Below are 57671 nucleotides of genomic sequence, written 5' to 3' on the forward strand. Positions count from 1 at the left end.
TCATTACCAGCAAGTCCATTGATCGTGTCGTTGCCTGCAAGGCCATCGATTACCTCGTTTGATGAGGTGCCGTTGATTGCATCATTACCAGCTGTTTCTGATTGCGACAGCTCGAATGCGCCGATGTCGGTAAGATTTGTACCTTCATTACCAACACCTGGAATTTCTTGAGAACGCAGGCTGCCGCGCGCGTCTAAACCGAGGGTTTGAAGCGATTGATTGTTGTTACCCGCATCAATGGCTTGACTGCCTGATAAAAGCGCGAGTGTTTGAACCGGGCCGCCATTATCAGCAAGCGAACCGAGTAGCGGATTAATTGGCGCTAGCGACGTGCCGACAATATCGCCATACATGTTCGTCGGATTAAAGAAGGTACTCGTCCCGACTTGCCCGTTGCCGATCAGATTGTTGCCGAGGGAGGTGAAGGAGTTATCTGTATCATTAGTGCTTTGTGCTGAAATATCAGCACCGTAACCACCGATGTTATTTTGGGTATTACCTGCAACAATGGTGGAGGATAGCTGTGTTTCAGTGGTGTTGTTACCAAATGAAGAAATGCCGCCGCCAACTGTTGCTTGATTGCCAGATACGGTGGAATTGAACACCTGAAGTAACCCATCGGCGTTAAAGATGCCGCCGCCTGCACCGTCCGTCGCATTATTATAAATTGTGGAATTGGTGATTGTGGTGGTTTCGCCAGTTAGATCTGTATTCGAGTAAATCCCGCCGCCGCCAGAGCTGCCACCAGCCGTTGAATTGCCGGAGATAGTGGAATTGGTGACTATCAGGGTTCCACTTGAATTGAAAATCCCGCCGCCATCAGCCAAATCACCAATCGTTGAATTGCCTGAGATGGTGGAATTGGTGACTGTCAGGGAGCCTAACGAATTGAAAATCCCGCCGCCATCAGAAAAATCACTAGACGTTGAATTGCCTGAGACTGTGGAATTGGTGACAGTCACGGCTCCATCATAACTGGAAATCCCGCCGCCCTCAGCGTCATCACCAGACGTTGAATTGCCTGAAATTGTGGAATTGGTGACTGTCAGGGTTCCAAAAAAAATGTCAATCCCGCCGCCATCAGAAAAATTACCAGACGTTGAATTGCCTGAAATTGTGGAATTGGTGACAGTCACGGTTCCACTTGCATTGGAAATCCCGGCGCCAAAAGAGCCCTCACCAGACGTTGAATTGCCTGAAATTGTGGAATTGGTGACGGTCAGGGTTCCATCGTCATTGTTAATGCCGCCGCCATCAGCGTCATCACCAGACGTTGAATTGCCGGAGATTGTGGAATTGGTGACTGTTAGGGTTGCGCCATCATTGTTAATCCCGCCGCCTTCAGCGTTACCACTCGTTGTTCGACCACCCGTAATAGTAAGGTCTGTTAGTGTGACGTCTTCGGCGCTTGATGTAATATTGAAGACACGGGAGTTATCCTCCAGAAGGTCACCAGCCGTACCAAACATGCTTGCTTCAACGTTTGCTGCAACATCGGTGATATTGGTGTCTACAACAGTAATGTCATTGCCAAATAGATCGCCAGTGATAACAACCTCACCACCCGCTGTAGAGCCATCAATGGTGACATCTTCCGAGAGTGTAAGTTCACCTCGGGTCAGACGAATTAGCGCTTCTACTTCAAAGGCTTGGCCAGCACCAGAGGCAAAGGTGATCACGCTGGCATCCGCATTGGAATTGGCAAAATCAATCGCTTCGCGCAGTGAGGTTAAGCCGTCAAATGCGTCAACAACGTCTGATGCTGTTGTCACCACGAGGCTTGGTGTTTCAAACGCTTCCACCGCGCCGATATCTGTAAATCCGTCAGGGCCATTGGTAACATTGGGGGCATCCGCAGAACGAGCATTACCATTGGCATCTGTCGCGAGCATTTGATCATTGTTACCCGCATCAATGGCTTGGCTGCCTTGTTGTAAGGCCAAAGTTTGCACCGGACCGCCGTTATCGGCGAGCGGCCCAAGCAGCGGGTCAATCGGTGCTGTCGTTGTGCCGACTATGTCGCCATCCATGTTCATTGTAGCAAAGAACGTCACCGCCCCAACCTGCCCGTCGCCGATCAGATTATTGCCAAGGGAGGTGAAGGAGTTCGTCGTATTACTACCGCCCTGTGTTGAAATATCATTACCAATGGTGGTTGCCATATTACCTGCAACAATGGTGGAGGATAGCTGTGTTTCAGTGAGGTTGTCACCAAATGAAGCAATGCCGCCGCCAACTGCAGCGTTATTGCCAGCAATGGTGGAATTGAACACCTGAAGCAACCCATCGCCATTATAGATACCACCGCCTCTATTGGCCGCTTCGTTATTAAAAATTGTGGAATTGGTGATTGTAGTGGTTTGGCCGGTTAGACTTGTATTCGAATAAATCCCTCCGCCCTCAGAGGAATTACCAACCGCTCTATTTTCTGAGATTGTTGAACTAACGACAGTCAAGGTTCCAGCAGAATTGAAAATCCCGCCGCCGTCAGAGTTTTCACCAAACGTAGAATTGCCGGCGATTGTGGAATTGGTGACAGTCAAGGTTCCACCAGCCTTGTAAATCCCGCCGCCGCCAGAGTTTTCACCAGACGTTACATTGTTTGAGATTGTGGAATTGGTGACAGTCACGGTTCCAGCAGAATTAAAAATCCCGCCGCCGAAAGAGGCATAACCAGACGTGAAATTTTCTGAGATTGTGGAATTAGTGACAGTCAGGGTTCCACCATCATTGTAAATCCCGCCGCCGTCAGAGTTTTCACCAGACGTTAAATTGCCGGACACTATTGAATTGAGGAGTGTAATTGAGGAGTCATTAAAGCCGCTAATTCCGCCACCCTCATTATTATCACCCGTCGTTCTGTTCCCTGCAACCGTGGTATTCGTGAACGATAGGTCGGCTGTCGCAAAGATGCCGCCGCCATTAACTGCGGCACTGCCACCAGTGATGGTGAGGTTGTTCAGTGTTACTGTGCTCGATCCATAGGTGCTAACAAACACCCGTACATTGTCGTCCAATTGCGAAGCAGTGTTTGAAGCGTTGATATCGGTGATATTGGTGCCAGCAACCAGCGTGTCATCACCATTTACATCGCCGGTAATCGTCACATCTGTCGCACCCGCGCCATCAATTGTGACCGTACCCGGCAGGCTAAGCTGCCCATTTATCAGGCGGATTACACTGTTTGCACCGCCGGTAAACACGCTTGTATCAAATGTAATGGTATCTGCAACGCCCGACCCATTGGCCTGCGCCAATGACAATGCCTCACGCAACGATAACCCCGTTCCGCCCGATGCGCCTTGCGTTGCGCCTGCATCATTTTCATCAACGTTCGTGGTTACAATAAAATTAGTCATAATAATCTTTCTCGCCGACCACCGCATCAAAATACTAGGCTTTGGACTTGTGTAAAAAATAATAAAAAATCATATAAAACACCAATACTGCCTATATAATTTGAATGCAAGCACGTTAAAAACGAGATTTCACTTCAAACAATTTAGATTTTATTGGGACTGACCCTAGACGAAGTCGAAATCGCCTGTATCAAGATCATTCACATCGAAGTCTCGAAGTCGAATAGATCCAGAACCATAGTCGATGAGAGCATCATCTCCGCCAATTACGGAGAGAGTGAGTGATGCGAAGTCAGTGCCAAGTGACGATAGATCAATCGTATCGAAATTATCTTCGAAGTCATTGATCACATCTCCTCCATCATTGGCGTTGAAGATGAAGGTGTCGGGGCCGAAACCACCCGTTAGCGCATCATTGCCGCCACCGCCGGTAATCGTGTCGCGGCTTGCCTGACCACGTATGATATCGCGCTCGCTGCTACCAATGAGAATGTCAGCGCCTGAACCACCATCAAGTACGTTGTTCTCACCTTCACCAGCGATCAAAGTGTCATTGCCAGCTGCTCCAAGCAACCGATCCGTGCCGTCGCCACCATTCAAGGTGTCATCGCCGCCCTGACCGTTGATATTGTCGTTACCGTCATCACCATTGATTGTGTCGTTTTCAGAGCCGCCAAGCAGAAGATCATTGCCCTCTCCACCATTGAGAATATCTTCACCTTCGCGACCTTCAAGGCGGTCATTGCCAGCATTACCTGTAAGGATATTTACGCCTTCATCACCACGCAAAATGTCAACATTACTTGATCCCGTCAGATTTTCGAAATTTGAAATGGTGTCACCTATCGCATCGCCGCCGCGTGTTACACCATTAAACAGATTAATAATCACGCCAGCGGCACTGCCTTCATAACTCAGCGTATCTATTCCGTCACCGCCATCAAGCGTATCTGCGCCAGCCCCGCCGTCGATTGTATCATCACCAGCAAGACCGTTAATAATATCATTACCCGCTCGACCAACAAGACTATCATCATCATTCGTACCATCGAGAGTTTCACTATCATCCGTGCCGGTAATAGGAGCAGCATCATCATTCAAAATTGTACCAACCCCAGTGTCATCAATGGTGCCAGCAATTTGTACGTTCGGTGTAACCACAAGCGAAAAATTTTCAGCAGTCTCAAGATCATCGTCTGAATTAACGATAACAATAACACTTGAGACTGTTTGTCCAGGCAGGAAGGTGACTGTGCCTAATTGTGCGACAAAGTCCTCGCCTGCGATTGCGGTGCCGTTGGCAGTTGTATAAGCAAAGTTCAATGTGCTCGTAGAGGGTTCGGAGATGCGAACCTCAAACACGGCCTGTATCGTCCCATCATCTCCTTCTAGGATCTGAGGGTCAGAGACAAACAATGCACGGTCATTATCCGTACCATCGTTGTCAAGAATAACCCCAGTTGCGGTTAGGGTTGGTTGCCCACCAGCGAGAACACCATTGATTGGATTGAAAAGTTCTAGTGTAAAATTTTCATCATTTTCATTGTTGTTGTCACTGCCGCTAGAAAGAGCATCGGAATCGATGAATATCGTGCGAACCGTCTGCCCAGGCAAGAACTCGACAGTACTAAATACACGGTCATTATCTATATCCTCCGAGGCGGCACCATCCTGTACCGTTCTGAAAGTTGCAGAAACTGTGTTAAACAGATCCACTTCCGACAAAGTGACTGTAAAGGCAACAAGCTCACCTTCAACAGCCTCTCCAGATGAAATCGAAATAACTGGTAGATCTGTTGATGCATCATCATCGATAATGGTCGCAACACCACCAGCATCGTCTACTTCATTTGCAATGGCACCGTTCGGCGTTACCACAAGCGAGAAAGTTTCGGCGATCTCAACATCATCGTCTGGCAGGAGGTCGATAATTACAAACTGCACAGTCTCATTAGGTGAGAACTCTAAATTACCACTTCGCCCAACAAAGTCTTCGCCTGCAATAGCGGTTCCGTTGGCAGTTGTATAAGCAAAGTTCAATGTGCTCGTAGAGGGTTCGGAGATGCGAACCTCAAATACGGCCTGTGTTGTCCCATCATCTCCTTCTAGGATCTGAGGGTCAGAGACAAACAACGCACGATCATTATCCGTTCCATCATTGTCAAGAATAACACCCGTCGCGCTCAATGTTGGTTGGCCACCAGCGAGAATACCATTGACTGGATTGAAAAGTTCTAGTGTGAAATTTTCATCACTTTCATTGACAGTATCGCTCTGAGTGAAAATAGCATCGGAGTCGATGAATATTGTTTGAACTGTCTCGCCAGGCGAGAATTCTACGGTATCAAATACACGGTCATTATCTATGTTTTCCGAGGCGGTACCATCTTGTACCGTTCTGAAAGTTGCAGAAACGGTATTAAACGGGTCTGCTTCCGACAAAGTGACTGTAAAAGCAACAAATTCACCTTCAACGGCCTCACCAGACGAAATCGAAATAATTGGAATTATAAATTAAATCCTTATGTATATGAATAATTGAACAAACATATTTGCTAAAAGATATCACGATACTTCGTTTGAATAAAATATTTAAATTATCCTTTTAGCGTAATCTGCCAAATTCTAAAACCTGTAGAGTTGTGGCTCAATCAACAAATGGATCAGAAGACGCGACGATGCCGGCTCAGAGACACAAGTTTGATGAGAACGGCTTATCTACAGATATGAAACGTCTCATTGATGAGCCAAAAAGCGATGTTTTTGATGTGCTCGCCTATGTAAAATTCACGCTGGCCCATTGATGCGTCAAGAACGAGCCGAATCGGCAAGAAAAGAAGGCCTGCCAAACTTTGAAGGCGAAATGCGTTCGTTCCTAGAATCGGTATTATCGGCCTATGAAATACATGGTGTTGATGAACTTGCCTTATCCAAGATTGGCGACTTCTTGAAAGTAAAGTATGGTGGCGCCAATAGCGCGAAAAATGCGCTTGGTGAAATACCAAAAATCAAGCAAGCTTTTATGGATATTCAAGCCCATTTGTATTCGTCGTAATAAGATCGTCTAGTCACGGGTTATGATATGGGGAAAAGCGACGGCTTTAAGATTTGTTGGTCTTTTTGTTGGTTTCCATGGAATGCAAAATAAAAATACCAAATTAAAACAATGAATTAAATAAAACACATGATGCCGTTTGGGGCACCATACTTTCACCAAAACTGTTCCCAGATAGTCCGCGATAAGCGCTATTATATTTATTCTTCAAAGATTTGACGACATAGCTTGTCCAAGGCCCTCCAATAAAGCCTACTGGCATCCGATGCTTTTGCTGGCTTATTTGTTGGTCTTTTGTTTGTTCAGCTTAATGCTAGCCTAAAGGACCAACACAACATACTGATAGTGGCGACCTGCAGATGCTTTTGACTGCTAAAAGCTCCAAGCTTTGGAAAATAGCCTACCGCTTTCACAATAAACAAAAGATGCTTTCATTCGGAGCTTATCCAACCGTATGCACAGGACCAATATTTGGTACCAGTATAACTTAAGCTGCAGTTGGTGGGCGCCTTAGGCTTACGGCACCAGCGGTCTCAATATAAAAGGATGCAAGAGCATCTGCTGACATTGGTTTTGCAATGTAAAATCCCTGCACTTCATCAATGCCACGCGACTTCACAAATTCCCATTCATCGGCGGTCTCGACCCCTTCTGCCAAAAGCCTCATATTGAGTTGCCGACCTAATGTCGCGGCCACCCGAACAGTTTCTTGAGAGAAGGAGTCTTTGGTCATGCCTCTTATAAAGGCTTGGTCAATTTTGAGCTCTGTATAGGGAAATTCTTTCAGTGTTTTGAGGTTGGAATATCCTGTTCCAAAGTCATCAATTGCAATATCCACCCCCATTAGTCTGAGACGAGTGAGAACTTCCATTGATGTTGCATTGAACTCAAGGACTTCATTCTCTGTGATTTCGATTACAATCTTGTTCGGCTCTATTGCGAATTCACGCAACAAATCTCGAACCTTGCTAGGAAAGGAGAGATCAGCAACCTCAGTAGCAGTCACATTCAAAGCAACCTTTATTTGGATACCGTTGTCGCGCCATTTAACCATATCAACGAACGCGCTGCGGAACATGAGGAATGTCAGCTTCGTCGTTAAACCGTTGTCTTCAATAATCGGCAAAAAACTGGCTGGAGAAATCAAACCGCTTTCTGGATGCGCCCACCGAGCAAGGGCTTCAACACCAACGATACGGCCCGATAAAACATCCACCTTTGGTTGATAGTGGGGAAGAAATTGGTTCGTCTCTAAACCAATCACAACGTCATTGAGATTTGACGGCATGTTCGCGGTTTCTAAGTCTTTGTTTCCGGTAAAATCAACACCATGAAAAACACTATCTAAGCTTTGTTTCGTCAATGGTTTTCGGCATGTGCCAATGATCTTTAATTGGTGTAGATTGCCAAGCTTGCGTGCGCTGTCGATCAAGCGTTGTTCTAGGCTGGAAATCAGGGCAATTGAACCATTGTAGCCATCTTGCTTGAGCGCGCGTAGCATCTCAATGCCATCCATATCGGGCATCATCAAATCAGAAACAATTAGAGATATTTCGTCCTTATTTTCCTGGACTATTTCCAGTGCTTTTTTAGCAGACGGCGCTTCAAAAATTTGATCGCACCCAAGCCCCATAAAATATCCACTCAACACAATCAGTTGAGTTGGGTCATCATCGACCAGTAATACTTTTCCAATTTGAAACATGGAGCGCTACCCGCAATTGCAATATAGGTGTATTATCCCACGGGAACATCAAAATAATACTAAGATAGTCACTTAACTAAGACTTAAGAGGCTTCCGAAAATAGCGGGGTTTGACTGTCTTGTTTTTTAAGACGGCTATCAATTTCGCGCATGAGTTGATCATGAATTCTTTGCAGTTCTTCCAGTTCTAACTGGGCAGAATTTAGGTTTTTATCTTGTCCGGCCTTTTCGATTGCAGCACAACTGCTTGATAAAGTGGAAGCAGAAACATTTGCAGCCATTGATTTTAACGCGTGCGCATTTTCGAAAACCATCTTCGCATCGGCTTGTTGAAAACCGTCTAAAATTTGGCTCACAAGTACTGGTGCATTCGCCTGATATAGCGAAAGGAGTTTGTTGAAACTAACCTCAAACGCATCACCAAGGATTTCCCTTAGGTTATCCAGAGCTTGTTCATCAAATAGATTATGAGATTGTTGAGGCGTGGATGAGCCGTTTTGAGTGGCTAAGTTTGCTTCTTTGATTTCAGTTTGAATTTCATCTTTGTCCAACCATTTCATCAAACCTTGATGAAGAGTTTCCATCGTAAAAGGCTTCACAATGATGCCGTCCATGCCAGCGTCTTTCCATTGATCAGCAATTTTGTCTGCAAGGTGCGCGGTTAAAGCGATGATAGGTGTTGGCGTCTTTTTCTGTTCTAATTCTCTTTGTCGAATTATCTCTGTGGTCTGGAAGCCATCCATTTCCGGCATGCTGCAGTCCATAAAGACCAAATCAAAGGGTTGCTGGTTGAAAGCAGCAAGAGCCTCCAATCCATTTTCTGCAACGATAGGCTCTATATCAAAACGGTTGAGGGCCTGCACAATGACTTCGCGGTTTACGGGGTTATCATCCGCCACGAGTATTTGACGACCTTTGAACGAAGCAAACCCATTGTCACGGGTTCCTGTGTCACCAAACAGGGCCTTGGCTTTTGGTGCCTCAACAAGAAGCCGTTTAGCTACCTCAAGTGCGCCACAGCTAGAAGCAGGAAGGTTGATGAGGTCATGTACTTTGTCTTCATCAATCAGCTTCTCGACGGTAAACTCACCAAGCCCAGTTAGAGCCACGCAATATTGCGCCCAAACCTTCCCCCGCAGTGTTAACAAGTCGGAGGTTCGGGCAATCACGTAATCAACTTTGAATTCTTGAGCTTTAACTTGATCAACGCTTGCTCGTGACACGACATCAATACCGCACCGTTCGAATGCGTCCTTCAACACATGGAAAGTTGCACTGCTCGGCATAACCAGAAGAGCACGTTTATTTTGTACATCAGGTTTTTTGACTATTTCCAATGGCACATTGAGAGGCAAATCAAAGAAGAATGTCGATCCATGACCTGGCTCGCTTTCGACGCCAATTTCACCACCCATTGCCTCAACAAGCCGCTTACAAATTGGGAGGCCGAGACCTGTCCCACCATATTTACGTGTGGTTGATTGGTCTGCCTGAACAAAGCTTTCAAATACTTTACCCAGCTTATCGCGGTGGATGCCGACACCAGTATCTTTTACAGCTATGCGAATAGACGAAGACGCATGGGGACTTTGTTCAATATAGATTTGAACATGGCCGGCCTCAGTGAACTTCAATGCGTTATTGACGAGATTGCTCAAAACTTGGTTGAGCCGAACTGGATCACCATCGATCTCAGTGGGAATATTGGGACCTATATAACAGGCAATATCGAGTTGCTTTTCTTGTGCTGCTTGCCAAAATAATGACATCACATCTTCGCTGAAGGTGCGCACATTCACCGGGATAGATTCAAGATCTAAATTGCCAGATTCGATCTTGGAAAAATCCAACACGTCATTGATGATTGTAAGCAGACTTCGGCCTGATTTCATAACAACATCAGCGTATCTTTGTTGCTTTGGCTGAAGGTTAGCTGTTGTCAGAAGCTCGGCCATCACGAGCATACCGTTCATTGGTGTTCTGATCTCATGGCTCATTGTCGCCAAAAACTCTGATTTAGCTGCGTTCGCCGTTTCGGCTTCGTTTTTAGCAACAGTCAATTCTTGTGTTCGGTCTGCAACCTTGTCTTCCAAAGTATGTTGGTAATCTAGTAGTGCGTCATTTCGGCTCTCAATGCCTTCTAACATCTCATTGAAAGAATGTTCTAAAACCCCAATCTCTCCCTTGGTCTTTTCTTCTGTTCTAGAAGAATAACTCTGTGTTGAGCCGACCTTTTGCATAAAGGATGACAGAGTGCGTATTGGTTGGGTCAATAGGCGGATTGAACGCATTAAAAGCAGGATTGTGAGGAGTGATGACCCAACAGCAATTGCCAATGTGAAAAGCAGGTTCTTGATTAACCCAGAGCGAATGGATGAAATATCTGACAGCAGGCGCACATGGCCAATTACGGATCCAGACTTTCGAATTTCTTCTTCTACCCATAAGTCATTATGAAGGAGAAAATTAGAAAAGGCCTCCTCCTCTAAATTCCGATTGTCTCGCTTTAAAATCGCTTGATAACCGACTTCAGCGTAGGGTTTTCCATGCAGATCGAAAACAGATGCGAATTTGAACTCATCAAACCGACCGATCCCCGTCAAAATCCTTTGAACACCACCTCGATTACCTTCAGCCATGGCGTCTGCGATTGGTGCTGAAAATACGATGGCAGCACCCCGCAAGGCGTTTCTCTTTGTTGTGATTTCCCGTTCAAACGAGAAATAAGAAAGCACCGTGAAGGAGACCATCATTGACACAAATATCAATGCACCAAGGGTGATTGAAAGTCGAATATGCAGACTGTCACGATAGCGCGCTGTTTGTTTAGGTGTTTGTCCTCCTGCCATCATAAAGTCCTAAAGTTCCTTGCGGCCCGTTAATATGGGTCCACCCCCGTTAGGAGCGAGACCTTCTGGCACAGGAACGGTTGAGGCGCTAAAGTCAGAATTAATCTGAAGTTCAGGCCCGTCACCAGTCTCGATTTGATGAGCAATTATAGCCGTCCAATTGGACTGCTGCCCTAGCCTACTGGCCTTATCGATAACGAACTTTCCACGCGGCAAATAAACTGTACCCTCAAAGCGTTCCGCATCTCGTGTTTCAATCCTGAAACTACGGTTAGGAGGTGAATTTCTGTCTTCAAAAAATAGTAAGCCCGCCATTGGGCCTTCATCTGGTGCAGTCAGACTAACTTGGCTCGAGCCTGTAAACGCGAAGGTTGATTCTTCACCGGTGAAAAACATACCGACGTTCTCACCTGTAATTGTCGCGTCGCCTGTAATTTCTAACGGCCCGTCTTTGAAAACATAGACACCCGGTTCAAATGAAACTTCAAGCCTTCCGGTAACTCTTAACCCATTGCAATATGTACCGGGGGTAAATGTAAGAACACCGCCTTGAAAGCGTGGATCTTGCCTCACTCGCCCAGTTGAAAAAGATAAATTTGTGTTGTCAGCACTACAGGCCTCAATCTCAGGATATGCTCTGTTTGCTAACGGGTCATCAATCGGTGGACTATCGGTGATTGGGCTTGGATTAAAGTTAGCCTCAAATCCACCAAACCCACCTGAGGTAAATGTAGATGCAGCCTCCAAGAATGAATTCGGGTGTTGGAGGTCGAGACCGACAGTGGAGCTTGAGTTTGAATAAACTCCACACCCATTTGCCATTATTGTTGATTCACCACTCATGAATAAAGATTGGTCATTGGTTTCATCGAGTGCAATCACACAAATACTTTGATCTCCAGCCAAAGACGCCGTGGCAGAAACATTTAAAGGTGTCACACGATCATTGATAAGATGAGCAAAAAATGGGCTCCATTTATAAGCAACATCAACTGTTACCCACTTGGCATCAGGGTCGACTATCACACCAATATCGAGATCGCCTGAGCCTTCTGCGGCGACGGAATGTTCTTTTCCAAAATTCACAAAAACATATTGTTTCGCGACCGCTTTAATATCTTGCTCATTCGTGCTTGCTAAGCCCAATTCATTTACACTGGCAAGCGCGGCAGCGTCAGCGGCTTTTTGTAACATCGCTTTTTGTTGCCGAAGCACTGCGATATCCACAGCACCGCCTAAGCCGACAATGAGCACTACAAATCCAATGGACATGATCATAGCCATGCTCCCACTTGAATCTTTCAAAAGCGCTCTCAACAACCGCATAAAATTAACACCGACAAATTCCAAACAGGGGGAAACCTAGCATTGAATAATTAAAACCAATTTCACAGACGCCCACTTTAGCAATCAATTGGAAATGTAGTGAACGGTTTGATAACAGTTTCGACCTCTTGTCTTGGGGGCCGTTGTCAGAATGAACATACACAGGCGGGCAGCGCGAAATGACAAGGTCGGCGAGTGCACGACGAACCATATCGAGCGTACTGCCTTGCCGACCTAATCAATGCACTTGCCCAACTAACACATTTGCTTGTCGTAAATTTGCGACAACCTCTTTGGGTTTGTGGTGGTTTTCTCGTTTCTCCCTTCGAACGTTCAGCTATTCAATGAATGTGCGTGAAAGACGATTGCTGAGCGGTTGTAAGAGATAGCTGATCGCCGTGCGCTCACCAGTATTGACGAAAATATCGGCGGGCATACCAGGCACGAACTTCAAATCCTCGACATCAGCTGACTGCTCCTCATCAAGCTGCACTTTCGCAACAAAATACTCAGCACCACTGCGTTCGTCTCGAATGCTGTCGGCAGAAAGGTCCAAGATAATGCCTTGCGCTTCAGGCACGTTGGTTTGATCGAATGCGGTTAGGCGAATACGAGTTTCCTGTCCAATCCGCAGTTTTTCGATATCTGTCGGGCTAACACGAGCCGCCACGACCAAGGCTTCATCTGCGGGTACGATATCTAAAATATCTTCACCTGGACGGATAACACCGCCTTGTGTGTAGATGTTCAAGTTGACAATCTTACCGCTAACTGGCGCTTTGACATCGATACGTTTTTGCCGTTGTACAACACCTAAATATTGCGGTTCGACCGTTGCCAATTGTGCTTGGATTGAAGCGAGTTCAGCAGTCGCACGCTCACGCCGGTTCTGCTTCTCACTTAAACCAGAGAGTTGTAGCTCACCAATTTGATTGCGCGCCCGTGCTTGGGAGGTTTTAAAAGAGGCATCTTGACCACGCAGCCGTTCAATTTCACGTTGTACAACATTCACACGGCTTGCGGATGCATAACCCTGTTTAAAGAGCTTTTGAAGGCCGCCTAATTCGCGCCTTGCGATGTTAAGTTGGTTTTGGTTTGCTCCGCGTTGATTTTCCAACCCTTCGATTTCCTGATTCAGACTTTCAACCCGCTGCTCCAAAATTTCTTCCTCACTTTGCCTTGCGACTTGTTGAGTATCAAACAGACGTTTTTGGGTTTGATAAGTAGCTCGAAACTTTTTCTCATCCAATCGCTTTGAAATCTCAGGATCGATGCGAACAGGCGGAAACCTATCGTCACCTTGTAGTTCTGCCGTAAGACGGGCGCGGCGCAGAACCAATTCGGAGAACTGGCCGCCAAGAACGGTTAAATTGACATCCGTGTCAGTGCTATCAAGTCGCAGTAGGGTTTGATTGGCTTCTACCACATCACCTTCTTTGATGAGGAGTTCGCTTACAATCCCCCCTTCAAGGTGCTGAACTGTTTTGCGGTTGCCTTCCACCACGAAAGAAGCTGGCGCAACAACGGCACCGTCCAGCTTTGTCATCAGCGACCAATAAATGGAACCACCGACGAAAAACGCAACACAAAGCAATCCAAAAATGACCAATCGCGAAATTCGCGTTGAACTCGACATATAGGCAGCTGAGATATCCTGAGCGGATAGTGCATGGGAATTTCTATCATAGGGTTTAAGAGACTGGTTCATGATGGCACCTTCACGTTTTCTGCGGCACGCGCAATTTCATCGGTAGCTGCTTGAATGCGCTTGACCGGATTGTTGTCGAATACTTTACGGGTTTGCTGTCGAAGCACTTCTTCCTTCGGGCCAAAACTAGTCTGAGTGCCATTGTTGAGGATCAAAACTTTATTGACGGCCTGTAGGGCGCTTGGGCGATGGGTCATCACCACCACAACCGCGCGACGCCTTTGTGCTGCTTGAACCGCGCGCAAAAGGGCAGTGTCGCCATTTGCATCTAGGTTGGAGTTTGGTTCATCAAGCACGAGAAGAAACGGGTCTTTGTAAAGCGCCCGTGCAAGGCCTAAGCGTTGACGCTGCCCGCCAGAGAGGAATAAGCCATCTTTTCCAAGCTCTGATTCATAGCCATCAGGCAGGTCCAAAATCATATCATGAACGCCCGCATCCGTCGCCGCTTTGTAGACGGCTCCATCGTCCACATCATCTGCGAAGCGAGCAATGTTATTGCGGATTGTGCCATCGAAAAGTTCAACATCTTGTGGAAGGTAACCGACCATGCGTCCAAGTTGGTCACTGTTCCACTGAGTTGTCGGGTTCTTGTCGAAGCAAACTTCTCCTTTTTGAGGGAACCAGATACCAGAGAGCATTCTGGCAAGCGTGGATTTTCCTGATCCACTGCGCCCAATCACCGCGACAACATCGCCTGCATCCATATTGAATGTTATGTTTGAGAGCGTTGCATTTTGCGCCAATGGTGGGCCTGCTTTTTGGATATTTACGCTGAGGCTTGATCTGGCATTTGGTAAAAGCAACTTTGGCTTTTCGGCAGGGTTTTCCAACGTCAAACGCTTTAGTTTGCGAAACGACGTGGAGGCTGCCAATAGGGTGCGCCATTGACCAATTCCTTGGTCAATGGGCGCGAGCGCACGGCCAATGATGATGGTTGCAGCAATCATAGCACCGGCTGAGGTGTCGCCGGCGATGGCGAGTGCTGCGCCAACACCAAGTACAGCGGACTGTAAGGCCATGCGAAAGGTTTTCGAGATCGTTGCAAAAGTTGAGATACGATCTGTCACTTGGGTTTTGAAATAGCTTGCCGTGATCTGTAGAGAATTCCAACGGCGTGCAAGGTCGTTACGCATACCCATAGACTGGATAAGCTCCGCATTGCGTTCGCAGGTAGCGAATAGACCATCGCTGCGACCACGATTATGCGCCACTTGCTGCATCGGTTCGTTACTCGCGGAACTATTGATCATTGCAAGAATAATCAACACAACCGCACCAACAACACCGAGCAACCCGAGATAGGGATGAAGGATGAAAAGAACACCAAGGTAAATTGGAACCCATGGCATATCGAAGAATGGAATTAGCCCGCTGCCAGAAAGAAAATCGCGAAAGGCATTCACATCGGCAACAACATTATCGCCAGTTTTGGCACGGCCTTCGACTTTACGGCGCATGGTACTTGTCAAAACAGGAATGCCAACATCCAGTTCAAATCTGGTGCCAAGGCGGCTTAGGATGCGAGACCGAATAAACTCGAGCAATCCGATGACAAGAAAAGCACCGGCGAGGAGAAGACTTAGCGCAATCAGCGTATCTTCATTTTGGCTTGTTAGTACCCGATCATAGACCTGTAGCATGTAAAGGGGACCAGTAAGCATCAGCAGGTTCAACACAAGGCTGAACAAAGCAATAGCAACAAAACCGCTCTTAAGGGTTTTCATCGCTGTAGAAATTGGGTTTTGATTATCGACCATCACGACACCTCTTCGTATGGATTAAAATAAAAGAGGAGTAGCGGCATCGCCGCTACTCCGGTTCGTTAGGGAGTTAAGCCACGAAGTCGTTTTCGCTTAGGCTATCAACATCGACACCTGCGAGGCGCACGCTTGCTGCTTCACCAAGGCTGAGGACTGCATCGTCTCCATCCTGTTGTGCATTAGACAGCGCACCTGCAACGTCGAAGTCAGGACCGAAGTCGCCAAGTTGGATGCTATCCACGCCTGCTTCAAAATCGACGATGGTATCAATGCCGTCACCATCATTGAAAATGAATGTGTCAGCGCCTGCACCACCGATGAGCGTGTCGTTGCCTATGCCGCCGATAAGCGTGTCGTTACCGCCCTCGCCGTTTAGCGTGTCATCACCGGCTTGACCGTTGAGCACGTTAACGCCTGAGTTTCCTGACAGATCATCAGCACCACCATTTGCACTGGCAGCATTGTTTGAACCATTGATGTTTTCAAAGTTCAAAACAGTATCAGATAGAGCATCGCCTATTGTAGCGACACCGTTGCCATCTTCATCCAGATCAAGCGTAACTCCGCCACCAGCTGAAAAGAGCGCTGTATCAATACCGCTCCCGCCATCGATGGTGTCGACACCACCGAATGAATGGATGGCATCGTTACCAGCACCACCTTCGAGGATGTTGGTTTCATTGTTACCCAAGATCAGATCATCGCCAGATGTACCGACGACATTTTCAAAGTCATCAACTTCACTAACAACTTCACCATCAACACGGATTTCACCGTCCTGCGATGCTGGGCCAGGCTGTGGAGTGTTGACATCAAGGTCGATCACCACGCCTTCACCAAAGCTGCTCAAATCAATGGTATCTACGTCGTCAGAACCGATAACGTTTTCAATTGAAAACAGCACGTCAGTCTCAACAACCTCATCGATAACATCTTCACCAACAACACCAGTTGCAGAGATTGGTTCAGACACATCCAGTGTTGCACCCGCATCCACAAGCGTATCTTGAACCACTGGGCCATTGATGCCAGCTGGTGCATTGTGCAAGTGAATAGCAGACAGAACGCCCGGAGCAGGTGTTTGCAGGTCACTTTCAGCAAGGCCAACAACGTTGAGTTCGCTTGAGTAAACAACTTCACCAGTTTCTAGGTTTTGTCTGATTGTCAGTGTTGCACTACCTGTTGCTGCACTGTCAGACAATGGACCAGGTTCTTGGGCTGCATCGAGATCGCCTGCCAATGTGATAACGCGGAAACCGTGCTCGGTTACATCGTTTTCAACAAACAGCTGACCGCGAATTTCTCCACCAGCAAAATCCGTCGTGTGGATATTGTAGTAAAGGTTTCCAGCAACCGCTTCTTCGATGAATTGCTCACCATAAGAATCGCCTGCTTCATTGACGATAGCCTCATCAACAACAACAGAAAAACCAGTCTCACGGGTAGCTGTACCATTACCATTTGCATCAAGACGAACTGTTACAGGAACATCCAAGTCAGAGAAGTCAGCTGTATCAATGCCGTCTCCACCTTCTAGGAAGTCACTGCCGAGACCGCCAACAAGCGTATCGTCGCCGTCACCAGCAATAATAGCATCACGTCCGGCACCGCCGTCGATCACACCATTGATTTCACCAAGGTTGACCAGAATGTCATCGCCGTCACCCAGCAAAACATTACCGTTGATCACACCTTCATCATCGTTGACGATCGTCACAGCGCCTGCGTCACGTGCATCAATCGCGTTCACTGTACCGCGAATTTCGCCTTCGTTGATAATCGCACCTAAAAGGTCAACACCACCATCAATACGAATACCCGCAGCTGCATCTGATGCATCAGAACCAGCGATAAGGCCTTCGTTCTGGATAACGCCAGCAAAGCTTGCATCTTCCTGACCAGTAAATACGCGCAAGCCATCACCAATAGTGTTGCCTTCACTCGCATCGCCGCGACCTTGGATAGTGCCTTCATTGAATATGGAAGCAGAAACAATATCGCCAGCCACATCGCCTGTTTGAAGCGATACACCAGAACCATTGTTACCTTCTCCAGCATCAATCAAACCACGGTTGGTAAGCGTATAATTATCCGCTGTACCATCTGCATAAACAGTACCGTTACGCTGATCACCCGTACCGAGAATTGAGCCTTCGTTGATGACTTCAAGGCCTTCGCCGTCAATGTTCAATGCACGGCTGTCAGAAGTTACTTCACCCGTGTTGATGAATTGACCACCAGCGTGATTGCCAGTTCCGAAATAAACACCGTTTTGAACGCCAGAGATCAGACCACTATTGGTCAATGTACCTTGGAAGTTCACGCCGTTTACAACGCGGACACCCGCAACAGTTCCATTGGCACCTTCTGATGTGATTGTGCCACTGTTTGTAATGTCACCATCAAAGTCACCGCTGTTTCCAACATTGCCGATGCGAACACCATCGCCTGCTGCATTCGTTCCTGCGGCTGCATCTCCACGCCCTTGAATAAGGCCGTCATTGTTCAACGCGAACGAGTTGCTTCCAGCAATTTCTGCACCAAAGCCAGAGCCTTGATTGCCCTCACCTGCATCAACAACACCTGTAGACGCGTTATTGAAAGTGAAGTCTTGAGCTGTTCCATCTGCGTAAACTGTACCATTACGTTGGTCACTCGTACCGACGATATCGCCAGCGTTGTTTACTTCAAGTCCGATGCCATCAATGTTGAAAGCTCGGCTGTCAGAAGAGATAACACCACCTTCAAGGTTGTTGAAAACACCGCCCGTGTGGTCAGCGCCTTCGCCATTGACTGGATTGCCGAAGTAAACACCGTTTTGTACGCCGCTGATTTCGCCAGCATTGTTAAACTCGCCTTGGAATGAAACACCATTGACGAAACGCACACCAGCAACAGTGCCATTAGCACCCTCAGAAGTGATCGTACCGGTATTGTTGATTGTTGCATCGGTTGAGCCGATATTGCCAACATTACCGATACGAACACCGTCACCTGCAAGGTTTGACCCGGCAGAAGCATCGCCGCGACCTTGGATAAGGCCAGCGTTGTTTAGTTCGAAACTATTGCTGTTTTCGCCAATCTCAACACCAAAGCCAGAACCTTGGTTACCAACGCCGGCATCAATTGTGCCGCCTACAAGGTTTGTAACTGAGAAGTTGTTGGCGGTGCCGTCAGCATAAACAGTACCATTGCGCTGATCACCAGTACCGAGGATATCGCCACCGTTGATAAGATCGACGCCTGTACCATCAATGTTTACTGCGCGGCTGTCTGAACTGATCGTACCAAAGTTGAATACGTCCAGATCATGCTCCGCATCACCAATATAAAGACCATTGGCAGCGCCTTCGATCACACCAGTTTGTGTGTTCAAAATTTGGCCATCAAACGCCTGTCCATCTGCAACGCGAATACCACCGGCTGTGCCTTGATCGCTTTCAGAAGAAATAAGACCGCTATTGACGATATCGCTATCAAAGACCGTTCCGTCAGCACCGTTGTTAATACGAATACCATCACCAGCAAGCGTGCTGTCAGAGGCTGCTTGTCCGCGACCTTGAATTGTTGAGCCAAAGCCGTTGACGATATTGCCAGACACAACATCATTTTCAACATTGCCAACTTGCAGAGAAATCGCTGCACCTTGGTTGCCCACACCCGCATCAATGATGCCGCCAGCAAAGTTGCCGATTGAGAAATTCTCAGCGGTCGCGTCTGTGTATATTGTACCGTTGCGTTGATCACCGGTGCCCAAAATGTTGCCAAAGTTGCGCACGTCAACATTGTTACCTTGAATGTTTACTGCGCGGCTGTCTGATGAAATTGTTGCGTTAAAGAAGTTATCGAGACTTCCCGAAGACTGGCTTCCTGAAAAACTAACGCCGTTAAAATCGCCAGCGACATCGCCAAAGTTACGAATATCTGCGCTGCCTGTCACATCGATGCCGGTCGCATTAGCGCCATTTGCATCAATTGAAGCAGAGCGGAAGTTGAAGAGATCTGAACCATCTCCAGTGATGGAAACAGCGGAAGGTGAGCCTTCTGTTGTGATAAGGCCAAAATTCAAAAGCCGCGCAAAATCATTGTCCAGCAAAAATGCTGGAACATGTTCTACAACTGAGTTTTGAAAGAAACCTTGTACGAGTGTTTGGTTATCGCGAACTGTTTCTTGAGCCAGCGACGACGTATTCAAAAACTTTGAGCGTAAACTCGCTAAAATTCCTGATGCCATGACTTTTCTCCAATAGGTAATTTAAGGGACCAAACAGCGCAGGGGCAGCGCCTTTGGCTCCGCGGAACCTTGCAGAAAGTTAAAATTGTATGAAATACATTGTCCTTATGCATTATATAAGGACTCATTATACTGACGGTGTGTCTCGGGCTATAAAGCGAAAATGTCTCGTAAAAACAGGGTATTGCAACCGCTTAATCAGTGGTGAAGCATCGGTTCATTCACAGCAGTTCACATTTGTTTTATAATTTATTCTATAATTTGAGTATTATAATGCATATTATAACTCACTATGCACTTATAAAGCACTTGCGCGCACCAGCCATTTGTTGGTCGTGCAAGATGGGCCGTTATGGTTAGTTGTTCTAAAGACTGGGAACCGCGAACGTGCCTGCTGGTGGCGACCCGACAATCGCCGTTATGAGGTTATCCAGCAATGACTGACGATTATACCCCTTACGCGAAACCACACCCAAGTCGCGTTTGTTGCCTGCATCTTCAAAAGGGATAAACGACAAACCCCATCGATCTTTCGTAAATTGCTCTGCTGCAATTGAGTTTACGATCGTGCAATCTTCACTATGGCTAATGTGTCGGCATACCGTTTCAAATCGAGCTGCGGTGACATCGAACTCTACTTTGCTTTCAGCTTCATCAGTCACCATTGGCAAGTCTTTCTCCAACTCGTAACCAAAGGGAATTGAGAAGCGGATAAGGCGGTCTGCTGGAACGTCTTTAGCTAAAATGCTTTTGCGGCTGGCTAAAGGTGTCCCCGCCTTTGCTGCAAGAAACAGGGGTTCCAGCCATAAAGACTGAAAAGAAAGGGTCGGTTTTTCCTGATTTTCACCCAGTTTATCAAAAGTCTTGCGGGCAAGAAGCGCCACATCGATCTCACGCGTTTCAATTTTTCGAGCCAGTTGAACGGGCTTATCTTCCACCAAAACAACCCGCATGGAGGGATATAGATTACCGATTAGTTCGCGAAAGTAGCCAATGAGATAAGGTGCGAGTGTTGGCGTTATTCCAAGTTTAAACGGAAACGCTTCCTGATCTTTAAACTGCATTGCAACATCTTTAATCGCGCGCGTGTTGCTATTAATTGAGGCTGCTTTGTCGATTATAAGCGCACCAAATTCTGTCAGCAAAACTTCATTATGACGCCTATCGAAAATTTCGACGCCTAATTCCTGTTCGAGCTTTTTAATCTGGCTGGATAAGGCAGGTTGCGAAACATTGCACGCAAGGGCTGCGCGGCTGAAATTCTTATGAACAGCAACCGCTTCCAAATATTCTAAATCTCTCAAATTCATGCGTGAAGCCTAACAGCCAAATTGGTCACTTATTTTCGCACTCATGCGATGGATATAATCGTAGCTAAAATCTGTAACCTTACAAGTATAACAAAACGTGATTGTTATGTGTTGTCTACTTGCACGACATCGCACCAAACTTCATTCCAAAGCGGCTGCTTCATCAATTGAATTTGCTAACATGGAGGCCGGAAACTTATGCGCCACCGCGAAACAATGAATAGCCCCATGCTGTAAATTTAAATGGCAGGTGAAAATGCTCTCCGGTCTTATCAATGCCAAAGTGGAAAATAGCTGTTTCCATAAAAGCGGGATCTGGAAGATCTGCCCCTAAGTTGCGAAAATAATCGCCGACGGAAAATTGCACACGATACATCCCTCGACGGACGCCCTGCCCCTTGGATACTGGATGCTGCAATAATCCTGAAACATCACAAGCACCTGAAGCGATTTCAATTTCTGTATCGCCTAAGAAAAATAGCCTTACCGCCAATCCCTTGGCAGGAATACCATTGGCAACATCAACGGCATGGATTGATATGCCCCCAGCCGCCGCATTCGTGCTGTCATTACCTTGATCCATGACGGTTCCTTTTTACATGACCATGTGACTTACAAAGTTGCTCAATGTGCATTTAACAATGGGCGATAGTCAAAAAATTGTTCTAATTACAATTCACTATCATGCTAGTTTCATATAAAAATTAGAATAGCTTATAAAGCGCAACCTGTCCTAACCCATATTCCAACCCTTTGAATATTGGGGGTTTCAACATCAAGCAAAAAGCGCAAGACGATGACACTTCACTTGGTTCCCCGCTCTCTTCAATATCTGGAATGCGTTGCAAAGCTTGGCTCTATTCAGGCCGCTTCTCGTGAACTTGGCATTTCTGCCTCTGCTGTTCATCGCCAAATTGTTCTTCTGGAAGAGATGCTGGGAGAGGCTTTGTTTAGCCGCGACACCAAGGGCGTGACACTTACTTATTCAGGGCGCCTGATCCTAGACATGTCTCGAAATTGGCGACTGGATAGCGTAAAATTACAGACCCTCATCCAAGCGCATAAAGGCGTTGAAACTGGGCAAGTGCGCATTGCAGCCATGGATAGCATGGTAAATGGGATTGTATTGGAACTAGTAAAACGGGTTTCAAAAGCTCATCCTAAAGTCACTTTAGAGATCGAAATTCTAAGTCCTAAAGATGCTGTTTCTGGCATTCGCAATGGGGATTTTGATATCGCCATTGTCTCGAACCCTGGCCCAGAGGAAAATTTAAAGTTCCATTGGTCGCGCGAATTTGTTCTTGGCTGCATTGCAACACCTGAGCACCCACTCGCGCAAAAAAACAAAGTAAGCATTGAAGGACTTGCCAATCATTCTTTGGTATTCCAGAGCAAAACTCTAGCCATCCGCCAATTGTTAGAAGCTCATCATGGGTGGCTTTTTGATCATATCGAACATGCTGTCAGTGTGAATTCCATCCAATTGATGAAGCTTCTTGTCGCCTCTGGAAACTATATTGCGGTGACCTCGCAATTAGACGCGGCACCCGAGCTTGAAGCGCAAACGCTTACCTTCATCCCGATCAGTGATGATGACACCTTCAACCAAACAATTGCTTTGGTATCCAACGCTCAAATGCCCGTTTCAATCATTTGTCGCAAAGTGCTCGAGATCACTAAAACCATTTTGGAAACACATTAAACTTCGAGGCTGCGTTAAAGTGCCAGTAAAACGGCCGATATATTATATTCTAATAAATAGAATGGATTGTTATTTTTTATTCTATAGACAGCAACAATCTGGAGTCATAGCCTTTTCCTAAATTAAGGGGTTTTGTGCTGTGAGTAGCCTAGAACATTTAAATAAGGCCGATAACGACCAAGCATTTCAACTGCTGGAACCTCTTATTGAACGCGCTCCTCATGTTGCAATTCGTGTTGCGGAAAAAAGACCTTTTAAAAATGCTGAAGAGATCGCTTTAGCTATCGCGGAGGAACTTCATAGCCTCGATGATGAAAGCCAAATTTCTCTTTTTAATTCTCACCCAGAATTGGCACCCGACAAGCCACTGGAAATGACACACGAATCCCAGAGCGAGCAAAACCGACTGCACCTAACTTCTGACTTTAACGCTGAAATTGCTCGGCTAAAAAAACTCAATTTAGAATACAAAGAGAAGTTCGGCTTCCCTTTCATCACAGCATTGGTGCGTCACGACAATTTGGCCAGTGTGCTTGACGAGTTCAAGGTTCGGTTATCGGGTAATAAAAAATCTGAAATAAGCAATGCGATTGAACAAGTCGTGATTGTTAGTAAAGCCCGTGTTTTGAAAAATTTTGACATTGCTACCAAGTCTGGAGTTTCAAATGAAACCAGATAGTGGCGAGGCAAATTCATTAGATGACACATTGAGCGCACCAAAACAGCGCACTTGGGTGGGAACAATTGGAGCCATCCTCCTTTTAGTCCTCAGCCTCATTTTCATCGCAGGCGGCTTAGAGTTAGGTCTAGGCATACCAACACGGCTTGGGACAGGAGCCTTTCCGGTTCTTACAGGCCTTATTGTTCTCGTGCTTGCCCTCTTCATCTTCCTAGATGAGTTTCGTGGTGACGGCATTAAAGAAGCGCCAGACTGGATTGGTTTTTTAGCAATATCAGCAGCCATCGCGACCTTTGCATTGCTTGTTGACCGGCTAGGTCTTGTCCCAGCAGCTTTCCTATCCGTCGTCGTTGCCAGCATGCCAGATAAAAGCATTGGCTTCCCTTATAAGATTGTTTTAGGCGCGTTTGTTGCGCTTGGCTGTTGGGCACTTTTCATCAAGGCAATCAACTTGCCTTTCAAAGCATTTGTGGGAATTTGAGATGGAAATTTTCGCAAGTTTTTACGATGGTCTCTTGGTTGTACTACAACCTGAAAACCTCATTTATTGCTTCATTGGCGTCTTCTTAGGAACCTTCATCGGCGTCCTTCCTGGCATTGGATCTATGGCGGCGATCTCAATGATTTTGCCATTGTCTTTTTCACTAGAACCAACCTCTGCACTCGTGATGATTGCCGGTGTATATTATGGGGCAGAATATGGCGGTTCTATCGCATCTATCTTGATGAATATCCCCGGTACACCTGCCGCTTCAATCACGGCGATTGAGGGATATCCTTTGGCCAAAAAAGGCCGTGCAGGCGTTGCCCTGTTTTCCACTGCGGCGGCATCATTCGGCGGTGGTATAATTGGGATGATCGTGATTGCGGTGCTATCGCCATCATTGGCGAAGCTGGCTCTATCTTTTGGTCCTGCTGATTATTTTGCCGTAATTTTATTAGGACTGATTGCGGCCTCAGTTGTGAGTAATGGCGGCGCACTTCGTGGTGTTGCAATGGTTATGCTCGGCTTAATGCTTGGCACTATTGGTATTGACCTAACAACTGGCGATCTTCGCTTTACGATGGGCATTCCTGAATTACGCGATGGGGTACATATCGTAATCGTTGCGATGGGCTTGTTTGGTGTCAGTGAACTTATTGCTTCTATCCGCACAAACAAAAATGGCGGCATGAAGCAAGAGATCGATTACAACGATTTTCACCCTTCCAAAGAAGAATGGAAATCGCTTATCGCACCGATCTTGCGTGGCAGCACTATTGGCTCCTTTTTTGGCGCATTGCCAGGAACGGGGCAAACCATTGCCGCGGCAATTGCTTATGCGGTCGAAAAACGGATCAATCCCCTTCGCCATAAATTTGGAACGGGTGTTGTACCTGGTGTTGCAGTTCCAGAAGCCGCCAACAACTCAGCCACCCAAACAGCGTTTGTCCCAACATTGACACTGGGTGTCCCAGGCAGCCCGCCCATGGCCATCGTCATTGGTGCACTCATGATTTATGGTATTACGCCGGGCCCAAGATTGATATCAGAACAACCAGATTTATTCTGGGGGTTGGTCGCAAGCTTCCTTGTTGGAAACATCATGCTGATCATTTTGAATGTCCCCCTTATTGGCATCTGGGTCAGGCTTTTGAAAATCCCATACAAGTACATGTATCCAACCATCATCGTGCTGATTTGTATTGGTGTGTATAGCCTCAATAACAACGTATTCGATGTATGGCTGACGCTGATTATTGGCGGCGCTGGCTACATCATGCGGCTCTTTAAATTTGAGCCCGCCCCCCTTTTACTAGGCTTTGTTCTTGGTCCCTTAATGGAAGAACAACTGCGTCGCGCAATGTTGCTATCGCGCGGCGACCCGATGGTGTTTTTAGAGCGCCCAATCAGCGCAACACTCATCACAATCACCGTGGCTATTCTTGTTTTTGCCTTATACGCCACCCTTAGAAAACATCGGCACAAACGCGCCTTAAAGACGAATATAATTAATCAGAAAGGAATAAGTGATGACGTTCAATCGTAGAAAATTCTTAGGAACAACAATGGCAGTTTTTGCCATGCTTGCTTCGCCGTTTGCAGCAGCAGAGCCTGGCAAATGGAGCGATGACCCAGTTCGCATCGTGGTGACTTTTCCACCAGGTGGAACAAGTGACCTTGTAGCAAGATTGCTTGCAAAACACCTTGGTGAAGATTTTGGGCAAAAAGCAGTCGTTGATAATCGTCCAGGTGCGGCTGGCACCGTTGCAGCTGACTTTGTTGCAAAACAGCCTAACGATGGCACAACATTGCTTCTTGCCAACAATGCGCCATTCACTATCGCGCCAACACGTTTCAAGTCGATCCCATTTGACCCGCGTACTGACTTTACCCACCTTGCTTACATAGGTGCATCCGCTCCGGGTCTATTCGTTCAGCCATCCTCTGGCATTACGAACTTGAAGGAGTACATCGCCAAGGTAAAAGACGGTTCCTTGACTTACGGTTCTAGTGGGGTTGGTTCAATTTCTCACATTCTAGGTGAAGCCGTAGACGCTGCACTTGATGTGAAATCCATCCACGTGCCTTACAAAGGTAGCGCACCAGCTATTCAGGATTTCCGTGCGAAAGTTCTGGATACTTTTTATGACATGGCTGTTCAAAACAGCGATTTGATCGAGAACAAAGAAGCGATTGCAATCGCGATTGCATCCCCAGAGCGTAACCCTCAACTGCCTGATTTGCCGACATTCAAAGAACAAGGTTATGACGTGGTGATTGAAAACTGGGTTGGTGTTTCTGGCCCAAGTGGCATTGATGCAGCCAAGGCAAAACAGATCAACGAAACGATCAACGCCGTTTTTGCCAGTGAAGCAGTACAAAAGCGCCTAACTGAGCTCGGTATCACAAATCGTCCTATGTCTGTCGAAGGTTACACTGCCCTTGTTAGTGAGTTGATTGATGTATGGGCGCCATTGATTAAGTCTACTGGCATCGCTGAAAAGTAAGCCTAATGAGATTTAGAGGCGCTTGTGATTTTGATCACAAGCGCCTCTTTGATTTTTTATGTGAAGCAACTGCAAACTGAAGAAGAGACAAAATGATGTCACTCAATAAACGCGGAAAACTGAGTACGCATATTTTGGATACATCTTTAGGGAGACCCGCTGCTGGCGTCAAAATTTCGCTAAGCCATATTGAGAATGAGGTCGCAACAGAAATTCTTTCTACCTTGTCCAACGAAGACGGGCGAACAGACCATGCCCTTTTGACAGACGCCACCTTTCGGCTAGGAACTTATGAGCTAAAATTTCATGTAGGCCCTTATTTTAAAAACGTACCGCATGATGAAAGCACTTTGCCTTTTCTCGACATTATCCCAGTTCGCTTCACGCTATCCGAGATCGACCACTATCATGTTCCACTGCTTGTTTCCCCGTACAGTTATTCAACCTATAGAGGGAGCTAGAGCTCAATGCGGCCTTTCAATGTGCCTGACCATGATTTCAGAAATTTCTGACTAACTTTTTATTGCATCTCAATTTATGGTATGTGCGCAATGGGCTCTACTTGCACATAAGGTGTACTATTGAAAACTGTTTCAAAATTTTCAGATTATAAAACCATCTGCGCTGGTTGGATTGCGATGATACTGCTGTGTAGTGCTGTCATCTCCATTTACGATTATCAAAATTTCAAAACGAGACTTTCAGACGAAGGCGATGCGATTGCGCGATTGGCATCACAACGAGCTGACCAACATGATGCCCATTTGACATCGTTGTCAGCAATCGCGACAGCTGGCCCTGTTGTGCGCCGCGATCTATTTCTTGATGTTGCTGAGACCATTATGCGGTTTTACCCACGCATTGTTAATGTGAATCTTATCAGCTTGCAGGACGGAAAATTTATAATAAGCACCAATGATCAAAGCAATCCTGACCTTGCCGAACAGATGGTCGATGCGGCGCAAACGACGACTGGTTCATTACAGCTTCGTTCTAATCCAGTTGATCCTGAAACCTATTTGTTGATTAAGCGCAGCCCTAACTCTAATTCCGCAAAATATGCCCTCGCCCTAACAATAGATGGTGCAGCACTCATTGAGACAGAGTCTGATTTTTGGAAATCAAATAGTTTTCGGTATCGATTATCTTTGCCAGACGGCGCTTTCTTAAGTGGTCATAACGAAAGTACAGCTCCAACTTTTTCAAAAGATCTAGGGAGTTTATCTCAGCCCCTCACCTTGAACTTCTGGTCGTTGCCGTTTGGTCCCAAATCAATCTCGTGGTCAAGAATTGCATTGGTGAGCTTTTTAGCCACCATCGTCTATATCAGTTTGATCATCGGGATTAGGCAATATTTGAGAACGCGCCACGCGGAAAAAAATGCTCTGTTGAGCGCTCAAGATGCGCGCCTTGCTCATGCGTCACGCGTCAATGCCCTTGGTGAAATGGCTAGTGGGTTGGCTCATGAACTCACGCAACCTTTGACCGCTATTTTGAGCCAATCGCAAGCAGGTAAACATTTGGCAACAAGAGGCGATGCACCCGCTCTTATCCCCGTTCTTGATGATACAATCACACAAGCAAAACGCGCGTCGATCATACTTGAACGGATGCGCCGTTGGACGAAACCTAGCCGTGGACCAGTCACTCAGAGTTCATTGTCCAACGCTGCAAATGTCGTGAAAGAGTTGCTCGCACCAGAAGCCAGCAGGCAATCAACGAAGCTCATTTTCAAATTTGACAAGACATTGCCATACACCATCCAAGCCGAACCAATCGAGTTGGAGCAAGTCATTTTTAATCTGGTGCGAAATGCATTGGATGCTGTTCAAGATGTGGCCAACCCAACGGTTGAAATTGAAATCCTGATGGCCAGCGATACAGTTTCTCTGGTTGTCTCAGATAATGGAATTGGTTTGCCAGATGACATCAAAGCCCGCTTGTTTGAACCCTTTGTTACAAGCAAGCCAGAGGGGACAGGTTTAGGACTGGCTCTATGCCAACGTTTAGTGGAACGAATGGACGGTGAAATTTCTGCCACTGAAAATGACGGACATACTATTCTTACAGCTATATTCCCAAGGGCAGATAGTCACGTGCAGGTAGCCGCGCAATGAACCATCCAGTTTACCTCGTTGATGATGACAAAGCGGTGCGCGGTGCTTTGGCTCTGCTCCTGAAAACGGTAGGCGTTGATGTTCACACCTTTGGAGGTCCAGAGGAATTACTCAACAAGATTAACTCTCTACCAAGAGGCTGTCTGGTTCTGGATATTAGAATGCCGATGATCACCGGTCTAAAGTTACAAGAAAAGTTGCAGGAACTGCAATTTGATTGGCCAACGATCATCATCAGCGGACACGGTGACATTGATGCCTGCCGCCGTGCTTTTCGCAATGGCGCCATCGACTTTTTGAGCAAACCAATTGACGAGCAAGACTTGATTGACGCGATCCAAAAAGGGCTTTCGATGGTTGAAAAAAGCAATCAACTTGAAGCTGAAACAAAAGAAGTTTTGCGCCTATTTGAACAATTATCGAAACGAGAAAAAGAAGTGCTCGATTTGGTCGTGCGTGGAATTACAAGCCAGCAAATAGCCGAAGCTTTATCGCTGTCACCCCGCACCGTGGAAAGTCACCGTGCCTCTATTGGCAATAAGCTTGGAACAACGTCGACAGCAGAACAAACGCGATTATGGCAAGAGGCCCACAATACTCCGTAGATATACGCAGTGCCGTGGGAAAAATACGAATATCGTCAGTTATTAGGAAGGCGTAGCTTTTGAGCGTAACTCATTTTTGGAGAACTCTCATGAAACGCATTCTTATTACAGCAGCAATGGCTCTCACATCTACTGTAGCTCTTGCTCAAGACCTTCCAACGGCTCCTTACTTGCCGCTTGATATGGCATCAAAAGCTGCTCACAAAGCGCTAGAAGCATGTGCTGCTAAAGGCTTCAACGTAACGGTTGCAATCGTTGCACGCAGCGGTGAAACCAAAGTTCTTTTGAGCGCTGACAATGCTGGCCCTCACTCTGTAGGCAGCAGCACAGGTAAAGCTTTTACATCAGCAAGCATGGGCCGCGATACAGCAAGCCTTGCAGGCTTTATCGGCGCAAAACCTGAAAATGGTGGTCTTCGCGATATGGACAGCCGTCTTGTTATTCAAGCTGGTGGTCTTCCAATCAAATTTGCTGGCAAGCTTGTTGGCGGTATCGGTGTAGGTGGCGCACCATCTGGCGCGATTGATGCGGAATGTGGTCGTACAGGCTTGGACGCAATTAGCGCAGAATAATTAAATTTGGTCTGCTCTTTCATGAGAGCAGACCATCTACACTGGAGGGTACTATGCTACGTTTTTTGCTTGTTTCTGTAGGCCTCTTTTTAAATTTTGAAGCGTCCGCGCAAACCAAACCGTCTTCAAGCCAAATAGAAAAATACACTGGCTTACATAAAGCAGCTCATGAAAACGATATCGGTGCGATCAATACATTTGTGAAAAATGGTGCCGATCTAAACGCCCGCGATGGCTCGCGCCGGACACCAATCCACGTTGCGGCTTTTGCCTCAAATGATGAGGCGCTCATTGCACTTGCAAAAGCTGGAGCAGATATGAATGCTCTTGAGTATGGCGTTTATGATGTTGTTACCATCGCGGCAGTAGCAAATGATCCAGACCTCATGTCAATTGCATTGCAGTTTGGTAATCGCGCAGACCTTACGACAAGCATTTATGATGGCACCGCATTAATTGCAGCCGCTCATCTTGGCCATGCAGAAGTTGTCAGACGCTTGATCAAAGCTGGCGCGCCCTTGGATCATATCAATAACCTGCATTGGACAGCACTCATTGAGGCCGTGATCTTGGGGGATGGTGGGCGTAATCACACAGAGACTGTGAAAGCATTGGTTGAAGCTGGGGCCGACATCTCGGTAGGTGATCGTGACGGTGTCACTGCCTTAGCTCATGCTGAAAGTCGTGGTTACAAAAAAATTGCTGAGATTATTCGCAATAGCAAAAAGTAAGATCCGCATATTGTTCGAGGAGAATATGAAATGAATAGACGTCAACTGATGACGGGCTTGGTCTCATTAAAACTGGCCTCATCTCTTTCACTCCCAGCGATTGCACAGTCCAAATTAAAACCAATTAGAATGCTGCTAAATACTGGCGCATCTGGACCTCAAGCTTGGTTCTTTCTAGCGCAGGACCGTGGTTATTTTGCCGATGAGGGAATAGATATTTCTTTCGCACCTGGATATGGCGCTTATACGGCCGCGCCACGGCTGATGAATGAAGAATTTGATATTGGCTACGGCGACATCAACTCATTAATTGAGGTAAGTGCCACCCGTCCCCACAAAGCACCAGTTGGTGTTTTCGCCCTTTTTAATGCATCACCATCCACTATTGCAGTTCCTGCCAATGGCCCAATAAAAAGCCCTAAAGATTTAGAAGGAAAGACACTGGTCGGCCATCCAAGTGATGTAGCACTTCGGACATTTGGTGCATTTTGCAAGGTGAATGGCATTGATCAGTCGAAGGTGAAGGTTGGCAATTTTGGCAGTGGATTTAGAACACAGCTTCAAACAATGCTGGCCACGAATAATGTCGATGGTGTGTTTGGTTACGTCAGTACGATTTCATCAGCAATGTCGCGAGACGACGACGATCAAAACCACCTCCTTCGTCACCTTTCATTCGCAGAACACGCGCCTGATCTCTATGGCAGTACGATTATGGCGACCCGCAAAATGTTAAGCGCTGATCCAGATAGCATTGCAGGCATTGTAAGAGCCGTGAACCGTGGGATTCATGATGCAATTACCGACCCAGAAGCCGCCATTGATGCGGTAATGCGCCGAGCAAAGTTTTCATCCCGCACCTCTCAGATGCTGCGCTTTACAACCACCATTGAAATTGAAATGGGCCATAAAGAAGGCAAGCGCATTGGCATTGGTGCGGTGGATGAGATGCGACTTCAACGATCCATCGAGTTGATCGCATCAACCAACAAATTACCGCGCGTTCCTAGCCAAAGCGAAATATTCACAGATCGCTTTTTGCCATCGCTCAATGAACGTGTACGCCATTTAGCGGGCTAAAAACTCTTGAAGAGGTTTTACAAATGAATGACATAAATCGACGCCATCTCATTGGTGGTCTTGCAAGTACAGCGCTTGCGGGGCTGACTACATCTGTTGTCGCGAAAAACAACAATCTCAAATTGCTGTTGAATACCTCTTTCTCTGGCCCAGTCGCCTTTTTTCTTCTAGCCCAAGACAAGGGCTACTATCGCAAAGAGGGCTTGAACATGAAGTTCTCGCCCGGCGGAGGAGCGGCTGCTATTATCCCACGTGTGCGTCACGGTGATTTTGATGCAGGTTATGGTGATATAACAGCCTTGATCGAACGCATCGCAAGGAGCCCGAAAGATAAAGGGCCAGTTGCCGTCTTTACAACATTCAATGCAGTTCCTTTTACCATTGCCGTTGCAGCAGATGGCCCTATTAAAACGCCCAAAGACCTAGAAGGACGCATTGTCAGCGGCCATGGCAGTGATGCGGCGTTGATCACGTTCGATATGTTTGCAAAGGCCACGGGAATTGACGCAAGCAAAGTCCAAATCAAGCGCTCGGGCGGGGGCATGGGCCAACAAGTCGTCGATGTTTTGAACGGTAAGAATGCGCACGGTGTCTTTGGCTTTGTTCAAACTATCATAGCAACGACGGCCTCTTATGGCGTTAAGCCAAAGGATATTCGGTTTTTGGAATATGCAGACTACATTCCCGATATGTATGGGAACACACTTTTTGTGACACGCGAGACCTATGAAACAAGGACAAGCGAAATTGCTGGTTTGGTCCGCGCTACAAACCAAGGTCTAAGTGATACGGTCTTAAATACAGAAGAAGCGATGGACGCATTAGGGCGGCGCGTTGGAAATAGCCGTCGGTCAATCAACGAAACAAGACTTATTGGTACATTACGCACAGAAATGGCTCATCCTGAAGGCGCACGAATTGGAATTGGCGAAATGGATGACGACAGGCTTGAACGGCTTATTCGCCTTATTGTGAAAACAAAAAGCTTACCGCGAACGCCTAGTGTTCGAGAAGTGTTTGACCGTCGTTTTTTACCGCCGCTAAGCGAGCGTGTCGTCAGTTTGGGTCAATAGTCACTCCGGCGAACGTCATCCACGCAAGCATCGATTTTGTCCAATTGAGCTTGTTTGTCTCGGTCATCAAGGAATGAAGCGGCAAAGGAGTTTTTGGCAAGAGTGATCAACTCATTCTCGTTCAAATTAAGAGCATCATGCACCGCGCGATAATTGTCGTTCAGATAACCGCCAAAATAAGACGGATCGTCTGAATTCACCGTAACCAATAAGCCTGCATCTAAAGCCTTTTTCACGGGGCTTGCAGCAAGTGACGGTATGCCCTTCAAGCGCCAATTGGAGATCGGGCACATGGTGAGCGGAGTTTGCTGTTTTGCCAGACGCTTGATCAAGGCAGGATCATCAAAAGCGTGGTTGCCGTGGTCTACCCGCTCAATCTTCAAAATATCAAGCGCGTCTTTAACATTCTCTGCCGTGCCCTCCTCGCCCACATGAGCAACAGGCACAAAGCCCTCATTGCGCGCTTCTTCAAACACGCGGGTAAACTTCTCAGGCGGATGCCCTGCCTCTGAACTATCAAGCCCCACGCCATAAATATGTTCTTTGTTTTTGCAAGCGCATTCCAAGGCCTCAAAGGCTTCCTCTTCTGGCAAATGACGCAAGAAGCACATGATCAGCTTGGAGGTGATGTTTAGCTCTCTATGCGCCTTCTCCAAAGCAGAGACGATGCCGCCCAAAACTGTATCAAACTTAATGCCGCGATCAGTGTGGGCTTGTGGGTCAAAGAACATTTCAACATGGGTAAGACCATCCGCGTGTACGCGCTCAAGATAGGCCCATGTTAGATCGTGAAAATCTTGCTCGGTGATCAACACCGACATGCCCATATAATAAAGGTCGAGAAAATCTTGCAAGCAATCGAACTCGTAAGCGGCCCGCACATCCTCCACCTCATCATAGGGAAGTTTGATGTTGTTGCGTTTCGCCAGCGCCAGCATCATTTCAGGCTCAAGAGTTCCCTCGATATGTAGGTGCAGTTCCGCCTTTGGTAGGCGATCTATCAGTTGTTCCGCGATGCTTTTCATAACTAATCCAACCCTTACATCAGTCGATGGTTGCAAAAAGAACTCGAATGTTAGGCAGAGTTATGACGGTGAGCAAGGGCGCGTTATATGCTAGGCGGTCATGTCGGCGATTTTGAGACGCTGTATTTTACCCGACGGCCCTTTTGGGAGTTCCGGCAAGACATGAATTATCTCTGGGGATTTGAATTTCCCAAGCCTGTCTTCACAAATTTTATAAAGCTGCTCGACGTTCAAATCAGAGCCCACTCTGATCATCACACCTGCTTCGACCTTTTGGCCATATTGCTTACACTCGCGCGGAAAGGCTGCCGCTTCCACAACATCGGGATGGGAATAAAGCGCTTCGTCGATTTCCCGAGGTGCGATGTTCTCACCGCCCTTGATAATGAGTTCTTTTAAGCGCCCCGTGATGAAGACATAACCCTCATCATCCATGCGCCCAAGATCGCCTGTGCGAAGCCACTTGTTTGGGGTGAGCGATGCCGTGGTTGCCTCGTCATTATTGCGATAGAGCTTCATCACGTTATGACCGCGCACCAAAACCTCGCCTTCTCGCCCATGCGGCACTTCGTTTTGATGGTCGTCAGCAATGATAACCTCATTACCAAATGCGATACCGGGTGAGCCAATTTTGCGTTTGCCATCTATTGGGTTTGATAAAATCTGAGCGGCTGTTTCTGTGAGGCCCATGGTCTCGATAATCGGCACATTGAAACGTTCTTCAAACGCCGTTTGCACATCAGGCGATAAAGGCGCTGACGCTGAGCGGCCAAACCGGAGAGCCTCCAGTCCACTTGCGTCGTGGCCATTGTTTTCTGCTTCTTGCAGCAAATAGGAAATTTGGGTTGGCACCACAGAAAACCAACTGCATTGATTGCGCTTAATCGTATCCCAAAACGAAGAGACGGAAAATCTGTTTGGCACCACCAAGCTAGAACCACTGACGAGCGAACCGAGCAAGGTCACGCACAGACCATTGATGTGATAAAGCGGCAAGACGCAAAGCCCCCTATCTCGCTCTGTAAGCTTATGGGCCAGTACTGCGTTGCCGCCACCAGCAAGCAGGCTTGCATGTGTATGCACTACGCCTTTGGGAACGCCTGTTGTGCCTGAGGTATACATCAACAACGCATCATCTTGCGCGTTGATTGCAACATCTGGCGCAGCTGCATCATCCGCGAGATTTAAGGCACTGAGAAGCAAGAACTCATTCTTGTCTTTTTCAGGGGCTGCCTCCGTTAAAAGCGGCAAGGTCTTTTCCTGACACAAAACTAATCTGGCGGCACTGTGATTTAGAACATGAGAAATCGTCTGCTTGCCAGACACCAGATTGATCGCGGTGGCTGTGTAACCGCCATACATGATGGCGAGGATAGCAACGGCTGCATCAACGCCGTTGTGGAAGGCATAACCGACCGTCTCGCCTGTTGTAAGACCCGCATCATGGAGGTATTTGCTTAACGCTCGGCAACGCTTTTGAAGCTGCAAGAAACTTGTTTCCGTGCTGCTGTTTGGGTCAACCAGATAGACCTCATCCGGCTTTTCACCTGCCCAATGATCAATCAGCCCACGAACCGTTTGCCCTTGAAGTGACTGAAGATCGAATACAGGCTCGCTCATTGCCCCGCCTTTTGCCAATAATCGCCAAACATATCATCAAGGCTCGGTTCATTGATGGGAATAGTGCGGACAACTTTTGCGATGTTCATGAGGTGCTTATGATTGAAATTCTCATCAATCGAATTACCACCCCAAGACCCGCACCCCATCGACAGGGAAAACGGCATGCCATTATCGAACGAACCACCCGTTGCAAAACAATGGGCTTGGTTGACGATGACGCGGCAGGTGGGTAGCTCTTGCGCTAGATTAAGGGCGCGTTGATCGTCACGGCTATGGAGGCCGACCGAATGCCCTGCCCCAACATGATCTAACAGGCGGCCTGCAATGGTTTTTGCATCATCAAAATCATCAGCGACATAAAGAGTTGTAACAAGCGAAAGCTTCTCACCAGACTCAGGTGCATTGTCGCCAATACCCGCCCCTTCAATCAGTAGAAATTTAATCGTGTCAGATGCCTCAAGTTCGAGATGAGCAACAGACATCACCTTGTCGATATCTTGCGCCAACATCTCGCGATTAAGATGTCCACTTCCGAACAATGCGTTCTTGAGACGATCCCCATCAGCGCCAGTCAACAAACGCCCGCCTGCTTGCTCAAGCTCTGCCAAAAATGCATCGCGCACAGACTTTAAGACGATGACCGCATTTTCTGACGAACAAGACGTGGAGTTGTCAAAGGTCTTGGATGCCGTGATCTTCTGCGCCGCCTCTTTAAGGTCAGCAGTTTCATCGACGATAACACTCACATTGCCCGCGCCAACGCCGATGGCTGGCGTGCCAGATGAATAGGCGCGCTTCACATTGTTCTGGCTACCTGTCACCACCAGCAAGTCAGCAGCTTCCATTAAGCGTTGCGCCTTTGCTTTTGAAACAGGGGCCGGCACCATTTGCACCAGATCATGATCAACGCCAATTTTATCAAACTCAGCGTGAATATAAGAAATCAATTTCTCGCACACCTCAACCCCTTTGGGAGATGGCGATAGAATGACCGCATTGCCGCATTTAAGCGCATTCACGACGTTATTGGTGGGTGTGGCAACTGGATTGGTTGAAGGCACCACAGCACCAATCACGCCCTTCGCACGCGCAATCTCAGTTATTCCTGTTGCAGGGTCGCTTGAAATAATACCGCAGGTCTTCGAGTGCTTCATATCACGCAGCACGCCTAAGGTTTTGCGGTGGTTCTTGGTGATCTTATCTTTGACATTACCAAGGCCGGTTGTCTCGACGGCCATGGTTGCAAGTTCTTCATTGCGTGATGGCTCCATCAACGCCCATGCAGCAGCAAAGGCCGCCGTATCATAGCGCTCTTGCGTTGCACCCGCCTCAAAGGCTGCTTGCGCCACACGTGCCCTTGAAACCAACGCGTCAACAATTGCCGCATCGCTTTCAGCAACGGCTTGGATATCGGCCACGGCCATAAAACTCACCTTTCGAAGGTGGGTGGCACAATGCCACCCACTACTATTGTTTGGATGTAAGAGCCTTATAGGCCTTTTAAAAGCTCTGTAAGGGTCGCTTGGCGCTTATCCCACATTGCAATCACTTCATCACGGCTCATAATGTGCATTGGCGAACCACCCGCTTTCATGCGTTTTTCAACACGGGCATGTTTGAACATTTCCGGCACTTTCGCAGCCAACACGTCGATCACTTCCTGCGGTGTTCCTTTTGGCACCATAAGACCACGGAAGTTGACGGATGAATTATCAACATCAAGGCCCGCTTCTTTCATGGTTGGGACGTCTGGCAAGAATGCATTGCGCTCAAGGTCTGCAACACCCAGAATTTTCACGGTGCCAGCTTGTTGTGCGCGGAATGCATCAGACAGATTGTTGACGCCTGCGAGCACTTCACCCGCAATAACAGCTTTCATTGCCGCAGCACCGCCACCCTTTGTTGGGATATAGGCAAGTTTGCATTCACATGCTTTTTCAATTTGAAGGGCTGCAATATGGTGACCCACGAACAGGCCAGCGCCCGACGTTGTTGTTTTGCCTGGATTGGCTTTGGCAAACGTCACCAAGTCTTCCATGGAGTTAAACTTAGAATCCTTACCCACCACAACAACAGCAGGGTCAGCGCCCCAGTTGGCGATTGGCTCAAAGGAATCCTTTGAATATTTAACGCCGCCTTTGATGCTTTGCGCGATGAAATGCGGAATGTTGTAGGCAGACATCGTATAGCCATCTGCTTCTGCATCCGTTGCAAACCAGTTCCAGCCTTTGCGGCCACCAGCACCCGGTTTGTTGAGAATGTAGATTGGCTGGCCCAGTTGATCTTCATTACCAGCCACCATTGTTACGATGCGCGCCTGAAAGTCAGTCGCTCCTCCTGCACCATAAGAAACAGCAACGCCAATGGGGCGATCTGGATAATCAGCAGCAACAGATAAGCCTGCAGCACTCGCTAAAACAAAGGCACTTGCCAAAGCTGTTTTTAGTAATCTTCTCATGTCGTTTCCTCCCGTATGAAAATAAATGATCGTCTAAAACCAGATGCCACGTGGTGTTTGCACCTGAAGTAGTTTGTAAAATAGTCCGTAAATCACACCCATAAATATCAGCGTGACAGCTGCCCGTTTGCCCCAATCTTTTAAGCTAGAAAGAGGTGCTGGATCGTAGATAGAATAAATTGTAAAAAAGGCGATTGTGGATGAAAGATAAAAGCCCAATTCTTTGGCCGCGAAGAACACGAAAACCGCGACCACGATAGCGCCCGGTAAAATGTTCATCATCTCTTGTTGCTTTAGCCCTGTCCCTACTTTTGACAGGCCAGCAGCAGCGCGGATGAAATTCCAAACTGCGAGCGCTACAAAGAAGACCGAAACAACCCGAGGAAAGAGATAAGCTTCCGCTGGCTCTTGGGTGAAGCTCAGCCAAACAACGGTTGTTGCAAGTAATAAAATAAGCGTGGCCGGTATGGCGTGTTGAAGGCGGCTAGTGGTCATTGTGCTGCCTCCGTTGCTTCATCAGATTTTGCAGGACTGGCCTTTTTACCGCCACTCAACATGTTGAACCAAAATGCGTAGCCGATTGAACCAAGTACCAAGAGGATCAAGAACAGGTTCAACCCGCCTGTGAAGAAATATTCCAGCGGCCCGTTTTGTGCAGCGGCAATAAGCGACCCAGTGGTGAAGTAGTCAGCAGCCAGCGGGCCGAGGATTAACCCAAGCACGAGCGGTGCGGCAGAAAAACCAAATTTCTCGAGCACATACATACCCGCGCCAAGCACAAACATGATGTAGACATCATCCATGCTTTGCTGAACGGAGTAGGAGCCGAACACTGCCAGAATAACAACCGCTGCCGCCATAACGGCAACAGGTGCGCGCGCAATGCGGGCGGCCCATGAAGCAGTATAGAGACCGAACAAGACCATGAATATCTGACCGATCAACATGGAATCGATAAAGGTCCAGATTTCACGCGGATGGTTTGTGAAAATATCTGGCCCCGGTGAAATGTTGTTGATGAGCAACCCGCCAAGAAGGACTGCCGCTGTTGGGCTTCCTGGAATGGAGAGCGTGAGCAGCGGCACCAAAGACGGGCCCACCATCGCGTTGTTTGCTGATTCAGCCGCGATAACACCTTCTGGGTGTCCGGTGCCAAACTTATCCTTATGCGGTGAAAACTTGCGCGTTTGATCATAGGCAACAAGCCCCGCAATTTGTCCGCCGACACCGGGAATAATCCCGATGATTGAGCCCACCACCGTGCCGATAGAAAGCGCGCGCACAGAACTGAATGTTTCCTTCATGGAGCTGAGCAACGAATATTTGGGAACTGCGATCGCCTCAACCGCTGATGCATTTCGTCCCTTGGCCATCATGTCGATGATTTGTGGGATCGCGAATAATCCGATCAGCGCCGGAATAATATGGATGCCACCCGACAGACTATCGTGGAAAGCAAAGCGCTCGACGCCGCGAATATCATCATAGCCAATTTGGCTCAGCCATAGGCCGATACAGCCAGACAGGAACCCTTTCACGAAGCTTTTTGAATCGAGTGAACCGATGACTGTCACGCCCAAAATTGCAATCCAAAAAAGATGCGATGGGCCGAATTTCAAAGCCCATTGGGCAAGCACTGGTGTCAAGAATATCAGCAAGAACACGCCGATAATACCGCCGATGCCCGAGGCTAGAAAGGAAAGATGAAGCGCGCGGGTGCCCTCGCCTCTCTTTGCCATTTCATTACCATCAAGGGCTGTCGCAATATTGGCAGGTGCGCCCGGAATTTTCAGCAGTATGGCACTCACCGCACCGCCCGCCACCGTGGATGTATAAGCGGCACCCAGCAGGATGAGGCCGTGCGTTGCCTCCATCTTGAACGTGAACGGGATAAGCAGCGCCACGGCCATGGTTGGTGATAGGCCCGGTGTTGCTCCTAAAATCAAACCACCAATTGTCCCGCCCACTAAAAGCAGGAACGCAGTCGGTTCAAAAACACCACCGAAGTAACTCAAAAATTCCATAAGCGTGTTGTTCCTCCCCAAGTCCAAAACGCGCGCAAGATTGCCTTGGGTAAAACTTTATGGGATGAAAATAAAAATGCAAACGTTTTCATTTTGTGTGGAGAAGCCATTTTGCCTCGTCAAAGATCACGAAAAGGCGCGCCTGGAATTTTGGAAGTGGCCAAACGTGCGGGCGTTTCACCAGCCACAGTTTCGCGGTATTTCAATGACCCTGAGATCGTTAAAAGCCCGACCCGAAAACGAATAAAGGATGCTGCCCACGACCTTGGCTATATCCGCGACCGTATGGCGAGCGCCATGCACAATCATTTCTCTGGCACGATCGGGCTGGTGGTGCCGACCATCGACAATGCGATTTTCTCGGAATTGATACAGGCGTTTTCTGCTAAACTGCGTGAGTATGATCGCACCATGTTGATTGCAACCCATAACTACAATCTTCAAGACGAAGTCTCAATCATTCGCTCCTTGTTGGAACGGCGTATTGATGCGGTTGCGATGATTGGCCTTGACCATGAGCGCCCTCCCCTTGAAATGCTGGCATCCCGTGGCGTACCTGTATTAGCCGCTTGGAACTATCGCGCAGATTCCACTATTTCCTGTATTGGAGCAGATAACGTCAAGGTTGGGTTTCAAGTGGGGCGCTACTTGGTTGAGAATGGCCATGAAGACATAGCGCTTGTCTTCCCGCCCATTGATAACAACGATCGCGCTTATGATCGCTTCAATGGTGTTTTAAGTGCGCTCAAACAGTCGCCTTCCACATTCCCCTCCCATCGCAAAATCACATCGCTTTATGACATTGGAACGGCGAAAGCAGCTGTTGCCAAATTGCTTTCACAAAACCGACCAACCGCCCTCATTTGTGGCAATGACATCATTGCTCAGGGTGCGCTCTTTGCTTGTCAAATGCTGGGTTTGCGCGTGCCGCACGATATATCTGTGATCGGAATTGGCGACTTTCGAGGGTCTGCTCATATGGAGCCAGGCCTCACCACATTGCGCCTGCCTGCAAAACGCATTGGAGAACTGGCGGCGGAAAAACTATGTGCGAAAGTTGATTTTGGCGCAGAGAGCCAAATCGAGCGCATTGAGATTGAGGCTGAATTAATTGAAAGAGGATCAGTGCGTAAACTCAAATAAAAAAGCGAGGGCAATGCCCTCGCTTCTTCAAATTCAAAAATTTAACTCAATGATTAGAAGCTGATTTTAGCAGATGCAGAGAATGCACCGATAAAGTCGTTACCAAATCGAGCTGAACTGGCGGTGTTTAGGATTGTACCTTCACCAGAAGTAGAGCCTGATGTTAATATACCGACGGCGCCGCCAAGTTGAAGATCAACCTTATCATTTGCCTTAAAGCTCAAACCAGAAGTCACCAACCATGTAGCAGACTGTGTACCAGTAGTTGTCGCGGTTCCTCTATCCCATGTGAGAGAAAGAAGCCCAGAAAGTTTCTCTGAGAACTTGCGGCCAACACCACCAGTCAAGGTCAAACCATCACGGTAAAGTGGTTCAAAAGCAGTAACCGCACCAAGGCCGGGTACTGTTGGGCTTGGAACACCGGTTACAGGAATAGAACCTAGCTGGCTCCAATCTGTCCAGTTGAACCGAGCAAAAGCAAGGGTCTTTTCGTTGATCCCAGATTGAATATTAATATCAACTTGCTGAGGAAGCTCTGTTGACAAAGCGATAGGCGCAGTTGGCGTTAAAAGAGCTGCAGGCGTGTTAAACTGACTGATGTCTACAGTACCAGTGGCATCGATGTCGTAGGCAGCGGTGTAGACTGCTGAAACACGAATTGCGCTTTTTGGAATTTCGTATGAAAGACCCGCTCTCCAAGTAAATGTATCGTCATCAAGCTCAAACAGACCAAGACCTTGGGCATCCAATCCCGTTAGCGCGCCACCCGTGCCGGGTAAAAATGGCAACACGCCAGTTGGTACACCAGCAAAGTCAACAAAAGACTGTCTAGAAAGAAAACCATCGAATTGAAGGTATGAACCACCAGCAATCACACGAAGTTGGCTTTCTCCAAGTCTCGTATTACCTAAACTGAATTTAGCCGAACAAGTGAGGCCATAGTCTTTCGTGTCAATTTCAAACTCAACCGCGTTTCCTGAAACAGCTTGGTTGAGACCGTTGTCTTGGTCAGCGCCAAAAGGTGTCGAGAACGTTCCAGCACAATCGAAGTGATCACCGAAGCCTAGTTTGATTGCCGCTTTAGGTACGAAGAAGCTTCCGTCAACTCTTGTGTTAGTCGAACTAACCACCGTCGGGCTGGCACCAGGGGCACCAGCTGCAAGATTGACCAGTCGAGCACTGCTATCAATTGTACGTTGGGGTGCCACAAAAGTGAAACCAACTTCACTGTCAACTTTTTTGTCGGAGAACAAAACATTGTAGTCCACGCCGCCGCGACTAAAACCACCAGATATTGCTGTAGAACTTGCGATCATGGCGAAAGCGAGTGTGCTACCTAAAATTATTTTATTGTTCATTGGTGCCTCCCAACACTTTATCGGCTCGCCGCTTATTTGTAGCAGCCAATATTTATCTTGCGCTTATTTTTACAGTAAAACGAAAGGATACAAGCGATAGAACACTATTACTGCACATTTTTGTAACCATTCACATGCAGATGTAACATTTTTGTCACGAAATCCATTTTCAACCTGCTTTGAAAAAAGCGTTATAAACACAGTGTTTCAGGCGAAATATTTGTATTTTTTAGAGCCCCGCAAGCATGCCAAAAAAACTCAGTAAACTTAAATAAGCCATTGTTTTGCTTGAATTTTGCTTTGCTTCTTTTATCTCTACCTTACACTGAAAGAAACCAAAATTTCCTAACGCTTAGAGCACCAAAAATCGCATGTTTTCCACCTGCCGTATGGGAAGCAGCCCCTTTCCCTACGGCATACGTTACGTCAACGTCACTCAGAATCATTATTTATGTTTTTTTGCGGTTTGCGATTCCCAAAATTTGGGTATTTTGCACCCTGAATTTTATCAAATTCATCGATCAAAAACCGATTTTTGAGACCAAATTAGGTCGCTTACTTATCGGCAGGCACCCATGCAGGTAGAGGCGTGCCACCCGTATAGTGGTTTTCTGCAGGCGTTTCACGAAACAGCACGTAAAGATCGATAGGATCGACATTGAGGGTCTTATTCATAAGCGCGGCGATTGCATCGACCAATGCCTTTTTACGCTCAGGCTCACGGCCAGGGCGCAGGTCCACCTCGACCAGCGGCAAGCCATCGCCGATCTCTCCAAAGGCTTCGCGGATCGCTACATAATCATACTTGGTTTCTTTCGGTGCGAGCGTATCAAGGACCGCCTGCTTCACACCTTCTCTGATCGTCTTCTTGGTTTCAGCAGGCGTTCCAATTGGCAATTCAACACGAATAACAGGCATGATTTTCTCCTCATATTTTGCACCAACCCTAAGATAGAAACTTCATCGAACCAAGCCACTTTTACGTAGTTGTTGCGGGGTCACATTGAACATTTGCTTAAACGCACGAGAAAGCGCTGCTGCATTTTCATATCCCACTCTGATTGAAACTTCAGAAATGGGAAGGCGCGTGTTTTCGACTAAGTTTCGCGCAGCTTGAAGACGGGTCTTTTTGTAGATGCGACCCGGCGGATCACCAATTTCGTTCAAGAACCGCCGTTCCAGTGTTTTCACACCGAGGCCTGTTCGTTGCGCAATCTCACGATTGGAAAGCGGGATCTCTAAATTTTCTTGCATGAGTTGCATGGCACGGAAAACCGCCGAATGAGGTGCGCCTTGCTGATTGCTGCCCTGAGCCGATTGCATGGTTTGCATAAGCAAAGCGCCGACATCCAAACGCAAAGCCTCCCCATGCTCTTCGCCGATAAGTCGGAGCGCTAAATCAAAAGCCGCCAATGCTCCCGCGCAGGTAATAACGCTGGGGCTGACGACAAAACGCTCCTTGGTTGTCTCAACAGATAAAAACTGCTCGCTGAAACTATCAAAAACATCCCAGTGGATGGTTGCCTTTTGTCCATCCAAAAGCCCTGCCGCCGCCATCAACCATGCGCCCGTATCAAGTCCAACAATTCGCTTGGCGTTGGTTCGTGCTGCCCGCAATACATTGCGACATTTGCTAGTGCTTAGAGAAAGGTGGTCGTAGCTTGAAACAATAAACAGATCGTCGATACGATTACTCGGATCAAAAGCGCCATCTGGCATGATAGGTAAGCCACTTGAAGACGAGACGCTCTCACCATCTAAGGTATAAAACTGCCATTGATAAAGCGCATCATTAGAAAGCGTATTGGCCGCACGAAACGGTTCGAGAATATTCGCGAGACAATGATTTGAGAACTTCTCAAACAGCAAAATGCTGATTTCTTTCATGCCGCTCACTCTCTGTCTTAATTTGCATATTGATTGTCTATTTCAGCATATCATCATTTCAAAAGAAGCGTAGCCTGTTATCAAGTTTAGATGGATAATTCTGGGAGGACGTCATGCCATTAGAAATGAACAGAGAGGTTTTCATCACCTGCGCTGTAACAGGCTCGGGCGGAACCCAAGACCGCAGTCCCCATGTGCCGCGCAGCCCAAAACAAATTGCAGATAGCGCGATTGCTGCGGCTAAAGCAGGGGCTGCCATTGCCCACTGTCATGTGCGCGACCCAGAAACAGGCGCACCATCACGCGACCTCAAACTTTACCGCGAAGTAACAGACCGTGTGCGCGATGCGGATGTGGATGTGGTATTGAACCTCACCGCTGGCATGGGTGGTGATCTTGTGTTTGGCAAGCCTTCCAGCCCTCTCCCGCTGATTGAAGGCACTGATATGGTGAGCGCCGAAGAGCGCGTTGCCCATGTGGCCGAGTGCCTACCAGAAATTTGCACCCTTGATTGCGGCACCATGAATTTTGCTGAAGCTGATTATGTGATGACCAACACGCCCGGCATGTTGAAAGCCATGGGCACCATGATGGAAGAGCTTGGCGTCAAGCCAGAGATCGAAGCCTTCGACACGGGCCATCTTTGGCTTGCGAAACAATTGGTGGCAGACGGCGTATTGTCTTCCCCTGCCCTTGTTCAACTTTGCATGGGCATACCATGGGGCGCACCTGATGACCTCAACACCTTTATGGCCATGGTCAACAATGTGCCATCAGATTGGAACTGGTCCGCATTCTCCATTGGCCGCAACGAACTTCCCTATGTAGCGGCTAGCGTTTTGGCGGGCGGCAATGTGCGTGTCGGCTTGGAAGATAATCTATGGCTTGGCAAAGGCGAACTCGCCACCAATGAAGCACTCGTAGAACGCGCCGTGACGATCATTGAAGCAATGGGTGCCAAAGTGATTGGGCCGCAAGACGTTCGCAAAAAGCTTGCCCTCACCAAACGTGCGCCTAGATAATAAGGTATCTCAACCCAACGGAGACCACATCATGCGATTTATACTTATTGTCATTGCGATATTATTCGCGGCGTCACCAACTTTAGCAGCAAGCGTTAAAACCGTCCAAGACCTCGATCTAAAACGGTACCTTGGCACATGGCACGAAGTGGCCCGCTATCCACTGTTCTTCCAAAAAGGCTGCAAGCAATCTAAGGCGACTTACAAGCTCATCGGCCCTAAGAAAATCTCCGTGCACAACCGCTGCATCAAGAACGGTAAAAAGACGGAAGTCATGGGCGATGCCATCGTCAAAGGACCGGGCAAACTGGCTGTGAAGTTTTCCGTCTTCATGCCGTTCCGCGCACCCTATTGGGTATTGTGGGTAGACCCAAATTACGAGGTCGCGGTGGTCGGTGGACCCAAACGCAAAAATGGCTGGATCCTCGCGCGGTCTCCTAACCCGTCAAAGAAACAACTCGCACCTGCGCTGAAAGCTTTGACGGACAATGGCTACAAGCTCAATGGACTAATCTGGGATAAATAAAGATGAAAAAAGCAGCAATCATCGGTGGTGGTGTTATTGGCGGCGGATGGGCTGCTCGGTTCTTGTTGAATGGTTGGAATGTCGTCATCTCAGACCCTGACCCAGAAGCAGAACGCAAGATCAATGAGGTGATGGAGAATGCCCGTCGCTCGCTTCCTGCCCTCAGCGAAGTCTCCATGCCAGAAGAAGGCACCCTCACCTTTGCAGGTTCTATTGCGGAAGCTGTGACCGACGCTGACTGGATACAAGAAAGCGTGCCCGAGCGGTTAGACATCAAACACGCAGTCATGGCCGAGATACAAGCAAATTGCCCAACCGACGCGCTGATTGGTTCTTCAACGTCAGGGTTCAAACCGAGTGAGCTGCAAGAAAAATCAGATCGCCCGCGCCAGATTTTCGTGGCTCATCCATTTAACCCCGTCTACCTGCTGCCATTGATCGAGTTGGTCGGCACGCCTGACACGACAGCACGCGCCAAAAGCATGCTCACAGAAATTGGCATGAAGCCGCTTATCGTCAAAAAAGAGATCGACGCTCACATTGCCGACCGCTTTTTAGAGGCCGTATGGCGTGAGGCTCTATGGCTGATTAAAGACGGTATTGCGACCACCCAAGAAATTGACGATGCAATCCGCTTCGGCTTCGGTCTTCGTTGGGGACAAATGGGCTTGTTTGAAACGTACCGCGTTGCTGGTGGTGAAGCAGGCATGCGCCATTTCATCGAGCAGTTCGGCCCTTGCCTAAGTTGGCCATGGACAAAGCTGATGGATGTGCCTGAACTGACTGACGAACTCATCGACGCCATTGCCGACCAATCAGACGCGCAATCCGGCATGCACACAATCCGCGAGCTTGAACGTATTCGCGATGATAATCTCGTCTCCATGATGCGATCCCTCAAAGGGCGTGATTGGGGTGCTGGTGCTATCCTCAATGCCCATGATGCGAAGTTGAAGCCTGAGCTCCCAACGGACTATACCAAGCCGCTCAACACACTCTCGCGCACCATCCCCATCGACTGGACAGATTATAACGGCCACATGAATGAAAGCCGCTACGGCCAAGTGTTCTCAGATGCGGGCGATGTGGTGATGAACATGGTTGGCGCCGACGCTGATTATATCAAAGCTGGCATGAGTTATTTCACCGTTGATAATCACATTCGGTTTTTAAATGAGACCAATGCGGGCGAGAAGATTCATGTGGTGACACAGGTGCTAGAGGCTGGCGGCAAGAAGCTTCGCATGTACCACGATATGCGCAACGAGGCGGGCGAAACGCTTTGCACCTGCAATCAAATGCTCATCCATGTGAGCTTAGAGACCCGCCGATCATGCTTACCACCACAACACGTCGAAGAACGCCTTGCAGCCCTTCATGAAGGTCAATCGAAATTGCCAATGCCGGAGGGCGCGTAGGATGAATTTTGGCCTTACCGAAGAACAACAAATGATCGTCGAGACGACACGCGCCTTTGTTGAAAATGAGCTTTATCCGCACGAGGAAAAGGTTGAGCAAACCGGCGAACTTGATATGGATTTGGTGAAAGAAATCCAGAAGAAGGCGATAGATGCGGGCCTTTATGCGGCCAATATTCCTGAAGAGTTTGGCGGCACGGGTCTGGATACACCCACATGGCTGCTTTATGAAAAAGAACTTGGCAAAGCAAACTACGCGCTTCACTGGACTGCTGTTGCTCGCCCTTCCAATATCCTATGCGCGGGCACGCCTGAACAGCGCGAGAAATATCTTGAGCCTTGTATGCGCGGCGAGAAGTGGGACTGTATGGCGATGACGGAGCCAGGGGCTGGTTCTGATCTTCGCGGCATGAAGGGAACGGCTGTTCAAGACGGCGACGACTTCATCCTCAATGGCACAAAGCACTTCATTTCCCATGCGGATATTGCAGACTTCGCAATCGTCTATATGGCAACAGGAGAAGAAGACACGCCACGCGGTAAGAAAAAGCTGATCTCCTCTTTCTTCGTTGATAAAGGCACTAAGGGCTTTAGCGTTCGCAATGGCTACCGCAATGTGTCGCACCGTGGTTACACCAACTCAATCTTAGAGTTTGATGACTGCCGCATCCCTGCTCGCAATATGCTGGGTGAACTTCACAAGGGTTTTGAAGTGGCGAACGACTGGCTGGGTGCCACGCGCCTACAAGTTGCCGCTACTTGTTTGGGCCGTGCTGAACGCGCCTTTAAACACTCGGTTGAATGGTCGGCGGAGCGTGAACAATTCGGCCAGAAGATTGGTAAGTTTCAAGGTGTCTCTTTCAAGCTGGCAGATATGGCAATGGAGATGAAAGCGGCTGAGCTTCTGACATTGGAAGCTGGTTGGAAATATGATCAAGGCACGTGCACCGATACCGATATGGCGATGGCTAAACTGAAGGCCACCGAGATGTTGGCGTTCGTCGCTGATGAAGCTATTCAAATTCACGGTGGCATGGGCGTTATGGATGAACTGCCGCTGGAGCGCATTTGGCGTGATTCCCGCATTGAGCGGATTTGGGAAGGCACCTCAGAAATTCAACGCCACATCATAAGCCGCGCCTTGTTGCGCCCGCTAGGTGCTTAAACTGTGAGCTTAGATCGTCTCATCAATCCTCATTCAATCGCCGTCATTGGTGGTGGTGCATGGTGTGAAGCGGTTCTTCAACAATGTTTAGATAGCGGCTTTGATGGCCCGATATATCCGGTTCACCCAAAGCGCACTGAGATTTTGGGGATTGAGACTTATGCGAGCGTCGACGATCTCCCCTCGCCACCGGATGCAAGTTTCATCGGGGTCAATCGGTTTGTAACTGTTGAAGTGGTGCGTACCCTCAGTCAAATGGGCGCGGGCGGTGCCGTGTGCTTTGCAAGCGGCTTTCAAGAGAGCGAAGACGGTAAGGCGCTCAACGATGAGTTGCTTGAGGCAGCCGGTGGCTTCACCTTGCTTGGACCCAACTGCTACGGCTTTTTGAATTATCTTGATGGCGCGATGTTATGGCCTGATGTGCATGGAGGAAAAGCGGTTGAAAGCGGTGTCGCGATTATCGCGCAATCATCCAATATTGCCCTCAACCTCACCATGCAAAACCGTGGCTTACCGGTCTCGCACTTGATCACCGTTGGCAATCAAGCACAAACCAGCATGGCGGATGTTGGCATGGCGCTCCTCGCCGATGAGCGCGTTACAGCCCTTGGTCTTTATGTGGAAGGCTTCGGTGATATTCGTGCCCTTGAGGCATTAGCGGCGCAAGCAAAGAAAGGGGGCAAGCCGATCATCGCGGTTAAGGCGGGACAATCGGAAGAAGCGCGCGCTGCAACAATCTCGCACACCGCATCGCTTGCGGGCAGTGATGCAGGCGCCAACGCCCTTATGGAGCGTCTCGGCATTGCGCGGGTAAACTCGCTTCCCGTACTGCTTGAAAGTTTGAAGCTTGCCCATGTGTTCGGTACTCTACCAGGCAATGCCATTGCGACGCTTAGCTGCTCTGGTGGCGAAGCAAGCTTGATCGCCGACACAGCCTCGCGTTTCGGTGTTAAATTCCCGACGCTCACCAATAATCAAATTGATACTCTAAGCACTCACCTGAATGAGCTGGTGACGCTCACCAATCCACTTGATTATCACACCTTCATCTGGCGCAACCGCGAAGCAATGGCCGCTGTCTTTGCTGCTATGGCGAGTGAGCAAATCGACCTCACCATGATTATTTTAGATTTCCCTAAAGGCGGACCGCCTCAGCATCCTGATTGGTTGATCACGCTGGATGCTATTGAAGATGCCGCGCAGATGACGGGCAAAAAGTTTGGTGTGTTGGCGTCTCTGCCAGAAACCATGCCAGAGGACATTGCAGAGCGATTATTTAAATCTGGCATCGTTCCCTTGTCAGGCTTTGATGAAGCGATGCAGGCAATCAATGCTTGTCAGGCGTATTCAAGCGTAGCTGAGCCATTGTTACTTAGCACGCCGCTAGAAGGACCAACCCACACGCTCAATGAGGCAGAGGCCAAGCGCGATCTTCAATCCTTCGGCCTCAACATTCCAACGGCTCAATATTGCAAAGATAACGATACTGTTTTTGATGAGGCCAACTCACTCACCTTCCCCGTTGTCGTGAAAGCTCTCGGGCTCGCTCATAAAACGGAAGCAGGTGGTGTGGCGCTTAATATTCAAAGTGCGGAGGCTGCCAAAGAAGCAGCAAGCGCAATGCCAGCAAGCGAGTTCATCGTTGAAGAGATGATAACGGGCGCTATCGCCGAATTACTAATCGGTGTCGTACGGGATGAAGCGCATGGTTTCGTGCTCACCATCGCGGCGGGCGGTATTTATACGGAGATTATGAAAGACCAATGCTCTCTGCTCTTACCCGTCACCAAGACGGATATTCTTACCACGATTGATAGCTTGAAAATTGCGCCATTGCTCAAAGGGTATCGCGGACAATCATCCGCAAATCTAGATGCCATCGCGAACGCCGTACTAGTTCTTCAAGACTATGTGGTCGCCAACACCGACACGCTCATTGAGGTCGAAATCAATCCCCTCATCATCACAGGTGATCGCGCCATCGCTGCTGATGCGTTGATAACAAGAAGCCCCGCCTGATAGACGGGGCTTTTAAAATTTAGCAGTTCAATTGAGACTTAGAACAAACCTTCAATATCGCCATCATCATTGATGTGGATTGCTTCCGCAGATGGAACGCGAGGCAAGCCCGGCATTGTCATGATCTCACCGCAGATTGCGACAATGAAACCAGCACCAGCAGACAGCCGCACTTCACGTACAGGCAAATCAAAGCCTGTTGGTGCACCGCGTTGAGTTGGGTCGGTCGAGAATGAGTATTGCGTTTTCGCCATACAAACTGGCAACTTGCCGTAGCCCTGCTCTTCCCAAACCGCCAATTGATCTGTGATCTTCTTGTCCATCACAACGCCATCAGCGCGGTAGATTTCTTTGGCGATTGTTTCGATTTTCGCAGCCAAGCCAAGATCATCAGGATAAAGCGGTGCAAAGTTTGCAGACCCTTCATCACACAACTCAACAACGCGCTTCGCTGTCTCTTCAATACCTGCACCACCGTTGGCCCAGTGTGTATTCAAGATTGCTTCAACGCCGTTGCTTTCACAGTAATCTTTAATCGCTTGAACTTCTGCGTCTGTGTCTGTCACGAAATGGTTGATACCAACGACAAGCGGCACACCGAACTTTTTGACGTTTTCAATGTGGCGACCAAGGTTTGCACAACCAGCTTTCACCGCATCAACATTTTCAGCGCCAAGGTCAGCTTTCAAAACGCCGCCGTTCATTTTCATCGCACGAACCGTTGCAACAAGCACAACTGCATCTGGCGACAGGCCCGCTTTGCGGCATTTAATGTCGAAGAATTTTTCAGCACCAAGGTCAGCACCAAAACCTGCTTCTGTCACAACGTAATCAGCAAGTTTCAACGCCGTCTTCGTTGCAACAACTGAGTTACAGCCGTGAGCGATGTTGGCGAATGGACCGCCGTGTACGAAGGCTGGATTATTTTCGAGTGTTTGAACGAGGTTTGGCTGCATTGCTTGTTGAAGCAACGTTGTCATCGCACCGTCGGCTTTGATGTCACGGCAATAAACCGGAGAGCGATCGCGGCGGTAAGCCACGATGATGCTGCCTAGACGCTCTTGCAAATCATCAAGATCATTGGCCAAGCAGAGGATGGCCATCACTTCTGAAGCAACCGTAATATCAAAACCAGCTTCACGCGGGAAACCGTTTGCCACGCCACCAAGGTTACAAACAACCTGACGAAGTGCGCGGTCGTTCATGTCCATCACACGACGGAACGCGATGCGGCGAATATCAATTTCTAGCTCGTTACCCCAATAGATGTGGTTATCAAGCATCGCGGCCAAAAGGTTGTGAGCTGATGTAATGGCATGGAAGTCACCTGTGAAATGCAGGTTCATATCTTCCATTGGAACGACTTGAGCGTAACCACCACCAGCAGCACCGCCCTTCATGCCGAAACATGGGCCGAGTGAGGCTTCACGAATACAAATCGCAGCACGCTTGCCGATACGGTTTAGACCATCGCCGAGGCCCACTGTCGTGGTTGTCTTACCTTCACCAGCAGGTGTTGGGTTGATGGCCGTTACAAGAATCAGTTTGCCATCTTCTTTAGAGGCTTGCGCCTTGATGAACTCAGCAGAAATTTTTGCTTTGTCATGGCCAAATGGCAAAAGATCTTCTGTTGGAATATCCAGCTTTGCGCCGATTTCCTGAATTGCTTTTTTCTTCGCGCCGCGTGCGATTTCAATATCAGACATGCTCTATTTCCTTTGGCCCAACAATACCAAGACCACTAATTGGCCTATTTGGACAAACGGTATAGAGAAGAAATCCGAATTGAAAATTCAAAATCACTAATGCGCGATTGGAATTGCGAATATTCGACGAACGTCTAACCCCAAGACCCTACATAAACGCCTGCAAACCAGTCTGCGCACGGCCCAAGATCAGCGCGTGCACATCGTGCGTACCTTCATAAGTATTCACAGCTTCAAGGTTCATGACGTGGCGGATCACGTGGTACTCATCTGAAACGCCGTTGCCGCCGTGCATGTCGCGGGCAACGCGGGCGATGTCGAGTGCTTTGCCGCAATTGTTGCGTTTCATCAGGCTGATAAGCTCTACCGGCGATGACTTGTCATCCATCATGCGGCCAAGGCGCAATGCTCCTTGGAGGCCAAGGGAGATTTCGGTTTGCATGTCGGCGAGCTTCTTTTGGATAAGCTGAGTTTGTGCCAATGGCTTGCCGAACTGCTTGCGGTCCATCGTATAGTCGCGCGCAGCGTGCCAGCAGAATTCTGCCGCACCCAGTGCTCCCCATGCAATGCCGTAACGTGCTTTGTTGAGACAGCCGAAGGGACCTGCAAGACCTTGCACATTTGGCAGTAAGTTTTCTTCAGGCACAAAGACTTCATCCATTTGGATCATGCCCGTGACGGATGCGCGCAATGAGAACTTGCCTTCAATCTTCGGTGCGGCCAAACCCTTCATGCCTTTGTCTAGGATAAAGCCACGAATTTTATTGTCGTGCTCATCCGACTTTGCCCAGATGATAAACACGTCGGCGATTGGCGAATTGGTGATCCAGTTTTTGGCACCTGATACCAAATAGCCGCCATCGACTTTCTTGGCACGGGTGACCATGGAACCCGGATCGGAGCCGTGGTCCGGTTCTGTTAGGCCGAAACAACCGACATACTCGCCGCTTGCAAGTTTCGGCAGATATTTCAGGCGCTGTTCTTCTGAGCCATAAGCAAAGATTGGATGCATAACGAGGGATGATTGAACGGACATGGTAGAGCGATAACCTGAATCAACACGTTCTACTTCGCGGGCCACAAGGCCGTAAGAAACATAGTTTGCACCGACACAGCCATATTCTTCAGGGATGGTAGAACCCAAGAGACCAAGCTCACCCATCTCGTTGAAAATTTCGCGGTCGAACGTTTCGTGCCGGTTTGCCTCTAGGACGCGGGTCATTAAACGTTCTTGGCAGAATTGATGCGCGCTGTCGCGGATCATGCGTTCGTCTTCGTTCAGTTGATCTTCGAGTAAAAACGGATCTTCCCAAACCATATCAGGCGCTTTGGCTCTTGCTAATTCTGGCGTTACGGCTTTCGCTTTATCGAGCATGGATCAACCTCATCAATTCATTTGTAATTTATCAATTTACGCGACACGATTGTTGTCAAACCGTGTCACGTAAATTCCATAGTCATTGGCGCGTTAAACGGCCTTATTTCGTTACATCAATAACAGCACGGCCTTTGATGCCACCTTTAAGGATCGCTTTGCCAAGGGTCGGCACATCTGCAAGCACTGCATCATGGCGAATGGTTGCGAAGTCGTCTGACGCCATTGTTTGATGCACAATATCAAGCGCTGCCTTACGCACCTCAACAGGGGCTTGCACGCTGTCGATACCCAAAATATTGACGCCGCGCACAAACATCGTGATCAAATCCATCTGAACACGACTACCAGCCGCCAGACCAACGGCTGCAATGGCGCCGCCGTAATTAAGCTCAGTCACGATCTGGTTAAAACCAGGACCACCAGCATTATCAATACAGCCTGCCCAAAGTTCTTTAGATAGTGGCTTCTTGGTGCCTTCTGCGTAATTTTCGCGCGGTATCACTTGGCTAGCACCGAGTTCTTTCAAATAACCTTCATTTTCAGGACGACCAGAAACCGCTGCCACTTCATAACCAAGGCCTTTCAGCATGCGCACACAAAACGAGCCAACACCGCCTGATGACCCTGTCACGAGAACTGGACCTTTATCCGGTGTCACACCCATATGCTTCAGTGCATTGATGGAAATACCAGCGGTAAGGCCCGCAATGCCAACTGTTGCGCCATCAACAAGGCTCATACCGTCGGGCAATGGTACCAGCCAATCGCCTTTAACTGAGGCGTATTCGGAATAGCCACCCCACCAAACTTCACCAATGCGCCAACCGTTAGCAACGACTTTGTCGCCTTCTTTGTAAGAAGCGTGGTTTGATTCAGCGACTTCACCGACAAAATCCACACCGCACACATGGGGGAACTCACGAATGATGCGCGCGAGACCAGAAAGCGCCAAGCCATCTTTATAGTTGACAGCGGCATGGCTCACTTTGATCAGCACATCACCGTCTGGCAAATCTGACTTGTTGATTTCTTCGAGCGCTGAAACGCCCTTCCCGTCTTCTGTCTCACGGGTTACGACTGCGCGAAATGTATCTGACATCTGTATTCCTCCCACAAATATGCTTCGTCCCTCTCTAGCTGTTTATCGATCAGCGGGAAAGCTGCGGTTTTGCAAAATCGATTAAGTTTAATCTCGTCCCAACTATTTCGATGGATTGGCCTCATTCTTTTTGATTGCCTGTTTTCTATATCCGTGTAGAAATCGAAAAAAACACCGAACTACCTAGGATCAAATCATGGAAACACGCGCAGCGATTGCTATTCAAGCAGGCAAACCACTTGAGGTAACAACCGTCAATTTGGATGGACCTCGTGAAGGTGAAGTCATTGTTGAAATGAAAGCGACAGGCATTTGTCACACGGACGAATTCACGCTTTCAGGTGCTGACCCTGAAGGTATTTTCCCAGCCATCCTCGGCCACGAAGGTGCAGGCGTTGTGGTTGATGTTGGCAAGGGTGTAACGAGCCTTAAAAAAGGCGACCATGTGATCCCGCTTTACACACCAGAATGTCGTGAGTGCGATTATTGCACATCGGGCAAAACCAATCTTTGCCAATCAATCCGCGAAACACAGGGCCAAGGCGTTATGCCAGATGGCACGTCACGCTTTTCTGCTGGCGGTGAAAAGATCCATCACTATATGGGCACATCAACCTTTGCCGAGCATTCTTGCATTCCTGAAATTGCCCTTGCGAAAGTACGTGAAGACGCGCCGTTTGATAAGATTTGTTACATCGGTTGCGGCGTTACCACTGGCATTGGCGCTGTGATCAACACAGCAAAAGTGCAGCCTGGCGACAATGTGGTTGTTTTCGGCCTTGGCGGCATTGGTCTCAACGTAATCCAAGGCGCGAAGCTTGCTGGCGCTAACATGATTGTTGGCGTCGACCTCAACCCTGCGCGTAAGGCATGGGGCGAGAAATTCGGCATGACACATTTCGTCAATCCAGCTGAGCTTGAAGGCGATCTTGTTCCTTACATTGTAGACCTTACAAAGGGCGGTGCAGACTACTCATTTGAGTGCATCGGCAATGTGGATGTTATGCGCCAAGCGCTTGAGTGTTGCCATAAAGGTTGGGGCACATCGATCATTATTGGTGTGGCTCCTGCAGGCGCAGAAATTTCAACCCGTCCGTTCCAACTCGTAACAGGCCGTAACTGGCGCGGCACAGCATTTGGTGGCGCAAAAGGTCGCACAGACGTTCCAAAAATCGTTGATTGGTACATGGAAGGCAAAATCCAAATCGATCCACTCATCACGCACACCATGCCGCTTGATGACATCAACAAAGGTTTCGATCTGATGCGTTCAGGCGAGAGCATTCGTGGCGTTGTAGAATTCTAAGAAGAGAAACGAGAATAAAATGGCACTGACGCTACTATCTGAAGTCAAATCTTTCGGCGGGCGTCAGCTTCGCTATTCGCATCAATCAACCGCGTGCAATTGCGAGATGATTTTTGCAGCCTACCTGCCACCACAAGCAGAGAGCGGACCTGTTCCTGTTCTTTATTGGCTTTCTGGCCTTACCTGTACGGATGAGAACTTCGTGCAGAAGGCAGGCGCTCAGGCTTATGCAGCAAAACACGGTGTCGCCATTATCGCTCCAGATACCAGCCCGCGTGGTGACGGTGTGGCAGATGATCCTGATGGGTCTTATGACTTCGGTCTTGCTGCTGGCTTCTATGTAAATGCGACGGAAGAACCTTTTGCCAAGCACTACCGCATGTATGATTACATCACGCAGGAACTGCCAATGCTCGTGAATGCTGAGCTTCCAGTTGATGCGTCTCGCGCTGGTATCTTCGGCCATTCAATGGGCGGGCATGGCGCTTTGACCATCGCGCTCAAAAATCCTGATCAATATAAATCAGTCTCCGCCTTCGCACCCATCGTTGCACCGTCACAAGTGCCGTGGGGCCACAAAGCGCTCGGCGGATATTTGGGCAGTGATCAAGCCAAATGGCAGGAACATGATGCTTGCGCTTTGGTTGGCTCGTTTGAAGGCGACACACGCTTGAACATTTTGGTGGACCAAGGAACAGGTGACAATTTCTTGGCGGAGCAGTTGCGGCCAGAGCTTTTGCAAGAAGCCTGTGATGCAAACAATCATCCCCTCACCTTGCGCATGCAAGAGGGCTATGACCACAGTTATTTCTTTATTTCAAGCTTCATGGAAGACCACATTATCCATCACATGAAGGCATTAGGTTAGCGAGCATTAAAATGTTGAAAGTCTATCACGCACCAGAAACACGTTCCGTTCGAATTTTGTGGCTTTTGGAAGAGTTGGGCCTTCAATACGAGGTTGAAAAACATGCACTTGGCAATCCATCCATGCGCTCGCCTGAGTATCTCGCAAAACACCCCCTTGGCCGTGTGCCTGCGCTGGAAGATGGTGACATCATCCTTTATGAATCAGGCGCCATCGTTCAATACATTTTAGAGCGTCATGCGGATGGTCGTTTGATGCCTGCAAAGAACAACGCGGACTATGCAGCAGCCCTGCAATGGATCCATTTTGCGGAAGGCATGTTGATGCCGCCTGTGAACACAATTGTGGTCGAGACCTTACTGCTCTCACCAGAGCGACGCAATGAAACCAACGTCAAACGCGCAACCAAGCTGCTCACCAATATGCTGGGTGCAGTGGAACAAGCGCTCGAAGGTCGCGACTATCTGGCAGGTGATTTTAGTGCGGCAGAAATTATGACGGGCCATGCAACCATGGCCGCCGTTCGCTTTGGCGGCGACGCATCTGACAAGCCCAATATTCAGGCCTACATCAAACGGTTAGAAACCCGCGACGCGCTCATAAAAGCCCGCAGCATTTAAGCCGTTTCAATCGCCGCAATACCAAGTTCTGCCATCATCTTATCGCGCATGATGAACTTTTGTGGTTTGCCCGTTACCGTCATCGGTATCTCATCCACAAAGCGCACGTGGGCTGGCATTTTGTAGTGGGCGATTTTGCCTTTGCAATAATCTTTGATCTCTTGCTCGCT

Annotated in this window: 46 protein-coding genes (1 of these 46 running past the window's edge); 23 read left to right on the top strand and 23 right to left on the bottom strand. The window is 48.2% G+C overall.

The annotated features are described in order from the left end of the window. Positions 1–3359, bottom strand: a 3359-nt coding sequence (locus ABJO30_07460; GenBank protein ID MEP3232649.1) for a choice-of-anchor Q domain-containing protein, incomplete at its 3' end; no start/stop codon positions are given. Positions 3360–3524: 165 nt separating this feature from the next. Then, entirely contained in the window at positions 3525–5870 is a 2346-nt protein-coding gene (locus ABJO30_07465; protein ID MEP3232650.1) for a Calx-beta domain-containing protein, read from the bottom strand. Between the two features lie 167 nt (positions 5871–6037). Between ABJO30_07465 and ABJO30_07470 the strand changes: the two genes are divergently transcribed. Then, positions 6038–6163 (top strand): hypothetical protein, encoded by a 126-nt coding sequence (locus tag ABJO30_07470; GenBank protein ID MEP3232651.1) that lies wholly within the window; start codon positions 6038–6040, stop codon positions 6161–6163. Beyond that, a complete protein-coding gene (locus ABJO30_07475) occupies positions 6163–6414 on the top strand; it encodes a type I restriction-modification enzyme R subunit C-terminal domain-containing protein (protein MEP3232652.1) in 252 nt (83 codons plus the stop codon). The genes ABJO30_07470 and ABJO30_07475 overlap by 1 nt, the downstream gene beginning before the upstream one ends. Positions 6415–6901: 487 nt before the next feature. On the opposite strand, the gene ABJO30_07480 is transcribed toward ABJO30_07475, so the two are convergent. From ABJO30_07480 to ABJO30_07515, 8 genes are all read right to left on the bottom strand, one after another. Beyond that, positions 6902–8119: an EAL domain-containing response regulator gene (locus ABJO30_07480; protein MEP3232653.1), complete on the bottom strand. Its 1218-nt coding sequence runs from the start codon at positions 8117–8119 to the stop codon at positions 6902–6904. Positions 8120–8202: 83 nt separating this feature from the next. Continuing rightward, positions 8203–10971 carry an ATP-binding protein gene (locus ABJO30_07485; GenBank protein MEP3232654.1) on the bottom strand — a complete coding sequence of 923 codons (2769 nt, stop codon included), beginning with the start codon at positions 10969–10971 and terminating at the stop codon, positions 8203–8205. Between the two features lie 6 nt (positions 10972–10977). Continuing rightward, a complete protein-coding gene (locus ABJO30_07490; GenBank protein MEP3232655.1) occupies positions 10978–12246 on the bottom strand; it encodes a pilus assembly protein TadG-related protein in 1269 nt (422 codons plus the stop codon). Positions 12247–12631: 385 nt separating this feature from the next. Then, positions 12632–14002, bottom strand: coding sequence for an HlyD family type I secretion periplasmic adaptor subunit (locus ABJO30_07495; GenBank protein MEP3232656.1), 1371 nt, complete (start codon positions 14000–14002; stop codon positions 12632–12634). Next, entirely contained in the window at positions 13999–15759 is a 1761-nt protein-coding gene (locus ABJO30_07500; protein ID MEP3232657.1) for a type I secretion system permease/ATPase, read from the bottom strand. The genes ABJO30_07495 and ABJO30_07500 overlap by 4 nt, the downstream gene beginning before the upstream one ends. Before the next feature lie 73 nt (positions 15760–15832). Beyond that, complete coding sequence (locus ABJO30_07505) at positions 15833–19996, bottom strand: CHRD domain-containing protein (GenBank protein MEP3232658.1); 4164 nt, start codon at positions 19994–19996, stop codon at positions 15833–15835. A 365-nt stretch (positions 19997–20361) separates the two neighbouring features. Continuing rightward, entirely contained in the window at positions 20362–21306 is a 945-nt protein-coding gene (locus tag ABJO30_07510; GenBank protein ID MEP3232659.1) for a LysR family transcriptional regulator, read from the bottom strand. Between the two features lie 196 nt (positions 21307–21502). Next, positions 21503–21889, bottom strand: a complete 387-nt coding sequence (locus ABJO30_07515; protein MEP3232660.1) for a hydroxyisourate hydrolase — start codon at positions 21887–21889, stop codon at positions 21503–21505. 213 nt (positions 21890–22102) lie between these two features. On the opposite strand from ABJO30_07515, the gene ABJO30_07520 reads away from it, so the two are divergent. The 12 genes from ABJO30_07520 (at position 22103) to ABJO30_07575 (ending at position 32856) form a co-directional block, all read left to right on the top strand. Next, the gene (locus ABJO30_07520) at positions 22103–23008 is read left to right on the top strand and encodes a LysR family transcriptional regulator (protein ID MEP3232661.1); all 906 of its coding nucleotides are present in this window, start codon (positions 22103–22105) and stop codon (positions 23006–23008) included. A 139-nt stretch (positions 23009–23147) separates the two neighbouring features. Next, positions 23148–23687: a 2-oxo-4-hydroxy-4-carboxy-5-ureidoimidazoline decarboxylase gene (gene uraD / locus ABJO30_07525; protein ID MEP3232662.1), complete on the top strand. Its 540-nt coding sequence runs from the start codon at positions 23148–23150 to the stop codon at positions 23685–23687. After that, positions 23674–24168 carry a tripartite tricarboxylate transporter TctB family protein gene (locus ABJO30_07530; protein MEP3232663.1) on the top strand — a complete coding sequence of 165 codons (495 nt, stop codon included), beginning with the start codon at positions 23674–23676 and terminating at the stop codon, positions 24166–24168. Before uraD ends, ABJO30_07530 begins: the two co-directional genes overlap by 14 nt. Before the next feature lies 1 nt (position 24169). Next, the gene (locus ABJO30_07535; protein ID MEP3232664.1) at positions 24170–25717 is read left to right on the top strand and encodes a tripartite tricarboxylate transporter permease; all 1548 of its coding nucleotides are present in this window, start codon (positions 24170–24172) and stop codon (positions 25715–25717) included. A 19-nt stretch (positions 25718–25736) separates the two neighbouring features. Beyond that, positions 25737–26678 carry a tripartite tricarboxylate transporter substrate binding protein gene (locus ABJO30_07540; GenBank protein MEP3232665.1) on the top strand — a complete coding sequence of 314 codons (942 nt, stop codon included), beginning with the start codon at positions 25737–25739 and terminating at the stop codon, positions 26676–26678. Between the two features lie 95 nt (positions 26679–26773). Continuing rightward, complete coding sequence (uraH, locus tag ABJO30_07545; GenBank protein MEP3232666.1) at positions 26774–27139, top strand: hydroxyisourate hydrolase; 366 nt, start codon at positions 26774–26776, stop codon at positions 27137–27139. Between the two features lie 120 nt (positions 27140–27259). Further along, on the top strand, positions 27260–28795 hold the full coding sequence (locus tag ABJO30_07550; GenBank protein MEP3232667.1) for an ATP-binding protein: 1536 nt from the start codon (positions 27260–27262) through the stop codon (positions 28793–28795). Next, complete coding sequence (locus tag ABJO30_07555; protein ID MEP3232668.1) at positions 28792–29400, top strand: response regulator; 609 nt, start codon at positions 28792–28794, stop codon at positions 29398–29400. Before ABJO30_07550 ends, ABJO30_07555 begins: the two co-directional genes overlap by 4 nt. A gap of 89 nt (positions 29401–29489) precedes the next feature. Then, positions 29490–29972 carry a heme-binding protein gene (locus ABJO30_07560; GenBank protein ID MEP3232669.1) on the top strand — a complete coding sequence of 161 codons (483 nt, stop codon included), beginning with the start codon at positions 29490–29492 and terminating at the stop codon, positions 29970–29972. Between the two features lie 53 nt (positions 29973–30025). After that, positions 30026–30703 (top strand): ankyrin repeat domain-containing protein, encoded by a 678-nt coding sequence (locus ABJO30_07565; GenBank protein MEP3232670.1) that lies wholly within the window; start codon positions 30026–30028, stop codon positions 30701–30703. A 30-nt stretch (positions 30704–30733) separates the two neighbouring features. After that, positions 30734–31783, top strand: a complete 1050-nt coding sequence (locus ABJO30_07570; GenBank protein MEP3232671.1) for an ABC transporter substrate-binding protein — start codon at positions 30734–30736, stop codon at positions 31781–31783. A gap of 23 nt (positions 31784–31806) precedes the next feature. After that, complete coding sequence (locus ABJO30_07575) at positions 31807–32856, top strand: ABC transporter substrate-binding protein (protein ID MEP3232672.1); 1050 nt, start codon at positions 31807–31809, stop codon at positions 32854–32856. Here the strand turns inward: ABJO30_07575 and ABJO30_07580 are convergent. The 6 genes from ABJO30_07580 to ABJO30_07605 form a co-directional block, all read right to left on the bottom strand. Beyond that, the gene (locus tag ABJO30_07580; protein ID MEP3232673.1) at positions 32850–33881 is read right to left on the bottom strand and encodes an adenosine deaminase; all 1032 of its coding nucleotides are present in this window, start codon (positions 33879–33881) and stop codon (positions 32850–32852) included. The two genes, ABJO30_07575 and ABJO30_07580, sit on opposite strands and share 7 nt — an antisense overlap. Positions 33882–33971: 90 nt before the next feature. Further along, positions 33972–35501, bottom strand: a complete 1530-nt coding sequence (locus tag ABJO30_07585) for an AMP-binding protein (protein MEP3232674.1) — start codon at positions 35499–35501, stop codon at positions 33972–33974. Then, positions 35498–36928: an aldehyde dehydrogenase family protein gene (locus ABJO30_07590; protein ID MEP3232675.1), complete on the bottom strand. Its 1431-nt coding sequence runs from the start codon at positions 36926–36928 to the stop codon at positions 35498–35500. Before ABJO30_07590 ends, ABJO30_07585 begins: the two co-directional genes overlap by 4 nt. Before the next feature lie 65 nt (positions 36929–36993). Beyond that, positions 36994–37962: a tripartite tricarboxylate transporter substrate binding protein gene (locus ABJO30_07595; protein MEP3232676.1), complete on the bottom strand. Its 969-nt coding sequence runs from the start codon at positions 37960–37962 to the stop codon at positions 36994–36996. Between the two features lie 33 nt (positions 37963–37995). Beyond that, on the bottom strand, positions 37996–38457 hold the full coding sequence (locus ABJO30_07600) for a tripartite tricarboxylate transporter TctB family protein (protein ID MEP3232677.1): 462 nt from the start codon (positions 38455–38457) through the stop codon (positions 37996–37998). Next, a complete protein-coding gene (locus ABJO30_07605; protein MEP3232678.1) occupies positions 38454–39986 on the bottom strand; it encodes a tripartite tricarboxylate transporter permease in 1533 nt (510 codons plus the stop codon). Before ABJO30_07605 ends, ABJO30_07600 begins: the two co-directional genes overlap by 4 nt. Before the next feature lie 111 nt (positions 39987–40097). On the opposite strand from ABJO30_07605, the gene ABJO30_07610 reads away from it, so the two are divergent. After that, positions 40098–41129: a substrate-binding domain-containing protein gene (locus ABJO30_07610; protein MEP3232679.1), complete on the top strand. Its 1032-nt coding sequence runs from the start codon at positions 40098–40100 to the stop codon at positions 41127–41129. A gap of 53 nt (positions 41130–41182) precedes the next feature. On the opposite strand, the gene ABJO30_07615 is transcribed toward ABJO30_07610, so the two are convergent. The 3 genes from ABJO30_07615 to ABJO30_07625 all read right to left on the bottom strand — a co-directional run bounded on the left by ABJO30_07615 (position 41183) and on the right by ABJO30_07625 (position 44374). After that, a complete protein-coding gene (locus ABJO30_07615; GenBank protein MEP3232680.1) occupies positions 41183–42487 on the bottom strand; it encodes an outer membrane protein transport protein in 1305 nt (434 codons plus the stop codon). A 555-nt stretch (positions 42488–43042) separates the two neighbouring features. After that, a complete protein-coding gene (locus ABJO30_07620) occupies positions 43043–43405 on the bottom strand; it encodes a tautomerase family protein (protein MEP3232681.1) in 363 nt (120 codons plus the stop codon). 42 nt (positions 43406–43447) lie between these two features. After that, positions 43448–44374: a GlxA family transcriptional regulator gene (locus ABJO30_07625; GenBank protein ID MEP3232682.1), complete on the bottom strand. Its 927-nt coding sequence runs from the start codon at positions 44372–44374 to the stop codon at positions 43448–43450. 113 nt (positions 44375–44487) lie between these two features. Between ABJO30_07625 and ABJO30_07630 the strand changes: the two genes are divergently transcribed. The 5 genes from ABJO30_07630 to ABJO30_07650 are packed head-to-tail and all read left to right on the top strand — an operon-like array spanning position 44488 to position 50524. Continuing rightward, the gene (locus ABJO30_07630) at positions 44488–45396 is read left to right on the top strand and encodes a 3-keto-5-aminohexanoate cleavage protein (GenBank protein ID MEP3232683.1); all 909 of its coding nucleotides are present in this window, start codon (positions 44488–44490) and stop codon (positions 45394–45396) included. A gap of 31 nt (positions 45397–45427) precedes the next feature. Further along, entirely contained in the window at positions 45428–45922 is a 495-nt protein-coding gene (locus ABJO30_07635; protein ID MEP3232684.1) for a lipocalin family protein, read from the top strand. A gap of 2 nt (positions 45923–45924) precedes the next feature. Further along, the gene (locus tag ABJO30_07640) at positions 45925–47340 is read left to right on the top strand and encodes a carnitine 3-dehydrogenase (protein MEP3232685.1); all 1416 of its coding nucleotides are present in this window, start codon (positions 45925–45927) and stop codon (positions 47338–47340) included. Between the two features lies 1 nt (position 47341). Then, positions 47342–48505 (top strand): acyl-CoA dehydrogenase family protein, encoded by a 1164-nt coding sequence (locus tag ABJO30_07645; GenBank protein ID MEP3232686.1) that lies wholly within the window; start codon positions 47342–47344, stop codon positions 48503–48505. Positions 48506–48508: 3 nt separating this feature from the next. After that, positions 48509–50524 (top strand): acetate--CoA ligase family protein, encoded by a 2016-nt coding sequence (locus ABJO30_07650; protein ID MEP3232687.1) that lies wholly within the window; start codon positions 48509–48511, stop codon positions 50522–50524. Positions 50525–50562: 38 nt separating this feature from the next. Here the strand turns inward: ABJO30_07650 and ABJO30_07655 are convergent, their stop codons facing one another. From ABJO30_07655 to ABJO30_07665, 3 genes are all read right to left on the bottom strand, one after another. After that, positions 50563–52230, bottom strand: a complete 1668-nt coding sequence (locus ABJO30_07655; GenBank protein MEP3232688.1) for a formate--tetrahydrofolate ligase — start codon at positions 52228–52230, stop codon at positions 50563–50565. A 148-nt stretch (positions 52231–52378) separates the two neighbouring features. Then, positions 52379–53548 carry an acyl-CoA dehydrogenase gene (locus tag ABJO30_07660; GenBank protein ID MEP3232689.1) on the bottom strand — a complete coding sequence of 390 codons (1170 nt, stop codon included), beginning with the start codon at positions 53546–53548 and terminating at the stop codon, positions 52379–52381. Positions 53549–53708: 160 nt separating this feature from the next. After that, positions 53709–54707 (bottom strand): acryloyl-CoA reductase, encoded by a 999-nt coding sequence (locus ABJO30_07665; protein MEP3232690.1) that lies wholly within the window; start codon positions 54705–54707, stop codon positions 53709–53711. Between the two features lie 196 nt (positions 54708–54903). Between ABJO30_07665 and ABJO30_07670 the strand changes: the two genes are divergently transcribed. The 3 genes from ABJO30_07670 to ABJO30_07680 are packed head-to-tail and all read left to right on the top strand — an operon-like array spanning position 54904 to position 57501. Continuing rightward, positions 54904–56013 carry an S-(hydroxymethyl)glutathione dehydrogenase/class III alcohol dehydrogenase gene (locus ABJO30_07670; protein MEP3232691.1) on the top strand — a complete coding sequence of 370 codons (1110 nt, stop codon included), beginning with the start codon at positions 54904–54906 and terminating at the stop codon, positions 56011–56013. A 19-nt stretch (positions 56014–56032) separates the two neighbouring features. Beyond that, positions 56033–56881 (top strand): S-formylglutathione hydrolase, encoded by an 849-nt coding sequence (gene fghA / locus ABJO30_07675; protein ID MEP3232692.1) that lies wholly within the window; start codon positions 56033–56035, stop codon positions 56879–56881. 11 nt (positions 56882–56892) lie between these two features. Beyond that, on the top strand, positions 56893–57501 hold the full coding sequence (locus ABJO30_07680) for a glutathione S-transferase family protein (protein MEP3232693.1): 609 nt from the start codon (positions 56893–56895) through the stop codon (positions 57499–57501). Here the strand turns inward: ABJO30_07680 and ABJO30_07685 are convergent. Then, positions 57498–57671 carry the 3' portion of an AMP-binding protein gene (locus ABJO30_07685; protein ID MEP3232694.1) on the bottom strand. Its footprint extends 1542 nt past the window's final position, so the window shows 174 of its 1716 coding nt (coding positions 1543–1716); its start codon lies off the right edge, out of view; its stop codon occupies positions 57498–57500. The two genes, ABJO30_07680 and ABJO30_07685, sit on opposite strands and share 4 nt — an antisense overlap.

This window comes from Hyphomicrobiales bacterium (genome assembly GCA_039973685.1).
Lineage (GTDB): Bacteria > Pseudomonadota > Alphaproteobacteria > Rhizobiales > JACESI01 > JACESI01.

Bases quoted from the DNA above. Each gene is read 5' to 3' on its own strand.
- ABJO30_07470 (MEP3232651.1), top strand. From the start codon at position 6,038: ATGCCGGCTCAGAGACACAAGTTTGATGAGAACGGCTTATCTACAGAT.
- ABJO30_07475 (MEP3232652.1), top strand. From the start codon at position 6,163: ATGCGTCAAGAACGAGCCGAATCGGCAAGAAAAGAAGGCCTGCCAAAC.
- ABJO30_07480 (MEP3232653.1), bottom strand. From the start codon at position 8,119: ATGTTTCAAATTGGAAAAGTATTACTGGTCGATGATGACCCAACTCAA.
- ABJO30_07485 (MEP3232654.1), bottom strand. From the start codon at position 10,971: ATGATGGCAGGAGGACAAACACCTAAACAAACAGCGCGCTATCGTGAC.
- ABJO30_07490 (MEP3232655.1), bottom strand. From the start codon at position 12,246: ATGATCATGTCCATTGGATTTGTAGTGCTCATTGTCGGCTTAGGCGGT.
- ABJO30_07495 (MEP3232656.1), bottom strand. From the start codon at position 14,002: ATGAACCAGTCTCTTAAACCCTATGATAGAAATTCCCATGCACTATCC.
- ABJO30_07500 (MEP3232657.1), bottom strand. From the start codon at position 15,759: ATGGTCGATAATCAAAACCCAATTTCTACAGCGATGAAAACCCTTAAG.
- ABJO30_07505 (MEP3232658.1), bottom strand. From the start codon at position 19,996: ATGGCATCAGGAATTTTAGCGAGTTTACGCTCAAAGTTTTTGAATACG.
- ABJO30_07510 (MEP3232659.1), bottom strand. From the start codon at position 21,306: ATGAATTTGAGAGATTTAGAATATTTGGAAGCGGTTGCTGTTCATAAG.
- ABJO30_07515 (MEP3232660.1), bottom strand. From the start codon at position 21,889: ATGGATCAAGGTAATGACAGCACGAATGCGGCGGCTGGGGGCATATCA.
- ABJO30_07520 (MEP3232661.1), top strand. From the start codon at position 22,103: ATGACACTTCACTTGGTTCCCCGCTCTCTTCAATATCTGGAATGCGTT.
- ABJO30_07530 (MEP3232663.1), top strand. From the start codon at position 23,674: ATGAAACCAGATAGTGGCGAGGCAAATTCATTAGATGACACATTGAGC.
- ABJO30_07535 (MEP3232664.1), top strand. From the start codon at position 24,170: ATGGAAATTTTCGCAAGTTTTTACGATGGTCTCTTGGTTGTACTACAA.
- ABJO30_07540 (MEP3232665.1), top strand. From the start codon at position 25,737: ATGGCAGTTTTTGCCATGCTTGCTTCGCCGTTTGCAGCAGCAGAGCCT.
- uraH (MEP3232666.1), top strand. From the start codon at position 26,774: ATGTCACTCAATAAACGCGGAAAACTGAGTACGCATATTTTGGATACA.
- ABJO30_07555 (MEP3232668.1), top strand. From the start codon at position 28,792: ATGAACCATCCAGTTTACCTCGTTGATGATGACAAAGCGGTGCGCGGT.
- ABJO30_07560 (MEP3232669.1), top strand. From the start codon at position 29,490: ATGAAACGCATTCTTATTACAGCAGCAATGGCTCTCACATCTACTGTA.
- ABJO30_07565 (MEP3232670.1), top strand. From the start codon at position 30,026: ATGCTACGTTTTTTGCTTGTTTCTGTAGGCCTCTTTTTAAATTTTGAA.
- ABJO30_07570 (MEP3232671.1), top strand. From the start codon at position 30,734: ATGAATAGACGTCAACTGATGACGGGCTTGGTCTCATTAAAACTGGCC.
- ABJO30_07575 (MEP3232672.1), top strand. From the start codon at position 31,807: ATGAATGACATAAATCGACGCCATCTCATTGGTGGTCTTGCAAGTACA.
- ABJO30_07580 (MEP3232673.1), bottom strand. From the start codon at position 33,881: ATGAAAAGCATCGCGGAACAACTGATAGATCGCCTACCAAAGGCGGAA.
- ABJO30_07585 (MEP3232674.1), bottom strand. From the start codon at position 35,501: ATGAGCGAGCCTGTATTCGATCTTCAGTCACTTCAAGGGCAAACGGTT.
- ABJO30_07590 (MEP3232675.1), bottom strand. From the start codon at position 36,928: ATGGCCGTGGCCGATATCCAAGCCGTTGCTGAAAGCGATGCGGCAATT.
- ABJO30_07595 (MEP3232676.1), bottom strand. From the start codon at position 37,962: ATGAGAAGATTACTAAAAACAGCTTTGGCAAGTGCCTTTGTTTTAGCG.
- ABJO30_07600 (MEP3232677.1), bottom strand. From the start codon at position 38,457: ATGACCACTAGCCGCCTTCAACACGCCATACCGGCCACGCTTATTTTA.
- ABJO30_07605 (MEP3232678.1), bottom strand. From the start codon at position 39,986: ATGGAATTTTTGAGTTACTTCGGTGGTGTTTTTGAACCGACTGCGTTC.
- ABJO30_07615 (MEP3232680.1), bottom strand. From the start codon at position 42,487: ATGAACAATAAAATAATTTTAGGTAGCACACTCGCTTTCGCCATGATC.
- ABJO30_07620 (MEP3232681.1), bottom strand. From the start codon at position 43,405: ATGCCTGTTATTCGTGTTGAATTGCCAATTGGAACGCCTGCTGAAACC.
- ABJO30_07625 (MEP3232682.1), bottom strand. From the start codon at position 44,374: ATGAAAGAAATCAGCATTTTGCTGTTTGAGAAGTTCTCAAATCATTGT.
- ABJO30_07630 (MEP3232683.1), top strand. From the start codon at position 44,488: ATGCCATTAGAAATGAACAGAGAGGTTTTCATCACCTGCGCTGTAACA.
- ABJO30_07635 (MEP3232684.1), top strand. From the start codon at position 45,428: ATGCGATTTATACTTATTGTCATTGCGATATTATTCGCGGCGTCACCA.
- ABJO30_07640 (MEP3232685.1), top strand. From the start codon at position 45,925: ATGAAAAAAGCAGCAATCATCGGTGGTGGTGTTATTGGCGGCGGATGG.
- ABJO30_07645 (MEP3232686.1), top strand. From the start codon at position 47,342: ATGAATTTTGGCCTTACCGAAGAACAACAAATGATCGTCGAGACGACA.
- ABJO30_07655 (MEP3232688.1), bottom strand. From the start codon at position 52,230: ATGTCTGATATTGAAATCGCACGCGGCGCGAAGAAAAAAGCAATTCAG.
- ABJO30_07660 (MEP3232689.1), bottom strand. From the start codon at position 53,548: ATGGTTTGGGAAGATCCGTTTTTACTCGAAGATCAACTGAACGAAGAC.
- ABJO30_07665 (MEP3232690.1), bottom strand. From the start codon at position 54,707: ATGTCAGATACATTTCGCGCAGTCGTAACCCGTGAGACAGAAGACGGG.
- ABJO30_07670 (MEP3232691.1), top strand. From the start codon at position 54,904: ATGGAAACACGCGCAGCGATTGCTATTCAAGCAGGCAAACCACTTGAG.
- fghA (MEP3232692.1), top strand. From the start codon at position 56,033: ATGGCACTGACGCTACTATCTGAAGTCAAATCTTTCGGCGGGCGTCAG.
- ABJO30_07680 (MEP3232693.1), top strand. From the start codon at position 56,893: ATGTTGAAAGTCTATCACGCACCAGAAACACGTTCCGTTCGAATTTTG.